The organism is Bradyrhizobium iriomotense (genome assembly GCF_018129405.1).
Taxonomy (GTDB): domain Bacteria; phylum Pseudomonadota; class Alphaproteobacteria; order Rhizobiales; family Xanthobacteraceae; genus Bradyrhizobium; species Bradyrhizobium iriomotense_B.
This window is the reverse complement of sequence record NZ_JAFCLP010000005.1, coordinates 286,422-344,092: the sequence shown is the minus strand read 5'-3', so window position 1 is coordinate 344,092 and position 57,671 is coordinate 286,422. Positions and strand designations below refer to the sequence as shown.

Annotated in this window: 50 protein-coding genes (2 of these 50 cut by a window edge); 24 read left to right on the top strand and 26 right to left on the bottom strand. The window is 64.6% G+C overall.

What is annotated here, in order from left to right; all coding sequences use genetic code 11:
* From JQ592_RS15040 to JQ592_RS15025, 4 genes are all read left to right on the top strand, one after another.
* On the top strand, window positions 1-358 hold the end of the coding sequence (locus JQ592_RS15040) for a marine proteobacterial sortase target protein (protein WP_211403610.1). It extends 1,907 nt beyond the left edge of the window; the window shows 358 of its 2,265 coding nt (coding positions 1,908-2,265); the start codon falls outside the window, past its left edge; its stop codon occupies window positions 356-358.
* A 203-nt stretch (window positions 359-561) separates the two neighbouring features.
* A complete protein-coding gene (locus tag JQ592_RS15035) occupies window positions 562-1,131 on the top strand; it encodes a class GN sortase (RefSeq protein ID WP_211403609.1) in 570 nt (189 codons plus the stop codon).
* A 134-nt stretch (window positions 1,132-1,265) separates the two neighbouring features.
* Complete coding sequence (locus JQ592_RS15030) at window positions 1,266-3,482, top strand: acetate--CoA ligase family protein (protein ID WP_211403608.1); 2,217 nt, start codon at window positions 1,266-1,268, stop codon at window positions 3,480-3,482.
* Window positions 3,483-3,608: 126 nt separating this feature from the next.
* Window positions 3,609-4,430, top strand: a complete 822-nt coding sequence (locus tag JQ592_RS15025) for an MlaD family protein (protein WP_211403607.1) — start codon at window positions 3,609-3,611, stop codon at window positions 4,428-4,430.
* A 3-nt stretch (window positions 4,431-4,433) separates the two neighbouring features.
* Here JQ592_RS15025 and JQ592_RS15020 read toward each other — a convergent pair whose 3' ends face one another.
* From JQ592_RS15020 to urtA, 9 genes are all read right to left on the bottom strand, one after another.
* Window positions 4,434-7,565, bottom strand: coding sequence for an autotransporter domain-containing protein (locus JQ592_RS15020; RefSeq protein ID WP_211403606.1), 3,132 nt, complete (start codon window positions 7,563-7,565; stop codon window positions 4,434-4,436).
* 305 nt (window positions 7,566-7,870) lie between these two features.
* On the bottom strand, window positions 7,871-8,911 hold the full coding sequence (locus JQ592_RS15015; protein WP_211403605.1) for an aliphatic amidase: 1,041 nt from the start codon (window positions 8,909-8,911) through the stop codon (window positions 7,871-7,873).
* A gap of 43 nt (window positions 8,912-8,954) precedes the next feature.
* Window positions 8,955-9,332: an FmdB family zinc ribbon protein gene (locus JQ592_RS15010; protein WP_211403604.1), complete on the bottom strand. Its 378-nt coding sequence runs from the start codon at window positions 9,330-9,332 to the stop codon at window positions 8,955-8,957.
* A gap of 95 nt (window positions 9,333-9,427) precedes the next feature.
* Window positions 9,428-10,657: a formamidase gene (fmdA, locus tag JQ592_RS15005; protein WP_018644393.1), complete on the bottom strand. Its 1,230-nt coding sequence runs from the start codon at window positions 10,655-10,657 to the stop codon at window positions 9,428-9,430.
* A 28-nt stretch (window positions 10,658-10,685) separates the two neighbouring features.
* Window positions 10,686-11,375, bottom strand: a complete 690-nt coding sequence (urtE, locus tag JQ592_RS15000; protein WP_211403603.1) for an urea ABC transporter ATP-binding subunit UrtE — start codon at window positions 11,373-11,375, stop codon at window positions 10,686-10,688.
* Window positions 11,376-11,601: 226 nt separating this feature from the next.
* Window positions 11,602-12,357, bottom strand: coding sequence for an urea ABC transporter ATP-binding protein UrtD (gene urtD, locus JQ592_RS14995; protein ID WP_080133634.1), 756 nt, complete (start codon window positions 12,355-12,357; stop codon window positions 11,602-11,604).
* A gap of 64 nt (window positions 12,358-12,421) precedes the next feature.
* The gene (gene urtC / locus JQ592_RS14990; protein ID WP_211403602.1) at window positions 12,422-13,564 is read right to left on the bottom strand and encodes an urea ABC transporter permease subunit UrtC; all 1,143 of its coding nucleotides are present in this window, start codon (window positions 13,562-13,564) and stop codon (window positions 12,422-12,424) included.
* A 17-nt stretch (window positions 13,565-13,581) separates the two neighbouring features.
* Window positions 13,582-14,508 (bottom strand): urea ABC transporter permease subunit UrtB, encoded by a 927-nt coding sequence (gene urtB / locus JQ592_RS14985; protein ID WP_211403601.1) that lies wholly within the window; start codon window positions 14,506-14,508, stop codon window positions 13,582-13,584.
* 131 nt (window positions 14,509-14,639) lie between these two features.
* Window positions 14,640-15,899 (bottom strand): urea ABC transporter substrate-binding protein, encoded by a 1,260-nt coding sequence (urtA, locus tag JQ592_RS14980; RefSeq protein WP_211403600.1) that lies wholly within the window; start codon window positions 15,897-15,899, stop codon window positions 14,640-14,642.
* 171 nt (window positions 15,900-16,070) lie between these two features.
* Between urtA and JQ592_RS14975 the strand changes: the two genes are divergently transcribed.
* Together JQ592_RS14975 and JQ592_RS14970 are read left to right on the top strand one after the other, a co-directional pair.
* Complete coding sequence (locus tag JQ592_RS14975; protein ID WP_211403599.1) at window positions 16,071-19,442, top strand: hybrid sensor histidine kinase/response regulator; 3,372 nt, start codon at window positions 16,071-16,073, stop codon at window positions 19,440-19,442.
* The gene (locus JQ592_RS14970; RefSeq protein WP_211403598.1) at window positions 19,426-20,352 is read left to right on the top strand and encodes a response regulator; all 927 of its coding nucleotides are present in this window, start codon (window positions 19,426-19,428) and stop codon (window positions 20,350-20,352) included. The genes JQ592_RS14975 and JQ592_RS14970 overlap by 17 nt, the downstream gene beginning before the upstream one ends.
* A 369-nt stretch (window positions 20,353-20,721) precedes the next feature.
* Here the strand turns inward: JQ592_RS14970 and JQ592_RS14965 are convergent, their stop codons facing one another.
* On the bottom strand, window positions 20,722-22,224 hold the full coding sequence (locus JQ592_RS14965; RefSeq protein ID WP_211403597.1) for a flavin-containing monooxygenase: 1,503 nt from the start codon (window positions 22,222-22,224) through the stop codon (window positions 20,722-20,724).
* 125 nt (window positions 22,225-22,349) lie between these two features.
* Window positions 22,350-23,108, bottom strand: a complete 759-nt coding sequence (locus JQ592_RS14960) for a S1 family peptidase (protein ID WP_211403596.1) — start codon at window positions 23,106-23,108, stop codon at window positions 22,350-22,352.
* 104 nt (window positions 23,109-23,212) lie between these two features.
* On the opposite strand from JQ592_RS14960, the gene JQ592_RS14955 reads away from it, so the two are divergent.
* Window positions 23,213-23,848 (top strand): HAD-IA family hydrolase, encoded by a 636-nt coding sequence (locus JQ592_RS14955; RefSeq protein WP_211403595.1) that lies wholly within the window; start codon window positions 23,213-23,215, stop codon window positions 23,846-23,848.
* Window positions 23,849-23,950: 102 nt separating this feature from the next.
* On the opposite strand, the gene mtnA is transcribed toward JQ592_RS14955, so the two are convergent.
* The 3 genes from mtnA to JQ592_RS14940 form a co-directional block, all read right to left on the bottom strand.
* A complete protein-coding gene (gene mtnA, locus JQ592_RS14950; RefSeq protein ID WP_211403594.1) occupies window positions 23,951-25,057 on the bottom strand; it encodes an S-methyl-5-thioribose-1-phosphate isomerase in 1,107 nt (368 codons plus the stop codon).
* An 18-nt stretch (window positions 25,058-25,075) separates the two neighbouring features.
* Window positions 25,076-25,951 (bottom strand): S-methyl-5'-thioadenosine phosphorylase, encoded by an 876-nt coding sequence (locus tag JQ592_RS14945; protein WP_211403593.1) that lies wholly within the window; start codon window positions 25,949-25,951, stop codon window positions 25,076-25,078.
* Between the two features lie 268 nt (window positions 25,952-26,219).
* On the bottom strand, window positions 26,220-26,492 hold the full coding sequence (locus JQ592_RS14940; RefSeq protein WP_211403592.1) for a phosphopantetheine-binding protein: 273 nt from the start codon (window positions 26,490-26,492) through the stop codon (window positions 26,220-26,222).
* A 361-nt stretch (window positions 26,493-26,853) separates the two neighbouring features.
* On the opposite strand from JQ592_RS14940, the gene JQ592_RS14935 reads away from it, so the two are divergent.
* The 7 genes from JQ592_RS14935 to JQ592_RS14905 all read left to right on the top strand — a co-directional run bounded on the left by JQ592_RS14935 (window position 26,854) and on the right by JQ592_RS14905 (window position 36,594).
* Window positions 26,854-28,071: an acyl-CoA dehydrogenase family protein gene (locus JQ592_RS14935; protein WP_211403591.1), complete on the top strand. Its 1,218-nt coding sequence runs from the start codon at window positions 26,854-26,856 to the stop codon at window positions 28,069-28,071.
* Between the two features lie 56 nt (window positions 28,072-28,127).
* A complete protein-coding gene (locus JQ592_RS14930; protein ID WP_211403590.1) occupies window positions 28,128-29,108 on the top strand; it encodes an amino acid--[acyl-carrier-protein] ligase in 981 nt (326 codons plus the stop codon).
* A 41-nt stretch (window positions 29,109-29,149) separates the two neighbouring features.
* Window positions 29,150-30,025 (top strand): acyl-CoA acyltransferase, encoded by an 876-nt coding sequence (locus tag JQ592_RS14925; RefSeq protein ID WP_211403589.1) that lies wholly within the window; start codon window positions 29,150-29,152, stop codon window positions 30,023-30,025.
* A 331-nt stretch (window positions 30,026-30,356) separates the two neighbouring features.
* The gene (locus tag JQ592_RS14920; RefSeq protein ID WP_211403588.1) at window positions 30,357-33,224 is read left to right on the top strand and encodes a PAS-domain containing protein; all 2,868 of its coding nucleotides are present in this window, start codon (window positions 30,357-30,359) and stop codon (window positions 33,222-33,224) included.
* Between the two features lie 205 nt (window positions 33,225-33,429).
* Entirely contained in the window at window positions 33,430-34,404 is a 975-nt protein-coding gene (locus tag JQ592_RS14915; RefSeq protein ID WP_211403587.1) for a tripartite tricarboxylate transporter substrate binding protein, read from the top strand.
* A gap of 191 nt (window positions 34,405-34,595) precedes the next feature.
* On the top strand, window positions 34,596-35,081 hold the full coding sequence (locus tag JQ592_RS14910; protein WP_211403586.1) for a tripartite tricarboxylate transporter TctB family protein: 486 nt from the start codon (window positions 34,596-34,598) through the stop codon (window positions 35,079-35,081).
* A gap of 4 nt (window positions 35,082-35,085) precedes the next feature.
* Window positions 35,086-36,594, top strand: a complete 1,509-nt coding sequence (locus JQ592_RS14905; protein ID WP_211403585.1) for a tripartite tricarboxylate transporter permease — start codon at window positions 35,086-35,088, stop codon at window positions 36,592-36,594.
* 123 nt (window positions 36,595-36,717) lie between these two features.
* Here JQ592_RS14905 and JQ592_RS14900 read toward each other — a convergent pair whose 3' ends face one another.
* Window positions 36,718-37,182, bottom strand: coding sequence for a MarR family winged helix-turn-helix transcriptional regulator (locus JQ592_RS14900; protein ID WP_211403584.1), 465 nt, complete (start codon window positions 37,180-37,182; stop codon window positions 36,718-36,720).
* A gap of 96 nt (window positions 37,183-37,278) precedes the next feature.
* On the opposite strand from JQ592_RS14900, the gene JQ592_RS14895 reads away from it, so the two are divergent.
* A complete protein-coding gene (locus JQ592_RS14895) occupies window positions 37,279-37,647 on the top strand; it encodes an antibiotic biosynthesis monooxygenase family protein (RefSeq protein WP_211403583.1) in 369 nt (122 codons plus the stop codon).
* An 84-nt stretch (window positions 37,648-37,731) separates the two neighbouring features.
* Here JQ592_RS14895 and JQ592_RS14890 read toward each other — a convergent pair whose 3' ends face one another.
* Complete coding sequence (locus tag JQ592_RS14890) at window positions 37,732-39,426, bottom strand: bifunctional diguanylate cyclase/phosphodiesterase (protein WP_211403582.1); 1,695 nt, start codon at window positions 39,424-39,426, stop codon at window positions 37,732-37,734.
* Between the two features lie 219 nt (window positions 39,427-39,645).
* Here JQ592_RS14890 and JQ592_RS14885 point away from each other — a divergent pair, with 219 nt between their 5' ends.
* Window positions 39,646-39,906 (top strand): hypothetical protein, encoded by a 261-nt coding sequence (locus JQ592_RS14885; RefSeq protein ID WP_211403581.1) that lies wholly within the window; start codon window positions 39,646-39,648, stop codon window positions 39,904-39,906.
* Window positions 39,907-39,912: 6 nt separating this feature from the next.
* Here JQ592_RS14885 and JQ592_RS14880 read toward each other — a convergent pair whose 3' ends face one another.
* The 3 genes from JQ592_RS14880 to mtgA all read right to left on the bottom strand — a co-directional run bounded on the left by JQ592_RS14880 (window position 39,913) and on the right by mtgA (window position 41,726).
* Entirely contained in the window at window positions 39,913-40,557 is a 645-nt protein-coding gene (locus tag JQ592_RS14880) for a hypothetical protein (protein WP_211403630.1), read from the bottom strand.
* A 142-nt stretch (window positions 40,558-40,699) separates the two neighbouring features.
* Window positions 40,700-40,882, bottom strand: coding sequence for a 50S ribosomal protein L32 (gene rpmF, locus JQ592_RS14875; RefSeq protein WP_007598106.1), 183 nt, complete (start codon window positions 40,880-40,882; stop codon window positions 40,700-40,702).
* Between the two features lie 169 nt (window positions 40,883-41,051).
* A complete protein-coding gene (gene mtgA, locus JQ592_RS14870; protein ID WP_211403580.1) occupies window positions 41,052-41,726 on the bottom strand; it encodes a monofunctional biosynthetic peptidoglycan transglycosylase in 675 nt (224 codons plus the stop codon).
* A gap of 161 nt (window positions 41,727-41,887) precedes the next feature.
* On the opposite strand from mtgA, the gene JQ592_RS14865 reads away from it, so the two are divergent.
* Together JQ592_RS14865 and JQ592_RS14860 are read left to right on the top strand one after the other, a co-directional pair.
* A complete protein-coding gene (locus JQ592_RS14865; protein WP_211403579.1) occupies window positions 41,888-42,811 on the top strand; it encodes a polyprenyl synthetase family protein in 924 nt (307 codons plus the stop codon).
* Between the two features lie 9 nt (window positions 42,812-42,820).
* Window positions 42,821-43,513 (top strand): DUF1345 domain-containing protein, encoded by a 693-nt coding sequence (locus tag JQ592_RS14860; RefSeq protein ID WP_211403578.1) that lies wholly within the window; start codon window positions 42,821-42,823, stop codon window positions 43,511-43,513.
* Window positions 43,514-43,655: 142 nt separating this feature from the next.
* Here JQ592_RS14860 and JQ592_RS14855 read toward each other — a convergent pair whose 3' ends face one another.
* Both JQ592_RS14855 and JQ592_RS14850 read right to left on the bottom strand, forming a co-directional pair.
* A complete protein-coding gene (locus JQ592_RS14855; RefSeq protein WP_211403577.1) occupies window positions 43,656-45,470 on the bottom strand; it encodes a caspase family protein in 1,815 nt (604 codons plus the stop codon).
* Between the two features lie 183 nt (window positions 45,471-45,653).
* Window positions 45,654-46,082 carry a GFA family protein gene (locus JQ592_RS14850; RefSeq protein ID WP_211403576.1) on the bottom strand — a complete coding sequence of 143 codons (429 nt, stop codon included), beginning with the start codon at window positions 46,080-46,082 and terminating at the stop codon, window positions 45,654-45,656.
* Between the two features lie 94 nt (window positions 46,083-46,176).
* Here JQ592_RS14850 and JQ592_RS14845 point away from each other — a divergent pair, with 94 nt between their 5' ends.
* The 3 genes from JQ592_RS14845 to JQ592_RS14835 all read left to right on the top strand — a co-directional run bounded on the left by JQ592_RS14845 (window position 46,177) and on the right by JQ592_RS14835 (window position 49,302).
* Window positions 46,177-46,551, top strand: coding sequence for a nuclear transport factor 2 family protein (locus JQ592_RS14845; protein WP_211403575.1), 375 nt, complete (start codon window positions 46,177-46,179; stop codon window positions 46,549-46,551).
* A gap of 225 nt (window positions 46,552-46,776) precedes the next feature.
* A complete protein-coding gene (gene bla / locus JQ592_RS14840; protein WP_211403574.1) occupies window positions 46,777-47,646 on the top strand; it encodes a class A beta-lactamase in 870 nt (289 codons plus the stop codon).
* Window positions 47,647-47,691: 45 nt separating this feature from the next.
* Window positions 47,692-49,302 (top strand): Na+/H+ antiporter, encoded by a 1,611-nt coding sequence (locus JQ592_RS14835; protein ID WP_246820412.1) that lies wholly within the window; start codon window positions 47,692-47,694, stop codon window positions 49,300-49,302.
* Window positions 49,303-49,480: 178 nt separating this feature from the next.
* Here the strand turns inward: JQ592_RS14835 and JQ592_RS14830 are convergent, their stop codons facing one another.
* From JQ592_RS14830 to JQ592_RS14810, 5 genes are all read right to left on the bottom strand, one after another.
* Window positions 49,481-50,290 (bottom strand): N-acetylmuramoyl-L-alanine amidase, encoded by an 810-nt coding sequence (locus JQ592_RS14830; protein ID WP_211403573.1) that lies wholly within the window; start codon window positions 50,288-50,290, stop codon window positions 49,481-49,483.
* Window positions 50,291-50,563: 273 nt separating this feature from the next.
* Complete coding sequence (locus JQ592_RS14825) at window positions 50,564-51,460, bottom strand: TauD/TfdA dioxygenase family protein (RefSeq protein ID WP_211403572.1); 897 nt, start codon at window positions 51,458-51,460, stop codon at window positions 50,564-50,566.
* 266 nt (window positions 51,461-51,726) lie between these two features.
* Window positions 51,727-53,010 (bottom strand): flavodoxin-dependent (E)-4-hydroxy-3-methylbut-2-enyl-diphosphate synthase, encoded by a 1,284-nt coding sequence (ispG, locus tag JQ592_RS14820; RefSeq protein ID WP_211403571.1) that lies wholly within the window; start codon window positions 53,008-53,010, stop codon window positions 51,727-51,729.
* Between the two features lie 12 nt (window positions 53,011-53,022).
* A complete protein-coding gene (locus JQ592_RS14815; RefSeq protein WP_211403570.1) occupies window positions 53,023-53,976 on the bottom strand; it encodes a DMT family transporter in 954 nt (317 codons plus the stop codon).
* A gap of 35 nt (window positions 53,977-54,011) precedes the next feature.
* The gene (locus tag JQ592_RS14810; RefSeq protein ID WP_211403569.1) at window positions 54,012-54,506 is read right to left on the bottom strand and encodes a Fur family transcriptional regulator; all 495 of its coding nucleotides are present in this window, start codon (window positions 54,504-54,506) and stop codon (window positions 54,012-54,014) included.
* A 157-nt stretch (window positions 54,507-54,663) separates the two neighbouring features.
* Here JQ592_RS14810 and JQ592_RS14805 point away from each other — a divergent pair, with 157 nt between their 5' ends.
* The 3 genes in view from JQ592_RS14805 to JQ592_RS14795 are tightly spaced (at most 28 nt apart) and all read left to right on the top strand, a layout consistent with a single transcriptional unit that may run on beyond the window.
* Window positions 54,664-55,146 carry a MarR family winged helix-turn-helix transcriptional regulator gene (locus JQ592_RS14805; RefSeq protein WP_211403568.1) on the top strand — a complete coding sequence of 161 codons (483 nt, stop codon included), beginning with the start codon at window positions 54,664-54,666 and terminating at the stop codon, window positions 55,144-55,146.
* Complete coding sequence (locus JQ592_RS14800) at window positions 55,139-56,302, top strand: HlyD family secretion protein (RefSeq protein WP_211403567.1); 1,164 nt, start codon at window positions 55,139-55,141, stop codon at window positions 56,300-56,302. The genes JQ592_RS14805 and JQ592_RS14800 overlap by 8 nt, the downstream gene beginning before the upstream one ends.
* Window positions 56,303-56,330: 28 nt before the next feature.
* Window positions 56,331-57,671 carry the 5' portion of an MDR family MFS transporter gene (locus tag JQ592_RS14795; protein WP_211403566.1) on the top strand. Its footprint extends 216 nt past the window's final position, so only the first 1,341 of its 1,557 coding nucleotides appear in the window; its start codon is at window positions 56,331-56,333; the stop codon falls past the right edge of the window.

The following is a 57,671-nucleotide window of genomic DNA, read 5'->3' as shown; positions in this document are numbered from 1 at the left end:
TCAGATCGTCACGCGGCTCACCAGCCTCGTCGCCGTCGACAAGACGCCGAGCCGGCCCGAAGGCGAACCGCTCAAGCTCAGCGACCTGCCGATCAATCTTCCGGCCGGCTGGGATTTCGAGAAGGTCTTTGGCGAACGGCCGCACCTGACGCCGACGCAATTGCGCGAACGCCATGCCGATGCGCGCAACCAGCCGGCGACGAGACGGCCGACACCTGCTGCGCCCGATGCGATCCGCCTGCCCAAGACTGCAACCTCGGCCGAACTGAAGATGATCGCAGGTTTTGTCCTGATCGTGCTCGCCCTGATCCTGTTCGTGTTCAACCGGCGTCAGCCCTTGCTCACTGACGCCGCTTGAGAGAGGAGCATCCCCGAACTCCTCTGTTAGCGCGCGCGGCTGCCCGTCCCACATCAACGGCCGCGCGCGCCTTTTTTTGGGGAATGTCATTCCGGGGCGATGCGAAGCATCGAACTATGGTGCGCAGTTGCGCACCTGAGAATCTCGAGATTCCGGGTTCGGCTCTGCGAGCCGCCCCGGAATGACCAACAAAGAGATACACAATGCCCCGCCTCATCTCTCCCCTGGTATTGGCGCTGCTCGGCCTCATCCTGTTCGGCAACGGCGCCTACATCCACGCCAAGGCATGGCTGGCGCAGGTGCTGCTGGAGCGGGCGTTCGAGCGAAGCATTGCGACGGGACAGGCGGTCAAGCCGTGGTCGTGGGCCGACACCTGGCCGGTTGCGCGGATCGAGGTGAAGCGGATCGGCGCCAGCGCCATCGTGCTGGAAGGCGCGAGCGGACAGGCGCTTGCTTTCGGACCCGGACATGTCGACCAAACGGCTAATGCGGGCGAACGCGGGATTGCCGTCTATGCCGCGCATCGCGACACTCATTTCCGCTTCCTGCGCAATGTTGCCATGGGTGACATCATCGATGTCACGCGCAGCGACGGACACCACTTTCGCTATCGCGCGGATTCCTCAAGCGTGGTCCGTTTCGATGCATCCGGCATCGATGCGACGGCACAGGGTTTCGAGCTTGTTCTCGCGACCTGCTGGCCATTCGACGCCGTCACCTCCGGCCCCGAGCGCTACATCCTGCATGCGACGTTGATTGGAGCAGACGGATAGATCGCCGATCGGATTGACACGCACCGATGCGCACTTCATTCCACCGCACGGCATACCAGCCACACAGTTGCCAAAGGACTCGCCATAGAACAGAGTGACGCGACACCAATAAGAACAACAGGTGAGGTCACGCCATGGAAGCCCATGTGTCTGCTGCGTCCGCGTCCCGTCCATGGTCTCCGCCGCCCGACGTCAGCGACATCGTCAAGGGAATCCATGCCATGCTGCACCCGCACAACATCGTGCTGGTGGGCGCGACCGACAAGCCCGGCAATTATGCCGAGCGCATCTGGAACAATCTGGTCAAATATGGTTTCGAGGGCGGGCTCTATCCGGTCAATTCCAAACGCGAGACGATCTGGGGCGTCCGCTGCTACAAGGATTTTACGAGCCTTCCCGAAAAGCCCGATCACGTGCTGGTGCTGGTGCCGGCACGCTTCGCCGTGCAGGTGATCCGCGACGCGGCCGCGGCCGGCGCGCGTTCGGCCACCATCGTCACCTCCGGCTTCAGCGAGCTGCAAGACGACGAAAGCCAGAAGCTCGCCGCGGAATTGCAGGCGGCCGTGCGCGAGACGGGACTTGCGGTCACCGGGCCGAATTGTCTCGGCAATTTGAGCGCGGGCGAAAAGCTCTTCACCAATATCGACGATCGAATCGTCACCATGGAACAGGGCGCGGTGGCGATCGCCGGGCAGTCCGGCGCCATCGTCATGGCGATCCGCCAGGCGCTTGAAGATCGCGGCGTCGGCGTCGGCTACATGGTGACGACTGGCAACGAAGCCGGGCTCGAGACGCCGGATTTGATGCGCTATTTCGCCGAAGATCCCAGCATCAGGGTGATCGTGGTCTACCTCGAAGGCGTCCGCAACACCAAGGCATTCCGCGATGCCTGCAAGGCGGCGCGCGCCGCCAGCAAGCCGGTGATCGCGCTCAAGCTCGGCGCATCCGAGGGCGGCCGCGCCGCGGCGATGGCGCATACCGGCGCGTTGGCAGGATCGATCGAGACGTTCGACGCCATCGCCACGCGTGAAGGGGTGATCAGGGTCGGCGGCCTCGACGAGCTGATCGAGACCACCGAATGCTTCGTTCACGCAGTCTTGCCCAAGGGCGATCGGCTCGCTGCCGTGACGCTGTCCGGCGGCAAGCGCGGCATGCTGATCGACGCGTTCTATGCCGAAGGCCTGAACTTTGCACCGCTGAGCCCGCATGTCAGTGCGGAGCTGGCAAAGATGCTCGGGCCGGGCTCGATCGTCGGCAACCCGCTCGACGCCGGCTTTGCCGCGGTGGTCGACCCGTCCGTCTACATGAAGTCGATCAAGCTGATGATCGACGATCCTGATATCGACATCGTCATCATCGACGCCGAGCTGCCGAAGGTGCCGCACGAGCTGCGCGAGCGCAATTTGCGCATCGTCAACGAGATGGCGGGCCGGGCCGCCAAGCCCGTGATCTATATCAGCGCGATGTCGATCGGCTTCACCGAGTTCACCAAGGGCCTGCGCAAATCGCTGACGCATCTCGCGGTGATGCAGGGCATGGACCGCGCGGTGACCGCGATCAAGTCGCTGCTCGCCTATGCGAAGCTGCGCAAGGAGGTGCCCGACATCGTCTCGAGCTCGAAACCCGCTGCACGCGCCGTGCTGGAGAAGGCGCTGAAATCGGCGAACGGCGCCGCGCTCGACGAGGTCGCCTCGAAGAAGCTGCTGAAGGCCTATGGCATTCCGATCTCGAAGGAAGCGATCGCGCAGACGGCGGCGGAGGCTGTGAAAATTGCCAGGCAGATAGGCTTTCCGGTCGTGGCAAAAGTGGTCAGCGCCGAGATCCTGCACAAGTCGGACATCGGCGGCGTGGTGCTGAACCTCAACAGCGCCGCTGACGTGAAGAAGGCGTTCACCGACATCACCGCGCGGGTGAAGCAGCTGAAGGGCAAGCCGAAGCTGGACGGCATCCTGATCGCGCAGCAGGTCAAGGCCGATCTCGAGCTCGTGGTCGGTGCCTCGCTCGATGCGGAGATGGGCCCTGTCGTGCTGTTCGGAACCGGCGGCATCGACATCGAGCTGATGAAGGACATCGCCCTCGCCGGCGCGCCGCTGGACGAAGCCGAGGCGCGGCTCCTGATCGGCCGCACCAAGGCCGGCATCAAGATGCGCGGCTATCGCGGCAAGCCGGCCTTGCACGAGACCTCGACGGTGAAGGCGCTGGTCGGCCTGTCCAATTTGATCGCGGATGCCGGGGACCGGATCGCCTCGATCGACATCAACCCGTTCCTGATCAACCCCAGGACAGGTGTGGCCGTCGATGCCCTGATCGTGCTGAACAATGCTGCCGCAAAGCGTGCGGCCGGGCATTGACGTCGCGGAGGCAGGTCACGCTTCCGCCTTCGCTCTGCGAGCTTCGGCGGACAAAGTCGTTAACCCGCCCGATGTACCATTGCGGCCTCCTTCCAACTTCCCCGCTTTGGCCGTAGACTCAGCCTCATGGCACGCGCGAGCAATCTTGTGATCGGTACGGCGACGCTGGCGGTGATCGCCGTGGCGTTCGGCGGCCTGCTCGGCGTGCAGAAATGGCGCACCATCCAGAGCCGCAGCCAGTTGCGCGTGGTGTTCGAGGGCGGCTCCGCCAGCGGCCTGCGCCGCGGCGGCCCGGTCAATTTCGACGGCGTGCCTGCCGGCCAGATCCTGTCGATCAAGCTGGACAGTCCGCGCAGGATCGTGGCGCTGGTGATGCTCGACAACACCGCGCCGATCCGCAAGGACACCGTGGCGGGCATCGAGTTCCAGGGGCTGACTGGCGTTGCCGCGATCTCGCTGATCGGAGGCGCGCCCTCCGCGCCGCCGGTGCCGCTGGATGCGGACGGCATCCCCGTGCTGACCGCCGACCTCAGCGACGCCGAAACCATCGTCGAGACCTTGCACAGTGTCGACCGCACCATCGTAAGCAACGCTCCTGCGATCAAGGAGGGCCTGCACACATTCGAAACCTCCACCGCCGATCTCAGGAGCAAGGGCGGCGAGATCGATTCCGTGATGGCCAAGGTCGACAGCGCATTCGCGGGATTCGACAAAGCGGTTACGAAGATCGAGAGCGTGGTGCCCGGCTTCGTCGACGGCAAGGCCGACGAGCTGTTCGAGAAGGTGCAGGGGCTGCGCGAGCTCGCGGACACCATGAAGAAGAAGTCGGCGAGCTATCTCGAGGACATTCGCCGCTCGCTGCTCGACGTAAGCGAGACCGCCAACAAGATGGCCGGCACGCCCGTGCCGCCGCGGCCGCCGCGCCAGCCCGAGCAGAAGAAGCGGTGACGCCTACCACGCGTAGCGCACGACGCCCTTGCCGGCATAGGACCGCGTGACGTTCGAGAATTCGCCCTCGAAGGTTGCCGACGCGGACCAGCCGTTCATCCAGTTCATCTGCACCGATGCCGTGGTCAGCGCTGCATCGCGCGCCTGCGCAGCGCCATTCACGACAAAGGCCGAACCCGGCAGCGTCTGGAACACCGCGCCGACGGTGCGATCCGGATTGAAGTCATGCGCCCAGGCGAGGCGGCCGCGCAGGGTCATCAGGCCGCCGGCCGCTGCAAAGGACTTGTCGGCGCGCAGGCCGAGCTCGGTGCGGGTGCTGGTGACGTCCTTGGCGGCATAATTGAGCGCAAAGGTGTTGTTGCCGACCACCGCGAACTCCGAATAGTTCGGCAGGCTGAACAGCGTGGCCTGGGCTGCAGCATAGGGCGTGAGGCCAATCCACTGCGTGGCGTAGCGGTAACCACCCTCGATCCGGCCCGAGAAGGCGTTGGCGTTGAACTGCGCCCGCAATTGATCAACGCCTGCGGCGGTGACGATGCGGTTCGTCGTGACGTCCTGCCAGCCATAGGCCAGCGCGGCCGCGATATAGGCCGGTCCCTCGGTGTGACGCACGAAGGCGCCGGCCTGGAACAGGTCGGAACGGCCCCAGCCGAGCCCGTTGACGTTGAAGCCGGTACCACCGCCGGCAAGCGCAAAGCCGGCAATCGTCGACGGCGAGAAGCGATAATCGAGGCCGACCGCCGTACCGTAGACGCTGCTGCTGCTGGTGTTGGAGCCGAGGGCAGTGTTGCCGTCGGTGGTCTGCGAGCCGCCATAGCCGGCCGCCCACACGTCCCAGCGCTGCTCGAACGTCGCAGCCGGGGCCTTGCGGTAGATCGAGGCGAGCGCGTCGCGCGCATTCTTGTCACGCGCATTCTTGCCGGTCGCGGCATAGGCGCTCGCGTCATCCGCATACGGCGTCGCACCGGGTGCACCGCTGCGCCCCGAGCCGAACACGTCGGTCAGCAGATTGATGAACAGGTTCATCGCGTTGAAAGTCGTCTGCTGAGACCCCGTCGCCGATTCGCCGGAAGCCTGCGTCAGGCCGGCCGGCGAGAGGTTGGCGAGCGCCACGGGAAGGCTGCCGGTGCTGTTGAAAAACTTGGTCAGCACGTTGGCGACGTTCTGCTGGTTGACATTGAGGCCGCCGCCATAACCCAGCGCGAGGTCGAGGTAGGCGTTGTGGAGATCGTAGCTCAGCGTCGCATGCAGGTTCGACGAGAGCCCGGCGACGACCGGATTGAACGAATCGGGGAGCGTTGTCGCAGTCAGGATCGTGTAGTGTTTCGCGATCGAGCCGGTCGGGACGACCACGACCGTTGCACCTCCGAGCGTCGCGGTGCCGGTCACAACCGCAAGGCCGTTGCTGGCGCCCGAGACCTGCACCATGTAGCTCGACGCGCTGGTGAACGTGAGATCGCCGGAGACGGTGAGCGTGCCGGTCGGGTTGCCCGGCGCCAGCGCGCCGCCGTTGACGGTGGTGGTGCCGACCGTGCCGACACCGCCGAACGTGCCGCCGCTCGCGACGGCCACGGTGCCGTTGATGGTGCCGGCCAGCAGAAGCGTGCCGCCGAGCACGTTCCAGTCCTGATTGCCGGTGCCGGTCACGGTCCAGGTCGAGCCGTCGACCTTGTTGAAGGTCGAGAAGCCGTCGTACTGGAGCCCGACGCCGATCAGGTCGAGATTGAACGTATCCTTGCCGGTGCCGCCGAGCTGGAACGTGTCAGTTCCGGATGCAAGCACCTGGCCGTTGATGACGCTGCCGGGGCCAAGGGTGAGCGTGTTGGAGCCGCAGCCGCAGAAGTCGATCGCAACAGCACCGGAGGCGCCGGCGTTGATGGTGCCTGAGTTGAAGAGGCTGGCGCCGCCGCTCAACATGATGCCCGTGCCGTTGGCGCCGACGGTGATGGTGCCGGTGTTGACGATCTGGTTGGTCGTCGACAACGCGCTTACGTCGATGCCGACGCCAAACGTGCCGACAGTGATCGTGCCGCTGTTGGTGATGGTGTTGGAATCGCCGACCACAAACAGGCCTTCAACAGAATCGGCGCCCGTTATCCGCCCGTTGTTGGTAATCGTGGAGGACGAGCCGTTATAGGCGATGCCCGCGCCAGCCAGGCCGACATTGATCGTGCCGCTTTGGCTGATCGTCGCCCTGTCGCCCTGCATCGAGATGCCGGCCGATCCGCTACCGCCCACGTTGATCGTGCCGCCGTTGGTGATCTTCGAGTCATCGCCCAACACGGCAATGCCGACGCCGAAATCGCCCGCCGTGATCGTGCCGAAATTGCTGGCGGTCTGAACGTTGCCTTGCATGAAGACGCCGGCGGCATTCTGCCCGGCCGTGATCGTGCCCGTGGCGGCGTTGGTGACCGTGTTGTTGTTGCTGATCACGAGAATGCCGCCGGAGAAGCCGGTGGAATCGCCGACTGTGATGGTGCCCGCATTGGTCACGGTCACGCCGCTTACCGCGTAGATCCCGATCGAATCATCAACGCCGGTGATCGTACCCGTCGCGGCATTGGTGATGGTGTTGTTCTGGCCCGCGAAGATACCTGCGCCCGACGCACCGATCGACAGCGCGCCGCTGTTGGTGACCGTGTTGCTGTCGCCGACCGAGATCGCGATGCCGCTGTTGCCGGCCGCGATCGTCCCGGCATTGGCGATGATGTTGTGATCGATCGCAAGGATGCCGCGACCGTTGTCGAGCACCGTGATGGTACCGTTGTTGGTCACGGTGTTCGCGCCGTCGACACCGATACCGATCAGGCCCGAGCCGGCCGACAGAGTGCCGTTGTTGGTGACCGTGCTGGAATTGTTGACGCCGATCGAGAGCGTCCCGTTGTCGTTTACGGTCGCGCCGGACAGCACGTTGACATTGAGGCTGTCGACCCCGGCACCCGCCTGGAAGCCGTCCGCGTCGGTGCCGCTGCAGGTGACGGTCTGGCCGCTGGTGGCCGGATCGGGCGCGCACAGCGCGTTTGCCGGCGTCGTCCAGAGGCCGAGACCAACGAAGAGCGCCGCTACACCGACGAGCAATACGGCGCCGCGCCGGCGCAGTCGACCCTGCCGCCTCGATAGCCCCTCGCCCCTCACGTCACGCTCTCCATTCCCCCGCATCTGCACCGGGGAACTTAGGCCATGAGGGGGCGCCGTAGAACTACGGCGCCGCTGGAATGCGTCCGTTTGGCACACAACCGAAGCAGAATCCCGCCGTCATGTTGCAACCGCGCCACGGTTTTGCAGGTACCGTCGTCATTCGCGTGGGCGCGTCGAACCGATATTGACGACCGTTCACAACAATCGCCCATCATTCGGAGGGGTAAGCCGCCCCTCCGTCGATCGGGACACTCACCAGCAGGGGCAGGGCCGCGTGGCCAGCCCTCGGGTGTCGGCAGCACTCAGTAGTTGGAGGCCGCCGACCCATTCGGGATGCCATCGATCGGGCACTCGTCGGTCCCCGGCGTCGAGCGGGTCATGGCCTCGACCATGTCGCGCGTGCCTTCGGGATCCCTGATCCAGTTCTTGTAGAAATCATACGGGCACGCCGCGACGCCGCGCGGGCTGTCGCCGGAGTTGATCATGCCGGTGTAGCCGCGGTGGACCAGCTTGTAGAGATGGTTCTGCGACTGGCCGTTGCGGCGCGCGTCGCGGATCAGATGTTTCGACAGCTGCGCGTACTGGATGCCGTAATCCTCCTCGCCGCACTCGCCGAGGGTGCGGCCGTCGAAGCCGATGATCGCAGAATGACCGAAATAGGAATAGACGCCGTCGAAGCCGGCGGCATTGGCGACCGCGACATAGACGTTGTTGGCCCAGGCCATGGCCTTGGAGATCATGACCTGCTGTTCCTTGGCCGGATACATATAGCCCTGGCAACGCACGATCAGCTCGGCGCCCTTCATGGCGCAGTCGCGCCAGATCTCCGGATAATTGCCGTCGTCGCAGATGATCAGGCTGACCTTGAGGCCCTTCGGGCCCTCGGAGACATAGGTGCAATTGCCGGGATACCAGCCTTCGATCGGCACCCACGGCATGATCTTGCGATACTTCTGCACGATCTCGCCCTTGTCGTTCATCAGGATCAGGGTGTTGTAGGGCGCCTTGTGCGGATGCTCCTCGTGGCGCTCGCCGGTGAGCGAGAACACGCCCCATACCTTGGCCTTGCGGCAGGCCTCGGCGAAGATCGCGGTCTCCTCGCCCGGCACCACGGAGGCCGTCTCGTACATCTCCTTGGAGTCGTACATGATCCCTTGCGTGGAATATTCCGGGAAGATCACGAGGTCCATGCCGGGCAGGCCCACCTTCATGCCGACGATCATGTCGGCGATGTTGCGGGCGTTGTCGAGCACCTCGGCCTTGGTGTGCAGGCGAGGCATCTTGTAGTTGACCACCGCGACGCCGACCGTGTCGTTGCTGCTGGAGATATCACCGTGAAGCATGTCGAGCGCTCCTGTCGTTATTCGTTTGATGTCATCGCGTGGGTTAGTGGCTGATCATCCAGGGACGCGCCGTCGGAAAGCCCTTGGCGCCGCTCCTGGTCTTGGTCATCAACCGCGCCGGCTTTTTCCTGTCCGTCGAGCCCTTGTCCTTCACAGTCTTGCCCGACGAGCAGCAGCCGCAGCCGGGGCCGTGCGAGGCCTTGTATTGCGCCAGCGTCTGCGGCGCGTGCGTGCTGCGCTCGTTGACGGCATGCGCCTTGCGCTTGTCAGCCGGCATGCAGAAGAAATTCGGTGCGGTCAGGATCACCCGCGGCGCCATCGCCTCGCAATGCGGGCAGCTTTGCGGATCGTCGCATTCCGCCATCGGGCGGAGGTCCTTGAACGGACCGCAGTCGTCACAAAGATATTCGTAGACCGGCATCGCATCATCCCCACGCATTTTGCCTGTTCAACACACCTGGCGGCGGATGCGGGGCGGCCAGGAACGCCGACCGTCCGCATCCCGTCGCGCAGGGATCATTTGTCCGGCGAGATCGGCATCTGGATATCGCCGGTGATGTGCTTGATGGGTCCGGCCGCCGACGGCATCACGTCGAAGTCGAAGATCTCGGTCGGCAGCCATAGCGTGGCGCAGGCGTTGGGCACGTCGACCACGCCGGAGATGTGGCCCTGGCACGGCGCGGTGCCGAGGATCGAATAGGCCTGGGCGCCGGAGTAGCCGAACTTCTTCAGATACTCGATGGCGTTGAGGCAGGCCTGGCGATAGGCGATGTGGACGTCGAGATAGTGCTGCTTGCCGGCTTCATCCACCGAGATGCCTTCGAAGATCAGGTAGTCCTTGTAGTTCGGCGTGATCGGCGACGGCTTGAAGATCGGGTTCTTGATGCCGTATTTCGACATGCCGTCCTTGATCACTTCGACCTTGAGGTGCAGCCATCCGGCCATCTCGATTGCGCCGCAGAAGGTGATCTCGCCGTCGCCCTGGCTGAAGTGCAGGTCGCCCATCGAGAGACCGGCGCCGGGCACATAGACCGGGAAATAGATCTTCGAGCCACGCGAGAGATCCTTGATGTCGCAATTGCCGCCATGCTCGCGCGGCGGCACGGTGCGCGCGCCCTCCGCGCCGATCTTGGCCTTGGCATCGCCCTTGGCGCGGCCGCCATGGGCGGTCGGCGCGAACGGCGGATTGGCGAGGCCGGGCACGCGGGTCGGGTTGGTCGAGATCAGCTCGGCCTCGCGCTTGTTCCAGGTCTCCAGCATCTTCGGATCGGGCAGACAGCCGATCAGGCCGGGATGGATCAGGCCGGCGAAGTTGACGCCGGGCACATGACGCGACGAGGTGTAGAGGCCCTTGATGTCCCAGATCGACTTCTGCGCCAACGGAAAGTGGTCGGTGAGGAAGCCGCCGCCGTTCTGCTTGGAGAAGAAGCCGTTGAAGCCCCACAGGCTCTCCTTGAGCGGGCCGACATCGAGCAGGTCGACGACCAGCAAGTCGCCGGGTTCGGCGCCCTTGACGCCGATCGGGCCGGAGAGGAAGTGCACGATCGACAGATCGATGTCGCGCACGTCATCGGCGGAATCGTTGTTCTTGATGAACCCGCCGGTCCAGTCATAGGTCTCGATGATGAAATCGTCGCCGGGATTGACCCAGGCCACGATCGGGATGTCGGGGTGCCAGCGGTTGTGCACCATGTCATTTTCGTAAGCCGACTTGGTGAGATCGACCTTGATCAGTGTCTCTGGCATCGAGATGCTCCCCTTTTACTACGGTTGGTTAGACGGACAGATATTTCGAGACCTGCGCGGCATCGACGGCGTCGCGCGGATCGTCCCGCACGATCTCGCCGTTCTCGATCACCAGCACACGGTCGGCGATATCGAGCGCGAAGCTCAGGACCTGCTCGGACACGACGATCGAGAGCCCCTTTTCGTCGCGGATGCGCTTGAGGGTGCGCGCCATCTCCTTGATGATGGAGGGCTGGATGCCTTCGGTCGGCTCGTCGAGCAGCAAGACCTTCGGCTTGGTCGCAAGCGCACGCGCGATCGCGAGCTGCTGCTGCTGACCACCGGAGAGATTGCCGCCGCGGCGGCCCTTCATCTCCAGCAGCACCGGAAACAATTCGTAGATGTCTTCAGGCACCTCGGACCCGCCGGAGACGACGAGACCGGTCTCGATGTTCTCCTTCACCGTCATGGTCGAAAAGATCATGCGGCCCTGCGGCACATAGGCGAGCCCCTTGGCGACGCGCTCGTAGCTCGGCAAGGCGCCGAGCTCGGCGCCGTCCATGGTCACCGAGCCGCTCTTGGTCGGCAGGATGCCCATCAGCGATTTCATCAGCGTGGTCTTGCCCATGCCGTTGCGGCCCATGATCGCGACGATCTCGTTCGGCGCGACCTTGACGTTGAGCCCGTGCAGCACCTCGCTCTGACCGTAGGCGACGTGAAGATCGGAAATTGCCAGCATGATGCGCTCCTAGGCTCGGTATGCCTTCCTTCTCCCCTTGTGGGAGAAGGTGGCGCGGGCGAAGCCCGCGACGGATGAGGGGTCTGCATCTACGGATGCGAGAGGCAGTTTGACTCGCGGAGAGAGACCCCTCACCCGGATCGCATCTTGCGATGCGATCCGACCTCTCCCACAAGGGGAGAGGTGCACCGTCATTGCCGCGGCGGGCTCGACCAGCTTCGTCATCTCAATGCCCCAGATAGACTTCGACGACCTTGGGGTCGTTCTTCACCTTCTCCATGGTACCCTCGGAGAGGATCTGGCCCTGATGGAGCACGGTGACCTTGTGCGCGATGTCTTCGACGAACTTCATGTCGTGCTCGATCACCAGCACCGAGCGGTTCTTGATGATGCGGTTGAGCAGCTCGGCGGTCTTGGCGCGCTCGGACACGCTCATGCCGGCGACGGGCTCGTCGAGCATCAGCAGGTCCGGGTCCTGGATCAGCAGCATGCCGATCTCGAGCCACTGCTTCTGGCCGTGGCTGAGCAGGTCGGCATTCATGTGCAGCCGGTCCTTGAGGAAGATCATCTCGGCGACCTCGTGCACGCGGTCGCGCACGGCGGCATCGCGGGTGAAGGTCAGCGCGCCGAACACGGAGCGGCCGCGCGGATAGGAGATCTCCAGATTCTCGAACACGGTGAGATCGTCGTAGATCGACGGGTTCTGGAATTTGCGCCCGACGCCGGTCTTGACGATCTCGTTCTCCTTCATCCGCGTCAGTTCCTTGCCGCGGAACTGGATCGAGCCTGACGTCGCTTTGGTTTTGCCGCAGATCAGGTCGAGCACGGTGGTCTTGCCGGCGCCGTTGGGGCCGATGATGACACGGATCTCGTTCTCGTCGACGTAGAAGGAGAGATCGTTGACCGCCTTGAACCCGTCGAACGACACGGTGAGCGCTTCGACGGCGAGCAGGAATTCCTTGGGCTGATGACCGACGAGCATGACCTATCTCCTCACTGCCAGCGTGGCATCGGCATCGTGATGACCTACGAGCATGATGATCTCCTCACTCCGCCGGGGCGCCGTCGGCGACCGAGCTGTCGGTCCAGCCGTCGGGTTTCGATTTGCGCGAGGCGATCAGGCGATCGATGCGCGGCTGCACATAGTCGCCCCAGATCCCGGCAAGACCGTTCGGGAAGGCCAGCACCACGGCGATGAACAGGCCGCCGAGGCCGAACAGCCACAATTCGGGAAACGTCTCCGAGAGGCTAGTCTTGGCGAAGCTGACCAGCAGCGTGCCGTAGATCGCGCCGAGGATCGACAGCCGGCCGCCGACCGCGGTGTAGATCACCATCTCGATCGACGGCACGATGCCGACGAAGGACGGTGACATGAAGCCGACATTGAGCGCGAACATGGCGCCGCCGATCGCGGCGAACATTGCGGCGATGCAGAAGGCGAAGATCTTGAAGTTCGCGACGCTGTAGCCGGAGAAGCGGACGCGGTCCTCCTTCTCGCGCATCGCGACCAGGATGCGTCCAAGCTTGGAGTGCCGGACGAACTGCGCGATCATGATGCAGACGAACAGGCAGCCGACCTCGAAGAAGTACAGCACGATCTTGGCGTGGTCGGGCCGGATGTCCCACCCCTTCAGCGTGCGCAAATCGGTCATGCCGTTGATGCCGCCGGTGTAGCCCTGCTGCCCGACGATCAGGATCGTCATGATGGCCGCGACGGCCTGGGTGATGATGGCGAAGTAGGTGCCGCCGACGCGGCGCTTGAACATCGCGGTGCCGATGATCCAGGCGAAGATCCCGGGCACGAGGATGATGGCGGCGATGGTGAAGGTGAGGCTGTTGAACGGCTTCCAGAAGAACGGCAGCGCCGTGATCTGATTCCAGTCCATGAAGTCGGGGATGCCGGGGGTGGACTGGATCTTGGTGTTCTCCACGCTCGAGGCCTCGAGCTTGAGAAACATCGCCATGCAGTAGCCGCCGAGGCCGAAGAACACGCCCTGGCCGAGGCTCAGGATGCCGCCATAACCCCAGCAGATCACCAGGCCCAGCGCGACGAACGCATAGGTCAGATATTTTGCGACCAGGTTGAGCCTGAACACATCCAGCGTGAGCGGCAGCACCACCACGAGGAAGACCGCGAGCACCAGAATTCCGATGAGCTCCGATCGATTGAAGAACCGATTGTCGGTCATTGCATCAGCCCCATTTCTCACTTGCGGACCTTGAGGGCGAACAGCCCCTGCGGCCGCAGCATCAGGATTCCGACAACGGCGAGCAGCGTCAGCACCTTGGCCATCGAGCCCGACATGAAGAACTCGAGGGTCGACTGCGTCTGCGAGATCGAGAAGGCCGAGGCGATGGTGCCGAGCAGGCTGGCGGCGCCGCCGAACACGACCACCAGGAAGGTGTCGACGATGTAGAGCTGGCCGGAGGTCGGCCCGGTCGAGCCGATCATGGTGAAGGCGCTGCCGGCGATCCCGGCGATGCCGCAGCCGAGACCGAAGGTGTAGCGATCGACCTTTTCGGTGTTGATGCCGACCGCGCCGGCCATGATGCGGTTCTGCACCACGGCGCGCACCTGGCGGCCCCAGCGCGACTTGTACATGACGTAAGCAACGGCGATGGTGATCAGCACGGTGAGGCACATCACGAAGACGCCGTTGATCGGCACTTCGATGCTGTCGGTGACGTGCAGTGAGCCGAGCATCCATTGCGGCAGGTCGACGCCGACCTCACGGGCGCCGAACACCGAGCGATAGGCCTGCTGCAGCATCAGGCTGAGGCCCCAGGTCGCAAGCAGCGTATCGAGCGGGCGCTTGTAGAGATGCCGTATCAGCACCCATTCCACCAGCATTCCCAGCGCACCGGATGCGAGGAAGGCCAGGATCATCGCCAGGAAGAAATAGCCGCCGAACAGGCTCGGCATGTAGCTCTGGAACAGATTGGAGGTCATCCAGGTGACGTAGGCCCCGAGGATCATGAACTCGCCATGGGCCATGTTGATGACGCCCATCTGGCCGAAGATGATCGCAAGACCGAGCGCCATCAGGACGTAGACCGAGAACAGGATCAGTCCTGCAAAGCCCTGCATGACGAAGATGGAGCCAAGGTCACCAAGCGAGTAGTCGCCGAACATCGATGTCCTCCGTCGGGGAATAGGGTCCCGCGTCGCGATGCAGAGTCGCGACGCGGGGTCTTGGGCATGGACTTGCGATCCACGCCAGGGAGCGGTTTTGCCTTTGGAGAAACGGCGCCGAACGCCGGGTCTTACTGGTAGCCCTTCGGGAACGGATCCGGCTCGACGAGATCGGCGGTCTCGTAGATCAGCTCGAACTGGCCATCGAGCTTGGCGCGGCCCACCCGGGTCTTCGACCAGAGGTGATGGTTCTCGTGGATGCGCACATAGCCTTCCGGCGCGCCCTTGAACTCGACGCCGGGCGACGCCGCCGCGATCTTGTCGACGTCGAAGGAGCCGGCCTTCTCGACCGTCAACTTCCACAGCCACGGGCCGAGATAGGCAGCCTGGGTGACGTCGCCGATGACAGTCTTCTCGCCCCACGCCTTCTTGAACGCCGGCACGAAGGCCTTGTTGTTGGCATTGTCGAGCGACTGGAAGTACTTCATGCAGGCATAGGCGCCTGCGATGTTCTCACCGCCGATGCCGTCGATCTCGTCCTCGGTGACCGAGATCGTCAGCAGCGGCTGCTTGGCGAGATCGATGCCGGCGGCCTTGAGCTGCTTGTAGAAGGCGACGTTGGAGCCGCCGACGACGTCTGTGAAGATCACGTCGGGCTTGGTCAGCTTGATCTTGTTGATGACCGAGTTGAACTGGGTCGAGCCGAGCGCGTAGTATTCCTCGCCGACGACCTTGCCCTTCAGCACGTTCTCGACATGCTTGCGCGCGATCTTGTTCGAGGTGCGCGGCCAGATGTAGTCGGAGCCGATGAAGAAGAAGGTCTTGGCGCCCTTTTCCTTGGCGATCCAGTTCAGACCGGCGAGGATCTGCTGGGTCGCCTCCTGGCCGGTGTAGATCACGTTCTTGGACTGCTCGAGGCCTTCATAGAAGGTCGGGTAGTAGAGCATGCCGTTGTACTGCTCCATGACCGGTAGCACCGCCTTGCGGGAGGCCGAGGTCCAGCAGCCCATGATCGCCGCGACCTTGTCGTTGACCAGCAGCTTCTTGGCCTTTTCCGCAAAGGTCGGCCAATCGCTGGCGCCGTCTTCCTGGATGAACTTGATCTTGCGGCCGAGCACGCCGCCCATGGCGTTGATCTGCTCGATAGCCAGCTTCTCGGCCTCGATGGAACCGGTCTCGGAGATCGCCATGGTGCCGGTGGCCGAATGCAGGATGCCGACGGTGACCTCGGTGTCGGTGACCGCCAGACCCGTGGTGTTGACCGCCGAGGTCGCCGGGGCCTGCGCAAAAGACGCCCGCGGCAGCATCGTGAGGGCAGGCACGGCCGCCATTCCCATCAATAGTTTGCGCCGGAGCGGCGACAACAGGCCCTTGTTTGCTTCGTCTGACATGAGCACCCCACTTTTTGTTCGAGGACACGCGATTGGTGCCGTGAGGATGGCTCGAATTTGTGCAGCGCAAGCATACGCAAGATCGCGTATACTGCACCGCAAAATACCGACGTAGGCTTTTGGTACGGGATTTGCGAGGGCTCCGGGTCCGTATCGGGAGTGGGGTAAAGAGTGGCAGGGCGGCAGCGAATAGACCGCGTCAGGCGCCAGTACAACCAATGGGTCGCCAACCAGACGCTGGAAGACTACGCGCTGCGCTTCACCGCCAAGAGCGCGCGGCGATGGTCCGCCGCCCGCGTCGCCAACACCGCGATCGGCGCGATCTCCTTCCTGGTGCTCGAAGCCATCGGCGGCACCATCACCCTGAATTACGGCGTCACCAACGCCGCCGCCGCGATCCTCGTCGTCTCCGCCATCATCTTCTGCTGCGGCGTGCCGATCGCCTACCATGCCGCCAAATGCGGCATCGACATCGACCTCCTCACCCGCGGCGCCGGCTTCGGCTATATCGGCTCGACCGTGACGTCGCTGATCTACGCGTCCTTCACCTTCATCTTCTTCGCGGTGGAGGCGGTGATCCTGGCGACCGCGCTGGAGATGTGCTTGGGGATTCCGCGCCCGATCGGCTACCTCATCAGCGCGGTAGCGATCATCCCGCTCGTGACCTACGGCATCACGCTGATCAGCCGCTTCCAGCTCTGGACGCAGCCGCTCTGGATCGTCCTGCACATCCTGCCCTTTGTCGCGATCGCCTGGGCCAATCCCCACTCCTTCACGGAATGGCGCAAATTCTCCGGTGAGCACGGCGATCTCAACGGGCATTTCGATCTCTTGCTGTTTGGCGTGGCGTCGTCCGTGGTGTTCTCGCTGGTGGCGCAGATCGGCGAGCAGGTCGACTTCCTCAGGTTTCTGCCGCGCGACCGCCGCGCCTCCAAGGCATCGTGGTGGATCGCGCTGATGAGCGCGGGGCCGGGCTGGATCGTGCTCGGCGCGCTGAAGCTCCTGGCCGGCTCGTTCCTCGCCTTCTTTGCGCTGAGCCACGGCGTGCCGCCCGAAGAGGCCGCCGAGCCCGCGCATATGTATCTCGTGGCTTTTCGATACGTGCTGTCCGAGCCGGACCTCGCGCTGGCCCTGACCGGCGTCTTCGTGGTCCTATCGCAGATCAAGATCAACGTCACCAACGCCTATGCCGGCTCGATCGCCTGGTCGAATTTCTTCTCGCGCCTGACCCATAGCCATCCCGGCCGCGTGGTCTGGCTGGTGTTCAACGTGATGGTGGCGCTGCTGCTGATGGAGATCGGCGTCTACAAGGCGCTGGAGCAGACGCTGGCGCTCTACTCCAACGTCGCGATCGCCTGGGTCGGCGCGCTGGTCTCCGACCTCGTGATCAACAAGCCGCTCGGCCTGCGTCCGCCGCAGATGGAGTTCAAGCGCGCGCATCTCTACGACATCAATCCGGTTGGCGTCGGCGCCATGACGCTCGCGATCATCGTCTCGATCGCGGCGTTCTACGGCCTGTTCGGCCCGACCATGAAGGCGCTGGCCGCCTTCGTCGCGCTGACGGTCGCCTTCGTCACCGCGCCTGTCATCGCCTGGCTGACGGACGGCAAATTCTACATCGCGCGCAAGCCGAAGAAGAGCTGGGCCAATATCGAGGCGATCCAGTGCTGTATCTGCGAGCACAGTTTTGAGCCGGAGGACACCACCTCCTGCCCCGCTTATGCCGGCCCGATCTGCTCGCTGTGCTGCTCGCTCGACGCCCGCTGCCATGATCTCTGCAAGCCGCACGCGCGTGCACAGGTGCAATTTGCCGAGGCGCTTGGCAAGATCCTGCCGCAGCCGATCTATCAGCGGATCAACTCACAATTCGGCCATTACATCGGCGTCTTCGTCGTCTCAGCTGGCCTCGTCGCACTGGTGCTCGGACTGATCTATCTCCAGACCTCGGCGAGCGTGCATGGCGAGAACATGCTGGTCTCCAACGTGCTCTGGAAGGTGTTCTTCTCGCTCAGCATCATCATCGGCGTGGTGGCCTGGCTGTTCGTTCTGGCGCAGCAAAGCCGCCGCGCCGCCGAGGCCGAGACGCGACGCCAGACCGCGCTGCTGATCCAGGAGATCGACGCGCACAAGCGCACCGACGCCGAACTGCAGCGCGCCAAGGAGGTCGCCGAATCCGCTAATCTTGCCAAGAGCCGCTATGTGGTGGGCCTCAGCCATGAGCTGCGCTCGCCGCTGAATGCGATCAGCGGCTATGCCCAGCTGCTGGAGCAGGACGCAACGCTGAGCACCAAGCCGCGCGACCAGGTCCGCGTCGTCCGCCGCAGCGCCGATCACCTCTCCGGCCTGATCGACGGCATTCTGGACATCTCCAAGATCGAGGCGGGGCGGCTGTATCTCTCGCGCGACGAGGTTCGCTTAAGCGAATTCCTCGATCAGCTCGTCGGCATGTTCCGCCTCCAGGCTGCTGCGAAGGGCATCGACTTCGTGTTCAGGCGGCCGGCGCATTTGCCGGCCGTGGTCTATGCCGACGAAAAGCGGCTGCGCCAGGTGCTGATCAATTTGCTCTCCAACGCCATAAAATTCACCCAGACCGGCAGCGTGCAGTTCGTCGTGCACTATCGCAGCCCCGTGGCCGAGTTCGAGGTGATCGACACCGGCCCCGGCATCCAGGGCGACGATCTCGAGCGCATCTTCGCGCCGTTCGAACGCGGCGCTCTCGGCGTCGCGCAGCCGCAGACCGGAACCGGCCTCGGCCTGACGATCAGCCGGCTGCTCGCCGGCGTCATGGGCGGCGACATCAAGGTCACGAGCACGGTCGGCACCGGCAGCACGTTCAAGGTCAAGATTTTGCTCTCGGAGGTCACCAACCCCCAGCGCATCGCGCCGGTCGAAGCCCCGGTCTCCGGCTATCACGGCGCGCGCAAGACCATCCTGATCACCGACGACGACCCCGTGCATCGCGACCTCTTGCGCGAGGTGCTGACACCGCTCGGCTTCATCCTGCTCAGCGCGCCCGACGGCGCGGGATGCCTGGCGCTGGCGCAACATTGCCGGCCCGATCTGTTCCTGCTCGACATCTCCATGCCGGCGATGGACGGCTGGGCCGTTGCGGAAGCCTTGCGCGCCAGCGGCCATCACCAGGCCCGCATCCTGATGGTGTCGGCGAGCGCGCTGGAGGCTCACGGCACGCCGCTGGCCCAGCCCTTCCATGACGGCTATCTGATGAAGCCGATCGACATCCCGCGGCTGCTGGAGACGATCCGCCAGCTCCTCAAGATCGAATGGCAGTACGGCTCGGACGAGATCGCAGTGCCGTTCTGGCGGCCGGAGAGCGGCTCACGGCCGCCGGTGCGGCACATCGAGGCGCTGATCGGGCTCGGCCAGATCGGCTATGTCAAGGGCATCCAGCTCAAGCTGGACGAGATCGGCAGCGAGCACCCCGAGCATGCCGACTTCGTCGCGCAGATGCGGTCGCTGGTCGATCGCTTCGATCTCGACCAGTACATGGCCACATTGAAGACGTTGCATGCTTATGAGCATTGAACCAAAGAAGCGCGACGTCGCGCTCGTTGTCGATGATTCCCCGGAGACGCTGCGGCTGCTCACCGATGCGCTCGACGGCGCGGGGATGACGGTGATGGTGGCGCTCGACGGCGCCGCGGCGATGCGCATCGTCGACCAGATCACACCCGACATCGTGCTGCTCGACGCCGTGATGCCCGGCATCGACGGGTTCGAGACCTGCCGCCGGCTCAAGCGCGATGCAGGCCTTGCCAACGTTCCCGTGATCTTCATGACGGGCCTCGCCGAGACCGAGCATATCGTGCGCGGGCTCGACGCCGGCGGCGTCGATTACGTGACCAAGCCGATCGTGATCGAGGAGATGCTGGCGCGCATCCGCGTCCATCTCGGCAATGCAAGGCTAACCCAAAGCGCGCGCGCCGCGCTGGACGTCTCCGGACGCTTCCTGTTCGCGGTCAACCGGCAGGGCAATTTGCTCTGGGCGACACCGCAGGCGCAGAAGCTGCTGGCCGACCATCACGGCGCGCAGGCCGACGACTTCGTCCTGCCGCCGTCACTGCTGCAATGGCTGGAGCAGATCAAGGGCAAAGGCAGCGCGAAGTCGCAAGCCGCGTCCCTGCCCGACAATCCACAGCTGCGGTTCTACTACATGGGCGAGACCGCGCCGAACGAATTCCTGCTGCGACTCTCCAAGGAAGCCGGCACCGCGCTGCCGCCCGAGTTCACCAGCGAGCTCGGCCTCACCACCCGCGAAGGCGAGGTGCTGGCCTGGCTCAGCAAGGGCAAGACCAACCGCGACATCGCGCAGATTTTGGGCCTCAGCCCCCGCACGGTCGACAAGCATCTGGAGCAGATCTACTCCAAGCTCGGCGTGGAGAACCGGACCGCGGCCGCCGCGATTGCGGCGAATGCGACGCGAAGGAATTCCTGAGCTGCGGCAAGAATGAGTTGAGGCGCCACGCGCCAAATCAACGGCGTCGTCCTGGACAAGCGCAGCGGAGCGCAGATCCAGGACCCATTACCACAGGGAGTGGTTTGACGAAGACTCGTGGTTACCAGCCTACCCCACGACTTCGCCCTGGGGTAATGGGTCCTGGCTTTCGCCAGGACGACACCATTAGTTGGACGAATGGCGTCGCGACTCACTCGGTGTCGTCCCGGCGCAGGCCGGGACCCATAATCACCGAACATGATTTGGCGAAGGCTCGCAGTTAGCAATTCGCGTAGCGACTGCTTCCTGGGGTTATGGGTCCCGGCCTTCGCCGGGACGACGGCGGCGTATGTGGCGCGCCGCGCCCCCTCACCCGTAAACGAACGCCCCGTCATCCAGATCCGTCTTCGGGATCTCGTCCTTCTCGGTCCAGTAATCCTGGCTGTGCTGCCATTCCGGCTTGTCGCCGCGCTTGGGCAGCAGGTTCATGTTGCGCATGATGTAGCCGGGATTGAAATTTTCCGGATCGATCCAGGGCAGGATCGGCATGTTGTGGTCTTCGGGACGCAAGCTCACCTCGACCTTCTTCTTGCCCTTCGCCTTCATGTGGACGAGCAGGCGGCAGACGAAATCGGCGACGAGGTCGACGCGCAACGTCCAGCTGGCGCGGAAATAGCCGAATACCCAGACCAAGTTCGGCACGCCCGTGAACATCATGCCGCGATAGGTGACGGTATCGCCGAAGGCGAGCGGCTTGCCGTCGATCTCGAAGGCGACGTCGCCGAGTGCAGAGAGATTGAAGCCGGTCGCGGTGACGATGATATCGGCTTCGAGCAGCTTGCCGGATTTGAGCTGGATGCCGTTCTCGGCGAAGCATTCGATCTCGTCGGTGACGACCGAGGCCTTGCCGCTGGCGATGCCCTTGAACAGGTCGGCATCCGGCACGAAGGCGATGCGCTGCCGCCACGGCCGATATGACGGCGTGAAATGCGTCTCGACGTCGTAGTCGGGACCGAGCACGGCGCTGATCTGGCTGATCAGCTCTTTCTTCACCTGCTCGGGCTTGGCCAGACAGAGCTTCGTGAACGCGTCCTGCTCGAACAGGATCTTTCGCCGCACGATCTCGTGGATCCAGGCCTCATCGACCTGGAGCCGGCGCAGTTCCTCCGCGATCTCGATGGCGTTGCGGCCGAGGCGGAAATAGGTCGGAGAACGCTGCAGCATGGTGACATGCGCGCAGCTGTCCGCGATGTTCGGCACCAGCGTCGCCGCGGTCGCGCCCGAGCCGATCACGACGACCTTCTTAGCCGTGAGATCGATATCGTCAGGCCATGTCTGCGGATGGACGATGCGACCCTTGAAGCGGTCCATGCCCTTCCATTCCGGCGTGTAGCCTTCGGAATGGCGGTAATAGCCCTGGCACATCCAGAGGAAGTTTGCGGTAAAGGTTTTTGCCTCGCCCGTATCGGTGGTCGTCGCCTCGATGGTCCAGAGATTCTGTTCGCTCGACCAACTCGCGGAATTGATCTGGTGCCTGTAGCGGATGTGCCGGGCGATGTCGTTGTCGTCGATCACCTCTTTCATGTAGGAGAGAATCTCATCGGCGGTCGCGATGGGCGGGCCGACCCAGGGCTTGAAGCTGTAGCCGAAGGTGTGGAGATCGCTGTCCGAGCGGATGCCGGGATAGCGATGCGTGCTCCAGGTGCCGCCGAACGTCGCCTGCGTCTCGAGGATGACGTAGCTCGTACCCGGCAGCTGCTTTTCGATATGATAGGCGCTACCGATGCCGGAGATGCCGGCGCCGACGATCAGCACGTCGAAATGTTCAGTGGCCTGCTTGGTGGTGGCGTGACTGCGAACAGCGACATTCATTGTTGCTTCTATGCCTTGCTTGTTTTTGTGGCCGCCCTTGACCGGACGGCGCGTTTCCTCCGCGACGGGCATGGTCGCCCATCGCGCTTCCGCTTCAAAATGACATAGATCAAGTCGCGGTCAAACTACAGCGGCGCACCCCAGCTCCGCGCGGTCTGCAAAATCCAGTCGCGATAGAGCGTGAGCGGTGTGACACCGGTCAGGCCGCCGCAGCCGGCGGCGCCGTTCGGTCCCGTGGACCAGCTGATGAGGCCAACGAGCATTGCGCCATTCGGCCTGTCCTCGAACACGGGACCGCCGGAATCGCCGGTGCAGGCGCCAATTCCATCACGAACTCCGTTGGTTACGGGATCGACCAGCCGGATCTGCAGCGTGCCGGGCTGGCCCGTCGCGATGAGGCCGGCAACGCGCGTGGCGCCGCCGCTCTTGCCGTCACCGCGCACGGTGACGCCGATACCGGCGATGACGAAGCGACTGCCAACCTGAATCGGAATGGTCGGCATGCCAACCGGCACCGTCGATTTTCCCTTCGGTGGAATTTCCAATTGCAGCAAAGCCACGTCGGCGGTGACGCGATGCGACTGCATCGCCCGCATGTTGAAGTTCGGATGGATCGCGACGGTGCGCACGTTCAGCAATTGCGGCGCACCGTCCGCACCACGATCGACGATCTTGTAGTCCGCACCGGGCTGCACGCAATGGGCCACCGTCAACACTAGTTTTGGCGCGATCAGGCTGCCGGTGCAGAAATTGCCGCGCGAGCCGACGATGGTGACGACGGCGCGCGCGACACCATCGGCCTGCGGCGTGCCGCCGCCGACGATGGCGTAAGCGGGTGTGGCGAGCAGCAGCGCAGCTGCGATGAACGTGGCAGGCTTCTTCATGGGAACACGCACCGGCATCGGTGAAGGCGGACGATTGCTTCGGACTGGCTCTTGCCGATAGCGCATGCTAGCCCTCTTGGAAAGGAATTGACGAGGGCAGGATAGTGACGATCGAGGCGGTGATCTTTGATTTTGGCGGCGTGCTGACGAGCTCGCCGTTCGAGGCGTTCACGCGGTTCGAGACCGAACGCGGCCTGCCCGCCGACATCATCCGGCGCACCAACGCCGCCAACCATCTCGAAAATGCCTGGGCCAGGTTCGAGCGGGCCGAGGTCGATATCGAAACCTTCGATCAGCTATTCGCCGACGAATCACGCGCCCTCGGCGCCGAGGTGCGCGGCCGCGACGTGCTACCGCTGCTCCAGGGCGATCTGCGACCCGACATGGTCGAGGCCTTGAAACGCATCAAGGCGCAATTCAGGACGGGCTGCATCACCAACAATTTGCCGGCGAACGCCATCGGCAGCATGACCGGACGCTCACTCTACATCGCCGAGGTGATGGTGCTGTTCGATCACGTCATCGAATCCGCCAAGATCGGCCTGCGCAAGCCCGACCCACGTATCTATCAGCTGATGGTCGAGACGCTGAAGGTCGATCCGAAGAATTGCGTCTATCTCGACGATCTCGGCGTCAATCTGAAGCCAGCGCGCGAGATGGGCATGACCACGATCAAGGTCACGAGCGGGGCGCAGGCGATCGCCGAGCTTGAGACGGCGACGGGGTTGAAGCTGAGCTAGCGCAACTTATTCCGCAGCCGTAGGGTGGGCAAAGCGGAAGCGTGCCCACCACAAGCAGATGGTGGGCACGGCGCTTCCGCGCCTTTGCCCACCCTACGAGACCTATTCCGCCGCAACAGCAATCCGCTCCGGAAACGCCGCCGCCAGCGAGCCACGGTCCGGCTTCAGCACGCCGCGTTCGGTGATGAGGCCGGTGACAAGCCGCGCCGGGGTCACGTCGAACGCATAATTGGCGACCGGTGATCCCTCGGGCACGATGCGCACCGTCTCCAGCCTTCCGTCGGCGGTGCGGCCGGTCATGTCGGTGACCTCCACGCCGCTGCGCTGCTCGATCGGGATATCTCTGATGCCGTCATGGACGGCGAAATCGATCGTCGGCGACGGCAGCGCGACGTAGAACGGCACGCCATTGTCATGCGCGGCGAGAGCCTTCAGGTACGTTCCGATCTTGTTGCAGACATCGCCATTGGCGGCGACGCGATCGGTGCCGACGATGGCGAGATCGACCATGCCGTGCTGCATCAGGTGCCCGCCGGTATTGTCCGGAATCACCGTGTGCGGCACGCCGTGATGGCCGAGCTCCCAGGCGGTGAGTGATGCGCCCTGGTTGCGCGGCCGGGTCTCGTCGACCCAGACATGGATCTTGATGCCGCGCTCATGCGCGAGATAGATCGGCGCTGTCGCCGTGCCCCAATCGACGGTGGCGAGCCAGCCGGCGTTACAATGGGTCAGCACGTTGACGACCTCGCCCGGCTTCTTCGCCGCGATCGCCTCGATCAGCGCAAGGCCATTGCCGGCAATGCCGCGGTTGATCTCGACGTCCTGCTCGACGATCTCGTCGGCGCGTGCATAGGCGGCTTCCGCCCGTTCCAGCGGATCGATCGGAACGAGCGTCGTGCGCATTTCGTCCAGCGCCCATTTCAGATTGATGGCGGTCGGCCGCGCCACGACCAGCGTCTCATAGGCACGCTTCAGACCGGCATCGGAGGCGTCCTCGCGCATCGCAAGCGCCATGCCATAGGCCGCGGTCGCGCCGATCAGCGGCGCGCCGCGCACCAGCATGTCACGGATGGCGACCGCCGCGTCCTCGCACGACGTCAGGCGCGCGATGACGAATTCATGCGGCAGCCGGCGCTGGTCGATCGCGCCGACCGACCAGCCGTCGCGCTCGCGCCAGATGCTGCGGAAATGCTTGCCGTCGACCTTCATGGCATTCTGCCTTTCGTATCACGCCCGCAGCACGCGCCCGGCCACCGCGTCGAGCTTCTTCAGGAGCTCGGGATCGCGCGCCTCGGGCGCCGTGATCAGCGCGGTGTCGAGCGCGCGGTCCGAACCGATCGGGCACGGCTCGTGCTCGCGCGGGAAATCCTTCGCCAGCCGCGCCACCAGTGCCTTGGCCTTGTCGGCGTTAGAGGTCAGCACGCGGATGATGTCCTGCACGGTGACGGCATCATGATCGGGATGCCAGCAGTCGAAATCCGTCACCATCGCCACCGTGGCGTAGCAGATCTCCGCCTCGCGCGCGAGTTTTGCTTCGGGCATGTTGGTCATGCCGATCACCGAATAGCCCAGCGTCTTGTAGGTCATGCTTTCCGCATAGGTGGAGAATTGCGGCCCTTCCATACAGACATAGGTGCCGCCGCGCGCGATCGCGATGCCTTCTGCTTCGGCGGCCGCAGCCAGATGGATGCGCAGCCGCGGCGAGACCGGGTGCGCCATCGACACATGGGCGACGCAGCCGCGGCCGAAGAACGAGCTCTCGCGCTTGTGGGTGCGATCGACGAACTGGTCGACAAGAACGAAGGTGCCGGGCGGCAGCTCCTCCCTAAAGGAGCCGCAGGCCGACAGCGAGATCAGGTCGGTGACCCCAGCCCGTTTGAGCACGTCGATATTGGCGCGATAGTTGATGTCGGAGGGCGACAGCCGGTGGCCCTTGTCGTGCCGCGGCAGGAACACGATCGGCAGGCCCGCGATGGAGCCGCGCCTTAAGGGAGCCGACGGCTCGCCCCAGGGGCTCTCGATCACCTCTTCGCGCGCGCCCTCGAGACCCGGCAGGTCGTAGATGCCGGAGCCCCCGATGATACCCAATACCGCCTGCGTCATACCCGCTCCATCCATGTTCGCCACGTGCGACATGGTTAAAGCTATGCCAGTTTTGCGGCGGTTTTGGAACGGGGGTGGTGGGGTGATGGCGGGACTGTGAGGGGCCCGGGTGCTTGCCACTCACTCGGTGTCGTCCTGGCGATAGCCAGGACCCATACCGCGAGGTCTATCGATGCGGAGCGCTAATAGTCCCGAACGACCAATCTTCGCCAAACTGCTCCCTGGGGTAATGGGTCCTGGCTTTCGCCAGGACGACCCCGGAGAATGGTCAAGCCGCGGTCGCCAGCCGCAGCTGCGTGGCGACCATCCGCTCCAGCGTCTCGACGGACTGGAAATTCTCCGGCGTGATCTCGGACTGCGGGATGGTGAAGTCGAACTCGGCTTCGACGCCGAGCATCAGATTGACCATGTCCATCGAGGTCAGCCCGACATCGACGAGCTTGGCCGACGGGGTGACGTCGGCGGACAGCGCGTTCTGCACGAGGATGCCCTTCACCAGCTTGATGATGCGATTGCGCAATTCGGGTTCGAAGGCCTGCATCGGTAAATTCCCATCTGTCTATGAAAGGTCGGGCCGGACTGCCGCGTACGATGGGCAGGGACGGCCGATCCCGCAATGGGCGTCACCATTACTTCGCGTTTCTTAGTAAACGATGACTCAGATTGTCTGGAATTCATGCCTCTTCCAGTTCACTAACACGATCGCGGAAAATCGGGGTAAGCGAAAAACCGGCCCTTAACTGTCCATTCGGAATTGGAGTTCGTTTACCCTCTATTTCATCGACGAATTTGAATTAAATCCGTAGCCTCGTCTCACAAGCAAAGATGGTCGGAGGATCGCGTCAAGCGGCATCGCGAATGATGGCCGGCGATCCTGAACGACAAACCGGAGGCGGACGAGTATGAACGTGCGTGAAGCGGTCCTCACTGTCGACGAAATGCAGACGAGCTTCCTCGAACAGGGTCCCCCCCTGATCGAGCGCGCCGCCCGAACCGCCGCAGCGGCCGCGGCCGACGCGGACGGGGTCGATCGCGACGCCCGCTTCCCGCATAAAGCCTTCGACGTCGCGCGCGAGCAAAAGCTGCTCGGCGTCATGATCCCGGTCGAGTTCGGCGGCTTCGGTGCCTCGATCCACGACGTCACTGACGTCTGCTACACGCTCGGGCGCTCCTGCGCCTCGACTGCAATGATCTACGCGATGCACACGACCAAGGTCGCCTGTGTCGTCAGGCACGGCCACGGCATTCCGTGGATGGAGACCATGATGCGCCGGGTCGCCCGCGATCAGTGGCTGCTCGCCTCCTCCACCACCGAAGGCCAGAACGGCGGCAACATCCGCGCCAGCGCCGCCGCCGTCGACCATGCCGGCGACACCGTCTCGCTGGTGCGCGACGCCACCGTGATCTCGTACGGCGCCGAGGCCGACGGTCTCGTCACCATTGCCCGCCGCGCCACCGAGGCCGCCGCCTCCGACCAGGTGCTGCTGGCACTCGCCAAGGACGATTATTCGCTGAAGCAGACCCAGGGCTGGGAGACGCTCGGCATGCGCGGCACCTGCTCGACCGGTTTCGAGCTGAAGGTCGATTGCCCCTCTGACCGCGTCTTCCCTGAAGCCTACGACAAGATCCACGCCCAGACCATGACGCCATTCGCGCATCTGTGCTGGTCGTCGGCCTGGGCCGGCATTGCGGCTGCCGCGGTGACGCGCGCGCAAGCCTTCATCCGCAAGGCAGCCCGCACATCAGGCGGACAGATGCCGCCGGCCGCTGCACATTTCACCGCTGCGAAGATGTCGCTCGCCAAGCTGCGTGCGCTGATATCGGCCAATCTCGACGCCTTCGCTCGTGTCGAGCATGACGAGCGGGCGCTCGGCTCGCTCGACTTCCAGTCGTCGATCACGCTGCTGAAGGTGCAGGCCTCCGAGCTCGCGGTCGAGACCGTAATGCATGCGATGCGCACCGCGGGCCTTTCCGGCTACCGCAACGACGGCGAGTTCACGATGGGCCGTCATCTCCGCGACGTGCTGTCGTCGCCGATAATGATCAACAACGACCGTATTCTGGCCAACGCCGCGACCTCGACCCTGATGAGCGGCGTGCCATCGAGCCTTCGCGACTGACGTGTCTTCCCGACCAGACCAACAAGAATAATTTCGAGATAGCAGGACATCGACCCATGAATATTGCCGTCCTCCCCAATTCGCCCGAAACCGCGCCGCAAATCGTTGATCCGCTCGATCATCTCGCCGACAAGCTGTTCCATCGCATGGGCTCGGACGGTGTCTACGCCCGCACCGCGCTGTACGAGGGCATCGTCGAGCGGCTTGCCGCGCTGATCACCAGCCATCGCGAAGCCGGCACCGAAGCCTTGCGCTTCCCGCCGGTGATGAGCCGCGCGCAGCTGGAGAAATCCGGCTATCTCAAGAGCTTCCCGAACCTGCTCGGCTGCGTCTGCGGCCTGCACGGCACCGAGCGCGAGATCAACGCGGCGGTGAGCCGCTTCGATGCCGGCGGCGACTGGACCACGTCACTGTCTCCGGCCGACCTCGTGCTGTCGCCGGCGGCCTGCTATCCCGTCTATCCGATCGCGGCGAGCCGCGGACCTTTGCCGAAGGGCGGCCTGCGCTTCGACGTCGCCGCCGACTGCTTCCGCCGCGAGCCCTCAAAACATCTCGACCGTCTGCAGTCGTTCCGGATGCGCGAATATGTCTGCATCGGCACGCCTGACGACGTCGCCGATTTCCGCGAGCGCTGGATGGTGCGCGCACAGGCGATCGCCCGCGATCTCGGCCTGACCTTCCGCGTCGACTATGCCAGCGATCCCTTCTTTGGCCGCGTCGGCCAGATGAAGGCGGTGAGCCAGAAGCAGCAGCAGCTCAAGTTCGAGCTTCTGATCCCGCTGCGCTCGGAAGAGCAGCCGACCGCCTGCATGAGCTTCAACTATCACCGCGAGCATTTCGGCACGACCTGGGGCATCCAGGACGCCAATGGCGAACCGGCCCATACCGGCTGCGTCGCCTTCGGCATGGACCGCCTGGCCGTCGCCATGTTCCACACCCACGGCACCGACCTTTCCGCCTGGCCCGCCAAGGTGCGGGACATGCTGGGCCTGCAGCCGCATGTCGCGGCTGAAGCCCATGGCGAAGGCTGGCGCTAACTCAACTCACGAGGCCTCCCATTTCCACGGGCAAGACGAGCGTGATCCATACCAAGGTCCGTTGCCGCGAGATCACCGAGTCCGACGTCGAGAAGATCGCGGACTTGCTGACGCGCGGCTTCGTCGGCCGTTCACGCGAATACTGGATGCAGGGCCTGCGCCGGCAGGCCTTCCGGCCCGTGCCGGAGGGCTATCCGCGCTTCGGCTACATGCTCGACAATGACGGCGAGCCCGTCGGCGTGCTGCTGCTGATCTACACGACGCGAAAGCACGGCGAGGAGACCGCCATCCAGTGCAATCTGTCGAGCTGGTATGTCGATCCGGCCTACCGCAACTACGCCCCGTTTCTGACCAAGGTCGCGCAGCGGCACAAGGACGTCACCTATCTCAACATCAGCCCGGCGCCGTGGACCTGGCCGATCATCGAGGCCCAGGGTTTTCGCAATTACTGCCGCGGCATCTTCTTCTCGGTGCCGGCGCTGGCGCGCGCCCCGCGCTGGAGCAAGATCGAGGTGATCTCGCAACACGCCAAGACGATCGACGGGCTTTCCCAGGACGAAACCGAGCTCCTGACGCGGCATGCGCGTTACAATTGCCTCAGCCTCGTCTGCCGCACGCCGAAGGGAGCGTTTCCCTTCATCCTGCAACCGGTGCGCATCCGCCGCGGCTTCATCGCGCCGCCCGCGATGAAGCTGATCTACTGCCGCAGCGCCGCCGAATACGCCGAATGCGCCGGTCGCATCGGCCGGCTGCTGCTGCGGCTCGGCAAGATCTCGGTGGCCGTCGATGCCAACGGCCCGATTCCCGGTCTGGCCGGTATTTATACCGAGCGGCGCGGGCGCAAATATTTCAAAGGTCCGCACCGGCCGCAGCTCGCCGACCTCACGGATACGGAGCTCGTGCTGTACGGGCCGTAGAACGGTGTCGTCCCGGCGAAGGCCGGGACCCATACCGCGTGATCTGTCTGTAGGCGCAGGATGGTAGTCCCGCGGAAAACCTGTTCACTACTAGTCTTCGCCAAACCTCTCCCTGTGGTTATGGGTCCCGGCCTTCGCCGGGACGACACCTGATATGTTGCGCCCTCTCGGCCAACTCTCGCAGGCACCTCTGCATTTCCGACACGCTCTCCATCGCGAGTCACCCTCCGTAAACTACTGCGCTTAAGGGAATTTTCCCGCCTCTTCGCTACCCTCGGCAGCGGAATTACGTTGCGTTAAGTCTATTGCCCGCCGAGATCATGCCGACCCCATGGATTCGACCCGCGACAACGAGCTTGGTGCACGCCGCGAGCAAGGCCCGGAGGCCCTGGTCGCGCTGAGCCAGCTTGCGCTCGATCGCATGGAGCAAGGCGTCTGCGTCTACGATGCCGACAACCGGATCGTGCTCTTCAACCAGCGTTACCTCTCGCTGTTCGACTTGTCGGCCGAAATCGTGCGCATCGGCACGAGCTACCGCGAGGTGCTCGCGCACAGCGCGAGCCGCGGCAACTTCCCGGAGAGCGAGCTCGACGCGCTGTATTCGGCGCGGATCGCACAGATCGCAGGCGGCAAGCCGTTCCGGACCGAGCAACGGCTGGCGAGCGGCCTCGTCATGTCGCTGGAGCTCAAGCCGCTTCCCGGCGGCGGCTGGATGACGATCTGCGACGACGTCAGCCGCCTCGCCCGGCTCGAGGCGGAATTGCACGTGCAGACCGAACGCAGCCAGCACGCGCTCGCCAACATGTCGCACGGCCTTATCATGTATGACGCCGACAGCCGCGTCGTCGTCTGCAACGAACGCTTCCTGAAGCTCTACAATCTCGACCCCGACATCGTGAAGCCCGGCGTCGCACACGGCACGGCGATCGAACACTGGCTCTCGCGCGGCAACATGGCGGGCATGTCGGCGGAGGAATTCCACGTCACCAGGCTCGAGGACGTGCGCGCCAGGAAGGCGAAGACCCTGCTGGTGATGCGCTACGACGGGCGGATGGTGCAGGCGGTCTCCCGCTTCCTTCCCGACGGCGGCTGGGTGACGGTGCACGAAGACGTCACCGAACGGCTGCAATACGAGGAAACGCTTCGGCAGCAGAACTTCATCCTCGACGCGGCGCTGGAGAACATGGCGCACGGGCTCGCCTTCTACGACAGCGACATGCGCCTGCGCGTCTGCAACACCACCTACCGCAAGATCTACCTGCTCTCGCCGGAGGAGACGAGGCCCGGCACGCATCTCGGCGAGCTGATCGAGCGATCGATGGCGAACGGCGCGTTCGCCTCGGAATACAGCCCACAACAGATCCTGGAAGCCGCTCGCGCGCGGATCGCGAGCCGCGACTGCTCGCCGATGCGCCGGCGCATGTCGAACGACACCGTGATCTCGGTCCGCTATTGCGCGCTAGCCGAAGGCGGCTTCGTCGCCACCTATGAGGACATCACCGAGCGCGAACACGCGGTCGAGGAGCTGAGCGAGCAGTATCGGCGCTTCGATGCGGCCCTGAACAACATGAGCCAGGGCCTGTGCATGCTCGATTCGAGCCTGCGCGTGATCGTCTGCAACCGGCGCTACATCGAGATGTACGGCCTGTCGCCCGAATTGGTGAAGCCGGGCGTCTCGATGCGCGAGATCATGGAGCACAGCTGCGCGATCGGCATCCATCCGAACATGACCGGCGCCAAGCTCTATGCCGATTATGTCGAGCGGCTGCGCGAGGGCGAGCACACGCTGCACCGGCATTTGAGCGACGGCCGCATCATCAAGCTCAATCACAAGCGGATGGAGCATGGCGGCTGGGTCGTCACCTATGAGGACGTCACCGAGCGCCACAAGGCCCAGGCCCGCGTGGCACACATGGCGCGGCACGACTCCCTGACTGACCTGCCCAACCGCACCCTGTTCCGCGAGAAGATGGGCGAGGGACTGAACCAGGTGGCGATTGCCGGCGGCGCAATGGCGGTGCTGTGCTTCGACCTCGACAATTTCAAGACCGTCAACGACCGCCTCGGCCATGCCGCCGGCGACCGGCTGCTGCGCTGGGTCGCGGCGCGCCTGAAGGAGAATGTCGGCGAGCACGACACCGTCGCGCGGCTCGGCGGCGACGAATTCGCCGTGCTCCAGCGCGGCCCGCAGCCGCAATCGGCCGAGAAGCTCGCCCGCCGCCTGGTCGAGATCATCGGTCACCCGCCGCCGCTGGAAAGCCAGGCGATCCATGTCGGCGTCTCCGTCGGCATCGCGATCGCGCCCGATCACGGCTTGGACGCCGACGAGCTGATGAAATGCGCCGACCTTGCGCTGTACCAGGCCAAGGCCAAGGGGCGCGGCGCCTACCAGCTGTTCGAGCCCGAGATGGAGGAAGAGGCGCGCAGCCGGCACGCGCTGGAGCACGATCTGCGCGGTGCACTGGAGTCCAACCAGTTCCATCTGGTGTTCCAGCCGCAGGTGCAGCTCGAATCGTCCGAGCTCACCGGCTTCGAGGCGCTGCTGCGCTGGAAACATCCCTCGCGCGGCTTCGTCTCGCCCGCCGAGTTCATCCCGATCGCCGAGGAAAACGGCCTGATCGTCCCGATCGGCGAATGGGTGCTGCGCACGGCCTGTACCACTGCAGCGTCCTGGCCCGACGTCACCGTCGCGGTGAACCTGTCGCCGGTGCAATTCCGCTTCCGCGGGCTGGTGACCTTGGTGACGAGCGCGCTTGCGGAAGCCGGCCTGCCGCCGCAGCGGCTCGAGCTCGAGGTCACCGAGACGGCGCTGCTCGACGACAGCGAGGCGACGATCGAGATCCTGCACCAGCTCCGCGCCCTCGGCGTGCGCGTCAGCCTCGACGATTTCGGCGTCGGCTATTCCTCGCTGAGCTATTTGCGCAAGTTTCCGTTCGACCGCATCAAGATCGACCGCTCCTTCGTCGGTACGCTCGGCGAGAGCCCGGAGAGCGTCGCGATCGTCCGCACCATCGCAAGCCTCGGCTCCGTGCTCGGCGTCGAGACCACGGCCGAGGGTGTGGAGACCGAGGAGCAACTCGACTTCGTGCGCGAATGCGGCTGCACCGCGGTGCAGGGCTATTATTTCGGCAAGCCGTGCCCCGCAGCGGAGGTCGGCCGCACCATCGAGACGCTGAACGCGGTCCGGCGCGTGGCGTAAAGGGCTTTAGGCCTCCTCAAATTCCGCCTCTCGGCACACCTCCAAACGACCAATTGTCGCACGCCTCGTTTCCGCGGGGATCGCTCCCTCGCCCCTGCGGGCGGTCCACGCAATGCGCTTTTCTTCTCCCATGATTTCGGGGACAATCCCCTCATAACAATGAGAAACGGCGGTCCAACGAGACCGCTGCGAGGGAGGTGTTTCGATGTCGCGATACGGGCTGAAGACGATTGCCTTTGCCGCCATGCAAGTCGTGGGCGCACTGCTCGCGACCGCCGCTGGGGCGCAGGACTATCCCACAAAGCCGGTCACGCTGATCGTGCCCTGGCCGGCCGGCGGCTCGACCGACATCTCGATGCGCGCCATCGCCGATAGCGCCTCGAAGGTGCTGGGGCAGCCGATCGTGATCGACAACAAGGCCGGCGGCGGCGGGACGGTCGGTCCTGCGACCATGGCGGCGGCTGCGAAGCCGGACGGCTACACCATCTCGCAAATTCCGATCACCGTGTTCCGCATCCCCCTGATGCAGGAGGTGTCATGGGATCCGGCGAAGGACTTCACCTATATCGTCCACCTCACCGGCTACACGTTCGGCGTGACCACCAGCGCGGAGTCGCAGTTCAAATCCTGGAAGGACGTGGTCGAGTTCGCGAAGGCGAACCCGGGCAAGGTGACCTATGCGACGCCGGGCACCGGAACCTCGCTCCATATCGGCATGGAGCAGATCGCGGCGATGTCCGGCATCAAGCTCACCCAGGTGCCGTTCAAGGGTGGCGCCGAGACCAACGCGGCCGTGCTGGGACAGCACACGATGCTGCAGGCGGATTCGACGGGCTGGCGGCCGCTGGTCGATGCCGGCAAGCTGCGGCTGCTGATGGTGTGGACCGGCGCACGATCGCCGAACTATCCCGATGTGCCGACGCTGAAGGAGCTCGGCTATCCCATGGTCTATGATTCCCCGTTCGGCATCGCGGGGCCGAAGGGCATGGATCCAAAAATCGTCGCCAAGCTGCACGACGCCTTCAAGAAGGCGGTCGAGGATCCCGCGGTGATCGCCACGCTCGCCAAGTACGACATGGTGCCGAACTACAAGAACACCGAGGACTACAAGAAGTTCGTCGTCGAGGTCACGGAGTCCGAGCGCAAGGTGATCGACACGCTTGGGCTGGCGAAGAAGTAGGACTGGGCCACTTTCGTGTCCCGGACGCGGTGCAGCGCTTCTTCAGCGGTGCACCGCAGAGCCGGGACCCACCTTTTTCGTCCACACTCATGGGCCCCGGCTCTGCAGCGCACCACCATAGCACGTCGAAGACGACGTGAACGCACTTATGGCGCTGCGCAGCGTCCGGGGGAACGGCCGAGAGCGAATCGATGAACAACCAAACCAACGTCAAACTCCGTCTCTCCAACTCCGAGCTCTGGGGCGGGCTGATCGGGCTCGCGCTCGGCGGCTTCGTGATCTGGTCGGGGCTGAAGCTCAAGCTCGGCACCATCAACGATCCCGGCTCCGGCTATGTGCTGTTCTACACCGGCATCCTGATGTGCGTGTTCGCAGGCTCCATCATCATCTCGGCGATCACCGAGGGCGGACCGACGCTGGCTTCGCGCTGGGAGAACGTGCGCTGGAGCAAGCCGCTCCTCGTCATCGCCTGCCTTGCGGCGTTCTCCCTCGCGCTGGAGCCGCTGGGATTCCTGCTGGCGTCGATCCCGTTGATGCTGCTGCTGTTGCGGCTGATCGATCCCGTGCGCTGGACGCTGGCGATCCTGATCGCCGTGATGGTACCGCTCGGAATGTGGTGGGTGCTCAAGCGCCTGCTTTTGATCCAGCTGCCCTCGGGCCTGTTCGGGATCGGTTGACCGCATGGACACGCTCGCCAATGTCGCGCACGGGTTCGGTGTCGCGCTGACCGGGATCAACCTGCTCTACTGCTTCATCGGTGTCTTCATCGGCACGCTGGTCGGCGTGCTGCCGGGCATCGGGCCGATCTCGGCGATGTCGCTGCTGCTGCCGGTGACGCTGTCGGGCACGCCGGAATCCGGCATCATCATGATGGCCGGCATCTACTACGGCTCGATGTATGGCGGCTCGACCACCTCGATCCTGGTCAACATCCCCGGCGAGGCCGCCTCGGTCGTCACCTGCATTGACGGCCACCAGATGGCCAAGCAGGGCCGCGCCGGTCCTGCGCTCGGCATCTCCGCCTTCGGCTCCTTCATCGCCGGCACGTTCGCGCTGGTCGCCCTGATGCTGGTGGCACCCAAGCTTGCCAGCATCGCGATCGCGTTCGGCCCGGCCGAGTATTTCAGCCTGATGGTGCTCGGCCTCGTCGTGCTCACCTTCCTGACCCAGGGCTCGATGCCGAAGGCGCTGCTGATGGCCTGCATCGGCGTCGTGCTCGGACTGATCGGGCTCGACAGCATCACGGCGCAGCCGCGGCTAACCTTCGGCCGCATGGAGCTGATCGACGGCATCGGCCTTGTGCCCGTGGTGATGGGCCTGTTCGGCGTCGCCGAGGTGCTGCTCAACACCGAGCAGGCGATCAAGCGCGACATCATCAACGCCAAGATCACGCAGCTCCTCCCCAACAAGGAGGACTGGCAGGCGAGCGCCGGCCCCGTGACGCGAGGTACGCTGCTCGGCTTCCTGCTCGGCATCCTGCCGGGAGGCGGCGCGGTGGTGGCCTCGTTTGCGTCCTATGCGCTGGAGAAGCGTCTGTCGAAAACGCCGGAGCGTTTCGGTCATGGCGCGATCGAAGGCGTCGCGGGCCCTGAGTCGGCCAACAATGCAGCGGCCGGCGGCGCATTCATTCCACTGATGACCTTGGGCATCCCGCCGAATGTGGTGATGGCGCTGCTGCTCGGGGCCTTCGTCATTCACGGTCTGCAGCCGGGCCCGCTGCTCATCACGCAAAACCCCGGCCTGTTCTGGGGCATCGTCGCCAGCATGTATATCGGCAACGTCATGCTGCTGATCCTCAATCTGCCGATGATCGGCATGTGGGTGCAGCTCTTGAAACTGCCTTACAACATCCTGTTCCCGCTGATCATCCTGTTCACGATCCTCGGCGTCTACTGCTCGAGCAACAACGTGTTCGACGTCTATGTGATGATCGCATTCGGCATCATCGGCTATTTCATGCGCAAGCTCGGCTACGAGCCGGCGCCGCTCGTGCTCGCCTTCGTGCTCGGACCGATGCTGGAGAACAATCTGCGCAAGTCGCTGATCCTGTCGCAGGGCGATCTCTGGACCTTCGTGCAGCGGCCGATCTCGGCGGCCTGCCTGACGCTGGCGCTGCTGCTGCTGATCGCGCCTCTATTGCCGTCACTGCGCAAGAAGCGCGAGCTGGTGGCGCTGGATGAGGGGGCGTGAAGGTTTCGTAGGGTAGGCAAAGGCGCACTTGCGCCGTGCCCACCATCCAACTCTACGGCGCGAATGGTGGGCACGCTTTCGCTTTGCCCACCCTACGGCGTCTGCGCAAGAGGCGCGGCGCGATCACCCCTCATCGCCCCCTTCAAGCCGGTCGCGCAGAGCGCCAATCACGCGATGGGCCGTCTCGATCTCCTTCACTGACAGACCATCCGCCAAGCCGTTGACCCATGGAGTCTGCAGCCGGCCGGCGGCGTCAAAGACCTGCCTGCCCTTATCGGTGAGTACGACGAGCTGCGCCCGGCGGTGATGCGGATTGGTCTCGAACGCAACGAGGCCATCCCGCTCGAGATCGTTGACGATCCGCTGCACATTCTGGCGATTGGCGCCGAGATTGCGCGCCAGCCAGGCGACCGGCTCCGGGCGCTCGGCAGCGACGATCGCCCCCAGAATCTGCCAGCGCGCGCTGGTGAGGCCGAGTGCCGCGACCAGCCGGTCGCCGGCGGTCAGAAGCAGGCCATTGGCCCGGAACAGGTCGAGGATCAGGCCGGTCAGGGCTTCGCCGGCCGGGGTGCGCTTGGTCTTGCTCATTTGTCGCGATTGTTCCGTATTGACATCATCATGTCAAATACCTATGTCAGATATTGTCGAATTGACATGATGATACCAATTACACGGAGTGATGTCATGCCCCAGATGCGTCCCCTCGACCCTGCCTTCCCGATCGACCGTCAGATCGCGCTCGATGCCGGCCCCGTGGTGCTGGTCAACCTGTTCACGCTGGATGCTGCGGATGAACCGAGATTCCTGAAGAACTGGCAGGACGATGCCGCCTTCATGAAGCGGCAGCCGGGCTTCATCTCGACCCAGCTCCACCGCGCAGTCGGCGACAATCCGACCTATCTCAACTATGCGGTCTGGGAGTCCAACGCGCATTTCCGCGCGGCTTTCACCCACCCCGAGTTCCGCGCGAAGATCGCGGACTACCCCGCTTCCGCCGTCGCAAGTCCGCATCTGTTTCAGAAGGTCGCGGTGCCGGGTATCTGCGTGGCGTAGCTGCCACCTTTCGCGACAGAAGTGGTGGGTTACGCCAGCGGACTGCGCTTGGCGCAGCCGCGGGGCTAACCCACCTACGATGTCTCAGCCCGCCGCAGGCAACGCGCTGTCCGACGGCACGCCCCACGGGCGCTCGGCTGAGGCGAGGCCGATCAGGCGGCCCTGGATGTAGTCGCAACCCCAGTCGCGCAGCATGTTTGCGGCTTCTTCGTCCTGCACCCACTCGGCGACGGTCTTGATGTCGAGGCGGCGGGCGAGGTCGATCAGGGTATGGACGAAGGCGCGGTCGTCGGCGGAGTGCGTGATGTTCTGCACGAAGGCGCCGTCGATCTTGACGATGTCGACGCCAAGCTTGCGCAGGTTGCGGAACGAAGTGTAGCCGGCGCCGAAATCGTCGATAGCGATGCGGCTGCCGAAATTCTTCAGCCGCGTGACGAAACCGCGCACGTCATCGATGTCCTGGATCGCGACCGTCTCTGTGATCTCGACGATCAGCCGCTCGGCGACCCCGGGATGGGCCAGCATCAGCGACTCGATTCCCGCCCACCAGTCCGGATCCATGGTGGTGTCGGGCGAGATGTTGAGGCTGAGGCTGACATCGGGCGCGGCCGCGAGCTCGGCGACCACGAGTTCGAGTACGCGGTGATCGACCAGGCGGATGAGTCCGAGCCGCTCGGCGACCGGCACGATGTCGGGCGCGAGCAGCACCTGGCCGTCGCCCTGGTCCATCCGGACCAGGCATTCGTGGAATGCGCGCTGGCGCGAGACGGCTGCGACCACCGGCTCATAGGCAAGCTTGATGCGGCGCTCGTTCAGCGCGGTGACGATCTCGTCGGTGACGCGGATGTTGACGCGGCGCTGCGCATCGCGCGTGGCATCCGGTCGCCAGGCCGCAAACGAGCCGGCGCGGCGGCGCTTGGCGGCGTCCAGCGTCTCATGGGCGCGATTGACCGCCTCGTCGGTGTTGCGGGCATAGCGCGGCAGGCTGACCGCGCCGATCGAGGCGGTGACCGAGACCGGACCGGATTTCGTCGGCACCACCTCGTCGCGGATGCCGGCGAGGAACCGCTCTGCGGCGACGTTCATGTCGTCGATGGTGCAGTTCTTCAGGATCAGGCCGAACTTGTTGCCGGAGAAGCGCCCGAGCACGTCGCCGCCGCGCAGGCGCGCACGGATGCGCTTTCCGATGTCGAGGATGACCGCGTCGGCAACATCGAAGCCGAAAGCGTCGTTGACGCGCGCGAGGTGATCGATGCCGACCAGCATGAAGGCCGCGGTCGAACGGAAGCGCGTCGTCTCCTCGATCGCCTCGGCCAGTGCCGCGATCAGATGGGAGCGGTTGAGTTCGCCGGTCAAGGGATCGAGCCGGGCCAGCTTCGTCAGTTCCTCGTCGCGGGCGTGGCGCTCATTGTTGATGCGGACGGAGCCGATCGCACGCGTGGGACGGCCATCGGGGCCGGCGAACCAGCGGCCGGTCTCCTCGATCCAGACCACGGGATCGGAGGCGCTCATGCGCACGCCGTACTCGACACGATACGGCGTGCCGTCGGTGCCGTGCACGGGAGAGGTCTGCGCCAGCGCGGCGGTCCGCAGCGACTGCGCGGGCTCGATCAGCTTGGCGAATTCGGCGCCGGTCGCGAGCCGCTCGGCGGGGATGCCGGGGAAGACGGCGCTGACCTGCTCACCCCAAGCGATGGCATCGCTGGCGATGTCCCAGGCGAACACGGCCTGGCCGAGGACGGCCAGGATGTCGGAGGCTTGCGGCAATGCAGGGGTCAAAATCGCCTCATTTCGGGACAGCGGGGGTCCTGAGCCGGCACAGGATAGAGCCAGATTCGCCTTCGACCCTAGGCAAAGTTGATAAACAATTTGGAAACCACGTTGTGAAGTGACCAGGGAACCAAACCGGCCCGCCCGGCATAGGCCTTGCGAGTACTGACACGCACCGGCGCCCGCGTCCCAAAACGCGACAATGCCGCCGGATCAACGGTGATCGCGATGTTGAGTACTGATCGTTCGGACGAGGCGGCAGGCAGCATGGGCACGGCCCTGGTGCCGCTGATCCCGACTGTGCAATGGCTCCACAAGGTGCCGCTGGCCCGCCCCGATCCGAGCTTCGTCACCCAGCTGATCGCCAGTGCCGAGCACCTGCCCCAGACCAGCCGGCTCCGCCGCGCCTCGTCCGAAGATGCGCGGATGGCCTATGGCAGCAAGCACCCGCTCGGAAGCGTCACCGCGCGCACGCGGCAAGTGGCTTAAAACCGGTTAGCGCGGCGTATCGGGCGAGGACGGCGTGCCGTTGCCCGGCTGCAGATGTGGCGAGGGGATTTCCGGCGAAGGCGGATTCACCGGCTTTGGCGCGGGGTGGTCCATCAGCACGGATTCGGCGACCGACTGTGCGGTGGGCGCAGGCGGCGCGACCGGCGCCTGCTGCTCGGACAGCGGCCTGAAACTGGACTCGGCGACGGCTTCCTCGGCCGGCGGCTCGGCCCGACGCCTGGACTTGCGCGGCGCCGGCACTGTCGTCTCGGCGACATAGGTGACGCGGCGGCGCGTGCGCTGGGCAATGCCGCCGAGGAAATCGGCCATCGCGAGCAGCACCAGCAGGAAAAAGGTGGAATTGCCGAATTTTGGCCACATCACGAATTCGGCGGCGGCCGCGCCGAATATGATCAGCGACAGCAGATGATCCATCAGGAATTTCGAGCCGGGCCGCGCGCCTTTGACCACCTCGAGCAGCAGCAGCACCACGCCGAGCGCAAGCAGAAGATCGGCGAGCGTGACCGGCCAGGTCTCGCCCGTGATCATCGGTACCTTGAACAGCACGTCCGAGAAGGACACGCTGGGCATCAGAAAGGCGATGATGTTGTAGACCGCGAGCGGAATCAGAAGCAGCGGGAAACCGACCATCGGCAAGATGCCTTCTCGATCAAGATATCCAGACAGGACAATGCGGCGGCGAAGCATTGGCTCCGCCGCCGTCACTGCCATATCTCATGGGTTGGCCGACATCAGGCAGCTCAATCATCCTGCCCGGAGAAAGGTCCTGACTTCAGGACTCTTTCTTCTTCAGGACCTGACGGCCCTTGTACATGCCGGTCTTCAGGTCGAGATGGTGCGGACGACGGAGTTCGCCGGAGTCCTTGTCTTCCACATAGGTCGGCTTCTTGATGGCGTCTGCCGAGCGGCGCATGCCACGGCGCGACGGCGAGGTTTTTCTTCTCGGAACGGCCATTTCAATATCCTCTAGGGATTGGTGTTATCGGGGCATCGTCCGGGAAGGGACGGCTCAGCACCCGCAATACGAGGCGAGCTGAATGCCGATCAAGGCCGGGCTTATAGAGGAAGGCTGGCCGTAAAGCTAGGCTTTTGGCCCGGAAAATGCGTCCAAAAAGGGCCCGGAATCAGCGATTTTCGCGCCAGCAGGTTACAAGTGAGCTCCCCTGCCCCCGCGCCATATAGGTGGCCGCCAGCCGCCGGACGCCCGGTCCCGGGGTCCGGGCGCTACGTTTGACAGGATTCGGCAGGATCGAGGCCAGCAGCGCGGCCTCCCGGGGCGAGAGGTTTTCGGCCGATTTGCCGAAGGCATAGGCGCTGGCCGCTTCGACACCAAATTGCCCCTGCGGGCCCAGCTCCGCGATGTTGAGGTAAATTTCGAGAATCCGGGCCTTGGGCAGCACGAAGTCGATCCACAACGCTAGCGGGAATTCCAGCGCCTTGCGGATGAAATCGCGCCCCTGCCAGAGGAACAGGTTTTTCGCCACCTGCTGGGTGATGGTGGAGGCCCCCCGGAAGGCGGTGCCGTCCTCCCGCGCGTCGTCGATCGCCTCGCGCAGCGCGCCCCAATCGATGCCGTGATGCTTGCAGAAATGGGCGTCCTCCGCCGCCACCACCGCGCGCGGCAGATAGGGCGACATATCGGCCAGATCGATCCACTCCCGCTGCATCGGCGCGCCTCGTAAGCTGCGCCAGGCCATCAGCGTCGAAACGGGGTGACCGGCGCGGTAGAACGGCGCGATCACATAGGGCGCGAGAACCACGACCGCGAGCACCACCAGCAGGATTTTGACGATGCGCAAATCGACCTTTCCGGCGCAAACTGAACGTCGGCCACGGGCTGGAGCATTAAGTCTGTGATAATCCGGGCCTTTTCCAGCACTTTTTAGGCCTTCCAAACGATTGACTGGGGCGGGCGCATAAAGGATTGTCCCGCCGAATTTTAGTTCTGGAGCCTTTCTTGATGACCGGCACGTCCCCGTCCGATTTCGCCAAACGTCTGGACAAGACCGCTGATGACACCGAAGACCTGCTCGGGCGCCTGCTGGCGGACGACATCCTGCACGATGAGATCGCCCGGCCCAAGCGACTGATGGACGCAATGCGCTATTCGAGCCTCAACGGCGGCAAGCGCCTGCGGCCGTTCCTGGTGGTCGAGAGCGCAGCCGTGTTCGGCGTGCCGCGCGAAGCGGCCCTGCTCGTGGGCGCCGCGCTCGAATGCATCCACTGCTATTCGCTGATCCATGACGATCTGCCGGCGATGGACAATTCCGACCTGCGCCGCGGCCGCCCCACCCTGCACAAGCAGACCGACGACGCCACCGCGATTCTCGCCGGCGACGGCCTGCTCACGCTCGCCTTCGACATCGTCACCCGTGACGAGATCCATCGTGACGCCGATGTGCGCCTCCTGCTGACGCGCGCGCTGGCGCGCTGCGCCGGCATCGGCGGCATGGTCGGCGGCCAGATCCTCGATCTCGCCGGCGAAGGCCGCTTCGGCGGCAACGAACCGATCGATGTCGCCCGTATTCAACAGATGAAGACCGGCGCGCTCTTGCGTTACGGCTGCATCGCCGGCGCGATCCTCGGCCAGGCCTCGCAGAAAGAATATCAGGCGCTCGACGATTACGGCCGCGCGCTCGGCGAAGCCTTCCAGATCGCCGATGACCTGCTGGACGTCGAAGGCGATGCGGCTGCGCTCGGCAAGCCGGCCGGCGCCGATGCCGCGCTCGGCAAGACAACCTTCGTGACGCAGCTCGGCATCGAAGGCGCCAAGCAGCGCGTGCGCGACCTGCTCGCGCGGGCCGACAGCGCCGTGTCGATCTTCGGCGACCGCGCCGCAGTGCTGCAAGCCGCCGCGCGCTTCGTCGCCGAGCGGAAGAGCTGACGTAGACCGATGGCGGTCGGAGGCAAAGAGGATCCCGTCCTCGTCCGCTTCCGCAAGATGTCGCGGCCGATGCGGCTGATCTATGCGCGGCCGCGGACATTCATCGCGCTCGCGGCCGGCATCCTTGTTTGCCTGCTGCTGCCGGGCTCGCACCGGCTGGTGACGCGGCTGTTGTTCGGCTGGGATGCGCTGATCGCCGTCTATCTCGTGCTGGTCTATGCGATGATGCTGTGCAACGACCATCAGCACATCCGCCGCGCCGCCGCGATGCAGGACGACGGCCGCTTCGTGATCCTGCTGGTGACGGCGACCGGCGCCTTCGCCAGCATCGCCGCGATCGTCTCCGAGCTCGGCACGCCTCATCGCGGGGTGCTGGAGCTGACCATCGCGATCACCACCATCGCGCTGTCATGGGCCGCCGTGCATACGACCTTCGCGCTGCATTACGCGCATGATTATTACCGCAGCGCCACGCCGGGCGGCCTGCAATTTCCGAGCGGCGACAAGGAAGACCACGCCGACTATTGGGACTTCGTCTATTTCTCGTTCGTGATCGGCATGACCGCACAGGTCTCGGACGTCGGCATCACCGACAAGACCATCCGCCGCACCGCCACCGCCCACGGCATCGTGTCCTTCATCTACAACACGGCGCTGCTGGCGCTGACGGTGAATATCGCGGCGAGCGCGATTTCGGCTTGATCTGCCTCACCGGGGGCGTCCTGGCGAAAGCCAGGACCCATTACCCCAAGGGGTAATCTTAGCGCTCAACTGCCAACTGCGAATCTTCGCAAAACCAAGGCTGGTGGTTATGGGTCCTGGCTTTCGCCAGGACGACGACGATTCAGCGGCAAACCTCGACATTGGCGTCGTTGCCGGGACCGCCGCCGCCGCGAAATTCGAGATGGCAGCCGCGGCTGACCGGACGGCAGCCGCCGCTGTTGCAGAACACCTGCCCGCCGCCCGGGCGACGGCCGGCGCCGGCGGCAGCAGCGATGCCGGCAGCTGCACCGTAGCCGCCTGCCGCACCACCGGCCTGACGACGCTGCCGGGCGGGACGTTCATCGGCGTCGTCGCGCTTCGCCGTTGCAGGCTTGGCCGGCTTGGCGGCGCGCTGCTTCTCGCACTCATTGTCGTCGTTGACCGCATAGCCCTCACGGCAGACGATCTTCGTGCACTTGTCGCCATCGACCTTGAAGCCGTGCTCGCAAACCAGCGGACAGACGCGTGACGGCTTGGCCTTGACCGCGTCGAGCGCGTCGGTGCTCGCGACCTTCACGTCGAGCTTGGTGCCGGCATAGCGGTTGAACTGCGACAGCGAGCGCTGCGAGGACGTATTCCAGTTGCCGTCGGCCTGTCCGGAGAAACAGCCGACCCGGCCAAGCTCGGTCTGCACCGAGCGGCTCAGATCGGCCGGCGCGGTCGCCGGCGTCAGCGAGGCCACGTTGGTGCCGGACTGGCTCGCGGTGCTGGCCGGCGCGGTGCCAGGTGCCGCGGCGGCGAGATTGACGCGCTGCTGCTCGGCGGCGGCCGCCTGCTGCTGCGCCTGCTCCTTCGCCTTCTGCGCGGCGAGCTGGGCCTGCTCGGCGGCCTTTGCATCGGCCGCAGCCTTGGCCTGCGCATCCTTCTGAGCGCCGAGTGCGGCAAGACGATCGCGTTCGGCCTCGGCCTGCTTCGCCTTCTCGATCGCCGCCGCATGGACCTGCTCGGCCTGGATCTTGTCGATCTGGAGCTTGGCGAGATTCGCGTAGAAGCCATCAGGGTGCTGGGCGAGGAAGGCTTCCCATGCCGGCTTGTTGCCGACCTGGAGCGCGAGCTCGTAGTCGCGGCGCATGTCGGCCTGCGGGTTCGCCACAGGCGCCGCCGGCGCTGCAGCCACCGCCTTGACCGGCACCAGCGGGACGTCGTCGCCGCCGAGCGAGCCATAGACGAACGGCTCCTGCTTGTTGCCGGTCGACTTCAGCACATCGTCGCGCACGAAGCCGAAAGCGCGGCGGACATCGAGGCCCGGCGTCGTCAGATGCTTCGACAGCGCAACCGTGAAGGGACTGTTGGCGCCGTCGCCGTCCTGCGCCGTAAAGCCGGCCTTGGCCGAATAGGCGATCAGCGTGTTGGGGCTGGTCGGCTCGACCTGGGCGAGGCCCCGGCCGATGCCGCGCGAGGCGATCGTGCGCTTCATGGTCTTGCCGAACGGATTGTCGCGGCAGGCGTCCAGGATCACCAGGCGGAGCTGCTTGGCGGGCTCGACCGCGACCAGGATCCGGTCGAGCGAGAGCGCCTCGTCATAGACGTCGGTATCCCGCTCGAGCCTGGCGTCGACGGGGATCAGATAGTTGGAGCCTTCGACCTCGATGCCGTGACCGGCATAGTAGACCACCGCGATGTCAGCGCTGCGGGTCGCGTCGGCAAAATCGCGCAGCACACGCCGCGTATCCTGGGCGGACAGATCGTGCCGGGACTCGACGACGTCGAAACCGGCCTCCTTCAGCGTCTTCGCCATCACCGCCCCGTCATTGACGGGATTGGCCAGCGACGGCGCGTGCTGATAGGCCGAGTTGGCAAGCACCAGCGCGACGCGCTTTCCGGCAAAAGCGGGCCCGGCGCAGAACAGCAGCGCGGCAGCAAGGAGAAGCGGACAAAGTCTGAGCAACTTGCGCATGACACGACTTCCGAAACTCGGGGCCGCCTGGCCCCCTTTGGGATCGCTTTAGCAGGACCAATTGCCGGCGCTTGTGATGGAGGTCACGAAGGCGGCATCGACGACAGGCCGAAAGACCCTCTATGTTTGTCGCGCCAGCGCGGTCGGGGTTCGGCGACACAGGCGGGCGCGGGCCGGTTCCCCCTAGGGATCGCCGACGTGCCCCCGATATTGCGGCAGATCGTCGGTAATCTCATGCCAGGGCGCCTTCGAGCCCACGAAAATATGGGCGCTTGGCCGGATCGAGGGGGTATCGACCAGGGTTCCCATGGCGACATGGACCCATTTCCCCCCACGTACCCGGGAATAGAGCAGCGAGCCGCAGCGGGCGCAGTGGGCGTCATGGGTGATGTCGTCCCCGTAGATCATGCGCTGATCATCTCCCCGGACGATGCGGAGCTTGTCGTGCGCGATGCCGGCGAACGGCTTGAAGGCGGAGCCGGTGGTGCGGCGGCAGTTCGAGCAGTGGCAATTCAACGCATAGGAGAACGCGTCGGCCACCTCGAAGCGCACGGTGCGGCAATAGCATTCGCCGGTCAGGATACGAGCGTTCGAATTTTCTGATCCGGTCATGGCGACACCTTCGCGCAAATGGCTGACACACCCATAGCGCATTTTGGTGTGTAGGACTAAGTTCCGCCCAAGCCATCATGCAAAGGGATGACCCATGAGCCAGAACCGTTCGAGCGTCGAAGCCGTCGTGCAATCCTATTTCGACGGACTCTATGAGGGCGACGCCGAAAAGCTCGGCGCCATCTTCCATCCCTCCGCCGATCTGCGCTGGGTCGAGAAGGGCGAATTGCAGGTGCTGACCGTGCCGGACTGGCTCGATCGCGTGCGCAAGCGCCCCTCCGGCAAGGCCGAAGGCAAGCCGCGCGAGGATTTCGTCGTCACCATCGACCGCTCCGACGACAAGACCGCCTTCATCAAGGTCCGCTGCCAGCTGCCGCCGCGCTATTTCACCGACTATCTGGTGGCGATGAAGCTCGCCGACGGCTGGCAGATCGTGTCGAAATCGTACAGGTATGACCTGAGGGAGTGAGGGGGGCGCGTTGATGCGCTCCCTCTCCCCGTTCTTACGGGGGCGCGACGAGCTACGCTCGCGCTGAGAGGGTTGGGGTGAGGGGCTGCTTCCGCAAACAAAGTGACAGTTGGACTCGCGGAGAGCCCCCCTCACCCGCCGCGCTCCGGACGATGCTCGGCATCGCTCGGCGCGCGTCGGCCTCTCCCCGCAAGCGGGGAGAGGCGAAGAAAAGGAAAGTCCCCCATGCTTCTCGACCGCCGTTCCCTGCTCGCCTCGCTCTGCTGGATGGCCGCTTCTCCCGCGCTTGCGGCGGATGCGCCGCCTGAACTCGAAACCTACGAACGCGACAGCGGCGGGCGGATTGGGCTCTATGCGGAGAATCTCGCAACCGGCAAGAAGCTCGCCTGGCGCGCCGACGAGCGCTTCGTCATGTGCTCGACGTTCAAGGCCTCGCTCGCGGCTAGCGTGCTGGCGCGGGTCGATCGCGGTGAGGAGCAGCTTGCGGCCATGATTTCTTACGGCCAGGCCGACCTGCTGAGCTACGCGCCGGTTGCCAAGCAAAATCTCGCGGCCGGCAAGATGTCGGTCGGCGAGATGTGCAAGGCGATCGTCGAGCTCAGCGACAACACCTGCGCCAATCTGCTGCTGGCGCGGATCGGCGGGCCGGCCGTCCTCACGGCCTTCTGGCGATCGCTCGGTGACACCACCTCGCGGCTCGACCACAACGAGCCCGAGGTCAACCGCTCCCCGCCCGGCAATCCCCAGGACACCACGACGCCGGCGGCGATGGCGAATAATCTGCGCCGGCTGGTGCTGGGCGAAGCCTTGTCGGCGCAATCGCGCGTTCAACTCACCGACTGGATGGTGAACTGCAAGACCGGCGCGAACCGGCTGCGTGGCGGCCTGCCGGCGGACTGGAAGATCGGCGACAAGACCGGCAACAACGGCAAGGATGCGTCGGGCGATATCGCGGTGGTCTGGCCCAAGCTCGACAACAAGCCCGATGCGCCGATCCTGATCGCGGCCTATACCCAGGGCGGCACGCCGAATTCCGCGCAGATCGCGGCCGTATTTGCCCACATCGGACGCATGGTGGCAGAGCGGCTGGCGTAAGCCCACCGCATTGACCTCCTGGCCGCTTCCGGGTGAAGACAGGCCATGATCGCAGCGAAATTCCAGACCTTCCTCATCCTGCTCGCGGTGCTGGCGGGCACCGCGCTGGTCGCCCGCCGTTTCAACATCGCTCCTGCGATCCTGCTGATGCTCTCCGGCGTCGGCCTGGCCTTCGTGCCGGGCATGCCGCCGGTCGAGCTGCCGCCGGAACTGGTGCTGCTGATGGTGCTGCCGCCGCTGATCTATTCGGCGAGCGTCGCGATGAGCTGGCGCGAGTTCAGGAACAATCTGCGCCCGATCGTGCTGCTCGCGGTCGGCGCGGTGATCTTCACCGCGGCGCTGGTGGCGGCCGCCACGCATTATCTGATCGGCCTGCCCTTGACCGTGGGCTTCCTGCTCGGGGCCATCGTCGCGCCGCCCGACGTGGTGGCGCCGCTCGCGATCGCGCGCCGCCTCAACATGCCGCGCCGGCTCCTGGTCATCCTCGAAGGCGAAGGGCTCGCCAACGACGCCACTGCGCTGATCCTCTACCGCTTCGCGCTGGCCGCCATCATGGTCGGGCATTTCTCGCTGCCGCTTGCGGCAGGCGAGTTCCTGCTGATCGTTGCCAGCGAGATCGCCTTCGGTATCGGCGTCGGCTGGCTCTCGCTCCGCTTCCGCAAATGGTCCAGGGATCCCCAGGTCGAGCTGACGCTGTCGCTGATCACGCCTTACGTCTCCTACTGGCTGCCCGAGCATGTCGGCGGCTCCGGCGTGATCGCAACCGTCGCCTGCGGCCTCTATGTCAGCTGGAACGGCCCGCTGCTGATCTCATCGGCGACGCGTCTGCAGGGCATCTTCTTCTGGGACCTCATCATCTACCTGATCGAGGGCCTGCTGTTCCTGCTCACCGGCTTCCAGATGCGCGCGCTCTACGAGAAGTCGAAGGCATTTCCGCTCGACGACATCCTGATCGCAACCGCCGTCGTTCTGACGATCATCGTAACCGCACGCTTCGCCTGGCTCTATCCCGCGACCTATCTGCCGCGACTCCTCTCCAAGTCGCTGCGCGAGCGCGACCCGTCGCCGCCGTGGCAATGGCCGTTCGTGCTCGCCTTCACCGGCGTGCGCGGCGCGGTGTCGCTGGCCGCTGCGCTGGCGCTGCCGTTCACGCTGCCTGATGGCGCGGCCTTTCCTTATCGCGACCTGATCCTGTTCGTGGCCTTCGGCGTCATCTTCGTGACGCTGATCGGCGTCGGCCTGACGCTGCCGCCGGTGGTGCGCTGGCTCGGCGTCGCCGAGGCTGGCCGCCATGAGCATGTCAGCGAGCACGAGGCGGAGATCGCGGCGCGACGCCAGGCGCTCGAGGCCGCGCTGAAGTCGCTCGATGCGTTGACCGCGGAAAAGGAAATCTCCGACGAGGTGATGCGGCTCCTGCGCGCCCGCCACGAGATCCGCGTCAACCAGCTGCCGGATTCACTCGACCCCACCCATCACGACGTCTCCGCCGCCGGCACCGCGCTGACCCGCAACCTGATCGACGCCGAGCGCAAATTCATCCACGACCTCCTGCGCGACGGCCAGATCACCGACGAGACGAGACGGCGGATCGAGCGGGACCTGGATCTGGAGGAGGCGAGCCTGGCGAACCGGGAGTATCGGGGCGGGCCGCTGTAGCTCTCTCGCCATAATCGATCGTCGTCCTGGACAAGCGAGCGGAGCGAGCGCTGATCCAGGACCCATTACCACAGGATTGCGTTTCGCGAAGACTCGCAGTTACCAGCGTGGCGCCACAACTTCTCCTTGGGGTAATGGGTCCTGGCTTTCGCCAGGACGACGACGGTGGCCACCAATGCTACCGCCTCTCGCAAAATTCCCCCACCGCCGCTGCCACGGCTCCTGCGATCAGTTCCTGCCGCTCCGCCGAGTTCATCTCCATCTCCTCGTCCCGATTGATGATGGAACCGGCTTCGAGCAGCACGGCCGCGCTTCTCGTCTGCGACAGCACGACGAGTCCGTCATAGCGGTAGACGCCGACATCCTTATCGAGCAGCTGGCGCCGGTAACGGCCCATCACCGGCAGGGTGTATTGGCTGGCGTAATGCAAGCCCTGCTCCTTCAGCCGTCGGCCGATCAACCGGGCCAACTTCAGACTGGTGGTGAAGTGCGGATTGCGCTCGGAGACGAACAGCGAGTGGCCCGAAAATCGATCGCTGAAATAGCTCTTCGCACCGTCGAATTCCCAGGTGTCGAGCAGCTTGTCCGGCACCGAATCGTGATGGACCGACAGGAAGAGATCGGCCCGGCCGTCATTCGCGGCACTGACGCGCTTGAACAGGCTCGGGCGCGCCTTGCCGTCCGTGACGAGCAGACGGGTTGCGGCAAAGCCCTCGGACTTGAGCTTCGCCGTGATCAGTCTGGCGAGCCGGAAGTTGAAGCCAAACTCCGGATCGTTGCGCGCGCTCAGTGCGCCGTAGGAGTCCGGTGTGTGACCGACATCGACGACGATCCGGAATTTCGGCGCCTCGCATTTGGCCGGTGCGGGCGACGGCTTAAGTCTGACTTTCGCGACCTTCCGGGCCGGAGCAGCATGGCCCGCGTCGATCGACGGCAGCAACAGCGCGACCGTCGACACCAGGAGAATGATGCCACGTCCTAGCGACAAGCCTTACTCCGATGCCGCAATCCGCGGCCGGCCGACGAAGCCCGTTCCGGAACCGGACTCAGTCAGGAATTTGTTGCCCTCGGCACGGAGCATGGCTGGTCCTCCCGATTTGTTCTTTGGGAAGATTGGCGCGGACGAGGGAAGACGTCAACGCAGGAACGGTTTCGTAGGGTGGGCAAAGGCGCGCTCTTCGCGCGCCGTGCCCACCATCGCGTTGCATGCGGGGCGAGATGGTGGGCACGCTTCGCTTTGCCCACCCTACGGCAGCGATGCCTAAACCGGCCGCTCTCCCTTCACCGTCACGCGCGTGCCTGAGCGCGTGTGCGGCCAGTAGTCCCACATCGCGCGGTGCTGGGTGCAGCGGTTGTCCCAGAAGGCAATCGCGTTCTCGGTCCAGCGGAAGCGGCACTGGAACAGCGGGTTTTCGGCGTGCTGGTAGAGATAGGCGAGCATCGCGTCGCTCTCGTCGCGCGGGATGCCGTTGATGTGGCGGGTGAAGCCGCGGTTGACGTAGAGCGCCTTCCTGCCCGTGACCGGATGCGTACGCACCACGGGATGCTCGGCGTGCGGATAGGACGGACGGTCGGCGACGCCGTAATTGGCGTAGAGCCCGCGATAGATCGGCTCGCCGTCATGCAGCGCCGTGAGCCCGTCGAGATAGGCCTTCATGCGGTCCGACAGCGCCTCATAGGCCGCGTACATGTTGGCGAACAGCGTGTCGCCGCCGCGCGGCGGGCATTGCTTGATGTAGAGGATCGAGCCCATCGGCGGCTCGAGATCGCATGACACGTCGGAGTGCCAGCCCTCGCCGTTGGCGCGCGGCGAGTTCTTGTCGGCATAGATCCTCATCAGCGCCGGGTCTTCGTCCTCGTGCGGTGCGGCGGGATGAAAATGCAGCTCGCCGAACTTGCGGCCGAAGGCGAGATGCTGCTGCGGCGTGATGCGCTGGTCGCGAAAGAAGATGACGAGGTTTTCGGCGAGCGCGCGGTGGATCTCGTCCATCTGCCGGTTGGAGCGGGCATCGCCATCGACGAGCTTGCCGATGTCCACGCCCGAGATTTCCGCGCCGATGACGGGGGTGAGCTTTTCGACCTGAAGCGTCTCGTAGGGCGCGCCGTCGTCAGCTGTGTGGCGATAGCGCGGGCCTTGCTTGCCGGCGAGTGAGCTCATGGCGTGTCTCCCGATCATTGTTGATTGAAGACATCGTAACGCGCGGTGGCAGATACGCAATCTGCACCGCAAACTCAGCTCGTCGTCCCGGACAAGCGCAAGCGTAGATCCGGGACCCATAGCCACAGGATTGGGTTTGGCGAAGACTCGGAGTGACAGCCTGTCATAACCACAAAGTCCTGTGGTTATGGGTCCCAGATCGGCGCGCGCTTAGGGTGCGCTTGTCCGGGACGACAGCCGAATGTTTGGTCGCGAGCGGAGTGAAATCACTCCGCTGCCGTCACCGGCACCTTGGCGCCCTGGCCGTAGCGCTGGTCGATGTAGTCGATCACCAGCGCCTTGAAGTCGGCGGAGATGGTCGGGCCGCGCAGCGTGCGGAACTTCTTGCCGTCGACGAAGACGGGCGCGGCCGGGGCTTCGCCGGTGCCGGGCAGCGAGATGCCGATATTGGCATGCTTGGATTCGCCGGGACCGTTGACGATGCAGCCCATCACCGCGACGTTGAGCTCTTCAACGCCGGGATATTTGGTCTTCCAGGTCGGCATCTCGTCGCGGATGAAATCCTGGATCGAGCGCGCCAGCTCCTGGAACGTGGTCGAGGTGGTGCGGCCGCAGCCGGGGCAGGCCGCAACCAGCGGCACGAAGGTGCGGAAGCCCATGGTCTGCAGCAGTTCCTGGCCAACCTGCACCTCGCGGGTGCGGTCGCCGCCGGGCTCCGGCGTCAGCGAGATGCGGATGGTATCGCCGATGCCCTGCTGCAAGAGGATTCCGAGCGCGGCCGAGGACGCCACGATGCCCTTCGAGCCCATGCCGGCCTCAGTGAGACCGAGATGGATGGCGTAGTCGGAACGTGACGCGAGATCCTGATAGACCGCGATGAGATCCTGCACCGCCGACACCTTGGCGGAGAGGATGATGCGGTCCTTGGGCATGCCGAGCTCTTCGGCACGCGCGGCCGAGAGCAGCGCGGACTGCACCATGGCCTCACGCGTCACCGCGCGCACGTCGCGCGGGTTCGGCGAAGCGGCATTCTCGTCCATCAGCTTGGTCAGCAGTTCCTGATCGAGCGAGCCCCAATTGGCGCCGATGCGGACCGGCTTGCTGTTCTTGTTCGCGATCTCGATGATATCGGCGAACTGGGTGTCGCGCTTGTCCTTGAAGCCGACATTGCCAGGATTGATGCGGTATTTTGCGAGCGCCTCGGCGCAGGCCGGATAGGCCGCGAGCAGCTTGTGGCCGATATAATGGAAGTCGCCGATCAGCGGCGTGGTGATGCCGCGCTTGGCGAGGCCGTCGCGGATGTGCGGCACGGCGGCTGCAGCCTCCTCGCGGTCCACGGTGATGCGGACCATTTCGGAGCCGGCGCGCGCGAGCGCTGCGACCTGGGCGATGGTGCCGTCGATATCGGCGGTGTCGGTGTTGGTCATCGACTGCACGACGATCGGCGCACCGCCGCCGACGGCGACGTTGCCGACCTTGACCTGGGTGGTCCGGTGCCGGGGCGCGGGGCCCGCGATGTCTGAATCGAGAGGGTTTTCGAGCTTGTTCATGGCGTCCAAATATCAGGTTTTGGTGACGTTCAGCAATGCATCACGCGGCGCCGCAGCCGTTTGGCTCGGACGGTTAACCAGAAAAAGCCCAGCAATTACAAGGACCGCAGCGGCCCCGAAGGTCAGGCTCAGGGTGTCGTGCATGATGAAATAGCTACCCACCACGCCAAACAAAGGGGTGATGAAGGTAAAAGCGGACAATTTGCTGGCCGAATAGGCCTTCACCAGAGCGAACCAAAGCGTGAACGTGGTTCCCACCACCCAGATCGCCTGGAAGGCCATCAGGCCGAGCGACAGCGGCGAGGGCGTGTGGGTGATGGATTCGCCAAACAGCCAGGCCGCCAGCCCCAGGATCGGGATCGAGGTCGCAACCTGATAGCCCAGCGCCTTCTCGGGCGCGGCGAAGCGCAGACGTGTGCCCTTGGCGACCAGCGTGGTTGCCGCCCACAGCCCGGCGCCGCCGACGATCAGGAGGTCGCCGAGCAGAACATGCGCATCGACATTGGGCTGCGGCACGCCGATCGCAAGCGCGACTCCGGCAAAGCTGATGGCAAGACCCAGCCATTGCGAGGCGCCAAGCCGCTCGCCGAGCACCTGATAGGAGCCGAGCGCGACGAAGAACGGGGCGGTATAGAGGAACACCACCGCGCGAGAGGCGGAGGTAAGGCGCAGGCCCTGGAAAATCAGCACGAACTCGATGCCGAACATCAGCCCTGCGATCAGGCCGGCCTTCCACGTCCCGTCACGCTCGAAGAATTTCACGCCGCGCAGGGTGCCGATGATGAACAGCACCGGCAGCGCGCCCATCGAGCGGATCATCGCCTGGAGCATCGGCGGGATATCCGGCAGCACCAGCTTCACCGCGATCTGGTTGAATCCCCAGGTCAGGCACAGCATGAGCATCAGGGCGATGGCGCCGGCGCTGAGAGGACGGCCGGCGGACGGTATGGCTTGTGGTGCGGACATTTCTTCCTGAGATCCGGCTTTGCGCCGTTGTTGCTTCAAGACATTTTCTGACAATGGGCGCAGACGCCAGTGATCTCCACCACAGACAGCTTTGGCGCGAAGCCTGAGCTGCGCGCCGCGGCGTTGAGATTTCCGGCAAAGGATGCCGACGGAATTTCGCCGACGAGGCCACAGCGTTCGCAGATCAGGAACGCCACCGCGGAGGTCGCGTCATGGTCATGGGCGGCGCAGGCGAGATAGGCGTTGCGGCTTTCGATGCGGTGCACGAGGCCGTTGGCCATCAAGAAATCGAGAGCACGATAGACCGTGATCGGCGCCGGCCGCGCCATCGATTTTGCCAGTTCGTCGATGATCTCATAGGCGCCGAGCGGGCGATGGCTGGAAAGCAGCGCTCCCAGCACCTGGCGGCGGATCGGCGTGAATTTCTGCGCGCGCTGCTCGCAGACCTCCTCGGCATGCGCGAGCGCGTCCGCAGTGCAGCGGCCGTGATCGTGGTCAGGCGCGGGAAATGCCGGCTTTGCGAGGGTCATGCGGCCCGCGTTCTAGCATTTCGGCGATGGAACCCAAAGCATCACCGGCGGCGAGGCTGCCAGCCATGCTCACGCCGCGGGACTGCGTCCCGATAATCCGCCACACAATAATCATAAGCTTGCTTATATTATTGCAAGCTTATTGGAGACAAAGCTCATGACCCGCGGGTCCGTGGACCAGAACTTCCTGTTTACGCTTGCCGAGCTTTACCGCCTGCTGCGCGTCTATGCCGACAAGGAGGCATCGCGCTTCGGCATCACCCGCGCGCAATGGGCGGTGCTGGCCAAGGTCGAGCGCAGCGAGGGCATGAAGCAGTCCGAACTCGCCGAGCTGCTCGAGGTGCAGCCGATCACGCTGACGCGCCTGATCGACAAGCTCTGCGACAGCGACTGGATCGAGCGCCGCAGCGACGCCTCGGACCGGCGCGTCAAGCGCCTCTATCTCAAGAAGGCCGGGCGGCAGCTGCTGGGACGGATGAGCGGCCTGAAGTCGGAGCTCACGGCGAACGCGCTCGACGGCATCAGTCCGGCCGACGCCCACCGTCTCCTCACCCAACTCGAAACAATCAAGGAAAACGTGCGTAACGCGATCCAGACGTCAGGCGCGGAGCAAGCACGTAAGGAGCAACGCTATGGCTGATCAGGTTCTCAAGTTCCAGCCCGAGCAGAAGAACGAGAGCGGCAAGCCTACCAAGAAGGCCGGCACCGATCCGCGCCGCCGCATGCTGGCCGGCCTGCGCCGCTATCGCCGCTTCCTGCTGATGGTCGTGCTGCCCGTTATCGCCGCCATCGGCGGCGTCACCTTCTATCTCCACGGCGGACGCTATGTCGGCACCGACGATGCATATGTCGGCGCGCAGAAGGTGCTGGTGACGCCCGACATCTCCGGCAAGATCGAGAAGGTCGTCGTCCGCGAAGGCCAGCTCGTCAAGCAGGGCGACGTGTTGTTCGAGATCGATCCCGTGCCGTTCCGCCTCGCGGTGGACGAGGCCAAGGCGCAGCTGATGCAGGCGCAGACGACCTATGACAATCTGCGCGCCAACATCAAGATCTACGGCGACATGCTGAACCTCGCCCAGCAGGGCGTCGACCTCAAGCAGCGCGACGTCGAGCGCAAGCAGGCGCTGGTCAAGAACAGTTTTGGCTCGCAGCTCGATCTCGACAACGCGTCGAACGCGCTGGTCACGTCGGGCTCGATCGCACAATACGTCAGGCAGCAGATCTCGACCGCCAAGACGCAACTGCTCGGCGACACCGATCTGCCGCTGGAGAAATTCCCGCCCTACGCCCAGGCCAAATCCAAGCTCGAAAACGCCGAGCGCAATCTCGACCACACCGTGGTGCGAGCCTCGATGGGCGGTGTCGCAGCGCAGGTCGAGCAGATCCAGCTCGGCCGCTATGTGGCGGCGGGCACGGCGGTGTTCTCGATCGTCGATATCGCCCATCCCTGGGTCGATGCCAATCCGAAGGAAAGCGACCTCACCTATGTCACCGAGGGCCAGCCGGTGACGCTCGAGGTCGACGCATTCCCCAACCACGTCTTCAAGGGCAAGATCGGTTCGCTCTCGCCCGGCACCGGCGCGCAGTTCGCGATCCTGCCGCCGCAGAACGCCAGCGGCAATTTCGTCAAGGTGGTGCAGCGGGTGCCCGTCAGGATCTATTTCGACGAGAGCGACAAATACGTGAAGAAGCTGAAGGCCGGCATGAGCGTCTATGCCACCATCGACACCGGCCACCAGCGCTCGCTCGCCGGCCTGCTCGGCCTGTCGGCGACCGCGGGCCAGGACAAAGATTAAGACAAAGAATAAGACAAGGACTGACGCGATGTCCGGCCCCAATGCCAGCCTGATGGTCCCCGGCCTGCGCCGGAACATGGTGACGATCTGCGCCATGACCGCGACCATCATGCAGGCGCTGGACACCACCATCGCCAATGTCGCGCTGCCCTACATGCAGGGCACGCTGTCGGCCTCGCAGGATCAGATCAACTGGGTTCTGACCTCCTACATCGTCGCCGCGGCGATCATGACGGCGCCGGTGGGCTGGATCGCCAACCGCTTCGGCCGCAAGCGCATCTTCATCATCTGCTCGGCCGGCTTCACCATGGCGTCGGTGCTGTGCGGTCTTGCGCAGGACATCAACCAGATGGTGCTGTTCCGCCTGCTGCAGGGCGTGTTCGGCGCGGCGCTGGTGCCGCTGTCGCAGTCGGTCATGCTCGACTACTACACGCTCCAGGAACGCGCCAAGGCGATGTCGATCTGGGGCATGGGCGTGATGATGGGCCCGATCATGGGCCCCTCCCTCGGCGCCTGGCTGACCGAGACCTATTCCTGGCACTGGGTATTCTTCGTCAATTTGCCGTTCGGCGCGATCACCGTGCTCGGGCTGATCATCTTCATGGACGAGACCAGGAAGGATCTCAGCCTCAAATTCGACTGGCTCGGTTTCGCTGCGCTGGCGATCGCGATCGGCGCGCTCCAGTTCGCGCTCGACCGCGGCGAGCAGCTCGGCTGGCTGGAATCCAACGAAATCATCGCGGAATTCATCGTCTCGGCCGTCGCCTTCTACTTCTTCCTCGCGCACTCCTTCACGACGTCGACGCCGTTCATCCGCTTTGCGCTGTTTCGGGATCGCAACTTCGTCACCGGCTGCATGTTCATGATCGTGATGGGCCTCGTGCTGTTCTCCACCATGGCGCTGGCCTCGCCCTACATGCAGAACGTGATCGGCTATCCCATCATCACCGCCGGCCTGCTGCTGGCGAGCCGCGGCTTCGGCACCTTCTTCGCCATGATGCTGGTCGGCCGCATGATGCGCTATTTCGAGGCACGTACGCTGATCATCACCGGCCTGAGCCTGACCGCGGGCTCGCTGTTCCAGATGACCGGCTGGACCGACCTGACCCAGGTGCCGGAGATCGTGACAGTCAGCGTCATCCAGGGCTTTGGCTTCGGTCTCGTCTTCGTGCCGCTTTCGACGGTGTCGTTCCTGACCCTGCCGAACCAACTGCGCACCGACGGCACCGCCATGCTGACCCTGATGCGCAATGTCGCGAGCTCAGTCGGCATTTCGGTCGTCATCGCCGAACTGACGCAAGGCACGCGGCGGACCTATGCGATCCTGTCCGAGCACATCAACCCGTTCAACCACGCCCTGCAAATGCCC

Coding starts and splice junctions, on each gene's coding strand:
- JQ592_RS15035 (WP_211403609.1), top strand. CDS start 562: ATGCCCCGCCTCATCTCTCCCCTGGTATTGGCGCTGCTCGGCCTCATC.
- JQ592_RS15030 (WP_211403608.1), top strand. CDS start 1,266: ATGGAAGCCCATGTGTCTGCTGCGTCCGCGTCCCGTCCATGGTCTCCG.
- JQ592_RS15025 (WP_211403607.1), top strand. CDS start 3,609: ATGGCACGCGCGAGCAATCTTGTGATCGGTACGGCGACGCTGGCGGTG.
- JQ592_RS15015 (WP_211403605.1), bottom strand. CDS start 8,911: ATGCTTCACGGTGATATCTCCAGCAGCAACGACACGGTCGGCGTCGCG.
- JQ592_RS15010 (WP_211403604.1), bottom strand. CDS start 9,332: ATGCCGGTCTACGAATATCTTTGTGACGACTGCGGTCCGTTCAAGGAC.
- fmdA (WP_018644393.1), bottom strand. CDS start 10,657: ATGCCAGAGACACTGATCAAGGTCGATCTCACCAAGTCGGCTTACGAA.
- urtE (WP_211403603.1), bottom strand. CDS start 11,375: ATGCTGGCAATTTCCGATCTTCACGTCGCCTACGGTCAGAGCGAGGTG.
- urtD (WP_080133634.1), bottom strand. CDS start 12,357: ATGCTCGTCGGTCATCAGCCCAAGGAATTCCTGCTCGCCGTCGAAGCG.
- urtC (WP_211403602.1), bottom strand. CDS start 13,564: ATGACCGACAATCGGTTCTTCAATCGATCGGAGCTCATCGGAATTCTG.
- urtB (WP_211403601.1), bottom strand. CDS start 14,508: ATGTTCGGCGACTACTCGCTTGGTGACCTTGGCTCCATCTTCGTCATG.
- urtA (WP_211403600.1), bottom strand. CDS start 15,899: ATGTCAGACGAAGCAAACAAGGGCCTGTTGTCGCCGCTCCGGCGCAAA.
- JQ592_RS14970 (WP_211403598.1), top strand. CDS start 19,426: ATGCTTATGAGCATTGAACCAAAGAAGCGCGACGTCGCGCTCGTTGTC.
- JQ592_RS14965 (WP_211403597.1), bottom strand. CDS start 22,224: ATGAATGTCGCTGTTCGCAGTCACGCCACCACCAAGCAGGCCACTGAA.
- JQ592_RS14960 (WP_211403596.1), bottom strand. CDS start 23,108: ATGAAGAAGCCTGCCACGTTCATCGCAGCTGCGCTGCTGCTCGCCACA.
- mtnA (WP_211403594.1), bottom strand. CDS start 25,057: ATGAAGGTCGACGGCAAGCATTTCCGCAGCATCTGGCGCGAGCGCGAC.
- JQ592_RS14945 (WP_211403593.1), bottom strand. CDS start 25,951: ATGACGCAGGCGGTATTGGGTATCATCGGGGGCTCCGGCATCTACGAC.
- JQ592_RS14940 (WP_211403592.1), bottom strand. CDS start 26,492: ATGCAGGCCTTCGAACCCGAATTGCGCAATCGCATCATCAAGCTGGTG.
- JQ592_RS14935 (WP_211403591.1), top strand. CDS start 26,854: ATGAACGTGCGTGAAGCGGTCCTCACTGTCGACGAAATGCAGACGAGC.
- JQ592_RS14930 (WP_211403590.1), top strand. CDS start 28,128: ATGAATATTGCCGTCCTCCCCAATTCGCCCGAAACCGCGCCGCAAATC.
- JQ592_RS14920 (WP_211403588.1), top strand. CDS start 30,357: ATGGATTCGACCCGCGACAACGAGCTTGGTGCACGCCGCGAGCAAGGC.
- JQ592_RS14915 (WP_211403587.1), top strand. CDS start 33,430: ATGTCGCGATACGGGCTGAAGACGATTGCCTTTGCCGCCATGCAAGTC.
- JQ592_RS14910 (WP_211403586.1), top strand. CDS start 34,596: ATGAACAACCAAACCAACGTCAAACTCCGTCTCTCCAACTCCGAGCTC.
- JQ592_RS14905 (WP_211403585.1), top strand. CDS start 35,086: ATGGACACGCTCGCCAATGTCGCGCACGGGTTCGGTGTCGCGCTGACC.
- JQ592_RS14900 (WP_211403584.1), bottom strand. CDS start 37,182: ATGAGCAAGACCAAGCGCACCCCGGCCGGCGAAGCCCTGACCGGCCTG.
- JQ592_RS14895 (WP_211403583.1), top strand. CDS start 37,279: ATGCCCCAGATGCGTCCCCTCGACCCTGCCTTCCCGATCGACCGTCAG.
- JQ592_RS14885 (WP_211403581.1), top strand. CDS start 39,646: ATGTTGAGTACTGATCGTTCGGACGAGGCGGCAGGCAGCATGGGCACG.
- JQ592_RS14880 (WP_211403630.1), bottom strand. CDS start 40,557: ATGGTCGGTTTCCCGCTGCTTCTGATTCCGCTCGCGGTCTACAACATC.
- rpmF (WP_007598106.1), bottom strand. CDS start 40,882: ATGGCCGTTCCGAGAAGAAAAACCTCGCCGTCGCGCCGTGGCATGCGC.
- JQ592_RS14865 (WP_211403579.1), top strand. CDS start 41,888: ATGACCGGCACGTCCCCGTCCGATTTCGCCAAACGTCTGGACAAGACC.
- JQ592_RS14860 (WP_211403578.1), top strand. CDS start 42,821: ATGGCGGTCGGAGGCAAAGAGGATCCCGTCCTCGTCCGCTTCCGCAAG.
- JQ592_RS14855 (WP_211403577.1), bottom strand. CDS start 45,470: ATGCGCAAGTTGCTCAGACTTTGTCCGCTTCTCCTTGCTGCCGCGCTG.
- JQ592_RS14850 (WP_211403576.1), bottom strand. CDS start 46,082: ATGACCGGATCAGAAAATTCGAACGCTCGTATCCTGACCGGCGAATGC.
- JQ592_RS14845 (WP_211403575.1), top strand. CDS start 46,177: ATGAGCCAGAACCGTTCGAGCGTCGAAGCCGTCGTGCAATCCTATTTC.
- bla (WP_211403574.1), top strand. CDS start 46,777: ATGCTTCTCGACCGCCGTTCCCTGCTCGCCTCGCTCTGCTGGATGGCC.
- JQ592_RS14835 (WP_246820412.1), top strand. CDS start 47,692: ATGATCGCAGCGAAATTCCAGACCTTCCTCATCCTGCTCGCGGTGCTG.
- JQ592_RS14825 (WP_211403572.1), bottom strand. CDS start 51,460: ATGAGCTCACTCGCCGGCAAGCAAGGCCCGCGCTATCGCCACACAGCT.
- ispG (WP_211403571.1), bottom strand. CDS start 53,010: ATGAACAAGCTCGAAAACCCTCTCGATTCAGACATCGCGGGCCCCGCG.
- JQ592_RS14815 (WP_211403570.1), bottom strand. CDS start 53,976: ATGTCCGCACCACAAGCCATACCGTCCGCCGGCCGTCCTCTCAGCGCC.
- JQ592_RS14810 (WP_211403569.1), bottom strand. CDS start 54,506: ATGACCCTCGCAAAGCCGGCATTTCCCGCGCCTGACCACGATCACGGC.
- JQ592_RS14805 (WP_211403568.1), top strand. CDS start 54,664: ATGACCCGCGGGTCCGTGGACCAGAACTTCCTGTTTACGCTTGCCGAG.
- JQ592_RS14800 (WP_211403567.1), top strand. CDS start 55,139: ATGGCTGATCAGGTTCTCAAGTTCCAGCCCGAGCAGAAGAACGAGAGC.